47 protein-coding genes (1 of these 47 running past the window's edge) are annotated in these 50903 nt (G+C 41.9%); 32 read left to right on the top strand and 15 right to left on the bottom strand.

Features of this window, described 5'->3' with window-relative positions; all coding sequences use genetic code 11:
• Nucleotides 1-163: 163 nt before the first annotated feature.
• A complete protein-coding gene (gene hslU, locus C0V77_RS17920) occupies nucleotides 164-1558 on the bottom strand; it encodes an ATP-dependent protease ATPase subunit HslU (protein ID WP_101727726.1) in 1395 nt (464 codons plus the stop codon).
• Between the two features lie 465 nt (nucleotides 1559-2023).
• Here hslU and C0V77_RS17915 point away from each other — a divergent pair, with 465 nt between their 5' ends.
• Nucleotides 2024-3487: a Gfo/Idh/MocA family protein gene (locus C0V77_RS17915; RefSeq protein ID WP_101727725.1), complete on the top strand. Its 1464-nt coding sequence runs from the start codon at nucleotides 2024-2026 to the stop codon at nucleotides 3485-3487.
• A 62-nt stretch (nucleotides 3488-3549) separates the two neighbouring features.
• Here the strand turns inward: C0V77_RS17915 and C0V77_RS17910 are convergent, their stop codons facing one another.
• Complete coding sequence (locus C0V77_RS17910) at nucleotides 3550-4227, bottom strand: NUDIX hydrolase (protein WP_101727724.1); 678 nt, start codon at nucleotides 4225-4227, stop codon at nucleotides 3550-3552.
• A gap of 166 nt (nucleotides 4228-4393) precedes the next feature.
• Between C0V77_RS17910 and C0V77_RS17905 the strand changes: the two genes are divergently transcribed.
• The 6 genes from C0V77_RS17905 to C0V77_RS17880 all read left to right on the top strand — a co-directional run bounded on the left by C0V77_RS17905 (nucleotide 4394) and on the right by C0V77_RS17880 (nucleotide 9247).
• Complete coding sequence (locus C0V77_RS17905) at nucleotides 4394-4849, top strand: hypothetical protein (RefSeq protein ID WP_101727723.1); 456 nt, start codon at nucleotides 4394-4396, stop codon at nucleotides 4847-4849.
• 10 nt (nucleotides 4850-4859) lie between these two features.
• On the top strand, nucleotides 4860-5084 hold the full coding sequence (locus tag C0V77_RS17900) for a DUF2905 domain-containing protein (RefSeq protein WP_101727722.1): 225 nt from the start codon (nucleotides 4860-4862) through the stop codon (nucleotides 5082-5084).
• A 79-nt stretch (nucleotides 5085-5163) separates the two neighbouring features.
• On the top strand, nucleotides 5164-6594 hold the full coding sequence (locus C0V77_RS17895) for a PepSY-like domain-containing protein (protein WP_101727721.1): 1431 nt from the start codon (nucleotides 5164-5166) through the stop codon (nucleotides 6592-6594).
• Nucleotides 6595-6677: 83 nt separating this feature from the next.
• On the top strand, nucleotides 6678-7217 hold the full coding sequence (locus C0V77_RS17890) for an RNA polymerase sigma factor (RefSeq protein WP_101727720.1): 540 nt from the start codon (nucleotides 6678-6680) through the stop codon (nucleotides 7215-7217).
• Between the two features lie 35 nt (nucleotides 7218-7252).
• Nucleotides 7253-8731 carry a hypothetical protein gene (locus tag C0V77_RS17885; protein WP_101727719.1) on the top strand — a complete coding sequence of 493 codons (1479 nt, stop codon included), beginning with the start codon at nucleotides 7253-7255 and terminating at the stop codon, nucleotides 8729-8731.
• Nucleotides 8732-8797: 66 nt separating this feature from the next.
• Nucleotides 8798-9247: a hypothetical protein gene (locus tag C0V77_RS17880; RefSeq protein WP_101727718.1), complete on the top strand. Its 450-nt coding sequence runs from the start codon at nucleotides 8798-8800 to the stop codon at nucleotides 9245-9247.
• 67 nt (nucleotides 9248-9314) lie between these two features.
• On the opposite strand, the gene C0V77_RS17875 is transcribed toward C0V77_RS17880, so the two are convergent.
• The gene (locus tag C0V77_RS17875; RefSeq protein ID WP_229236310.1) at nucleotides 9315-11381 is read right to left on the bottom strand and encodes a carboxy terminal-processing peptidase; all 2067 of its coding nucleotides are present in this window, start codon (nucleotides 11379-11381) and stop codon (nucleotides 9315-9317) included.
• A 170-nt stretch (nucleotides 11382-11551) separates the two neighbouring features.
• Complete coding sequence (locus C0V77_RS17870; RefSeq protein ID WP_101727746.1) at nucleotides 11552-12301, bottom strand: FKBP-type peptidyl-prolyl cis-trans isomerase; 750 nt, start codon at nucleotides 12299-12301, stop codon at nucleotides 11552-11554.
• Nucleotides 12302-12431: 130 nt separating this feature from the next.
• On the opposite strand from C0V77_RS17870, the gene moeB reads away from it, so the two are divergent.
• Complete coding sequence (gene moeB / locus C0V77_RS17865; RefSeq protein WP_101727716.1) at nucleotides 12432-13538, top strand: molybdopterin-synthase adenylyltransferase MoeB; 1107 nt, start codon at nucleotides 12432-12434, stop codon at nucleotides 13536-13538.
• Between the two features lie 3 nt (nucleotides 13539-13541).
• On the top strand, nucleotides 13542-13985 hold the full coding sequence (locus tag C0V77_RS17860; RefSeq protein ID WP_101727715.1) for a GreA/GreB family elongation factor: 444 nt from the start codon (nucleotides 13542-13544) through the stop codon (nucleotides 13983-13985).
• A 124-nt stretch (nucleotides 13986-14109) separates the two neighbouring features.
• On the opposite strand, the gene C0V77_RS17855 is transcribed toward C0V77_RS17860, so the two are convergent.
• The 5 genes from C0V77_RS17855 to C0V77_RS17835 all read right to left on the bottom strand — a co-directional run bounded on the left by C0V77_RS17855 (nucleotide 14110) and on the right by C0V77_RS17835 (nucleotide 20256).
• Nucleotides 14110-14856, bottom strand: a complete 747-nt coding sequence (locus tag C0V77_RS17855) for a glycosyltransferase family 2 protein (protein ID WP_101727714.1) — start codon at nucleotides 14854-14856, stop codon at nucleotides 14110-14112.
• A gap of 95 nt (nucleotides 14857-14951) precedes the next feature.
• Nucleotides 14952-15779 (bottom strand): amidohydrolase, encoded by an 828-nt coding sequence (locus tag C0V77_RS17850; RefSeq protein WP_101727713.1) that lies wholly within the window; start codon nucleotides 15777-15779, stop codon nucleotides 14952-14954.
• An 11-nt stretch (nucleotides 15780-15790) separates the two neighbouring features.
• Nucleotides 15791-16417 carry a carotenoid biosynthesis protein gene (locus C0V77_RS17845; protein ID WP_101727712.1) on the bottom strand — a complete coding sequence of 209 codons (627 nt, stop codon included), beginning with the start codon at nucleotides 16415-16417 and terminating at the stop codon, nucleotides 15791-15793.
• Complete coding sequence (locus C0V77_RS17840; RefSeq protein ID WP_101727711.1) at nucleotides 16417-17271, bottom strand: N-acetylglucosamine kinase; 855 nt, start codon at nucleotides 17269-17271, stop codon at nucleotides 16417-16419. The genes C0V77_RS17845 and C0V77_RS17840 overlap by 1 nt, the downstream gene beginning before the upstream one ends.
• Nucleotides 17272-17289: 18 nt before the next feature.
• A complete protein-coding gene (locus C0V77_RS17835) occupies nucleotides 17290-20256 on the bottom strand; it encodes a putative LPS assembly protein LptD (protein ID WP_143706126.1) in 2967 nt (988 codons plus the stop codon).
• A gap of 189 nt (nucleotides 20257-20445) precedes the next feature.
• On the opposite strand from C0V77_RS17835, the gene C0V77_RS17830 reads away from it, so the two are divergent.
• The 3 genes from C0V77_RS17830 (at nucleotide 20446) to C0V77_RS17820 (ending at nucleotide 22906) form a co-directional block, all read left to right on the top strand.
• Nucleotides 20446-21204, top strand: coding sequence for an N-acetylmuramoyl-L-alanine amidase (locus C0V77_RS17830; protein WP_101727709.1), 759 nt, complete (start codon nucleotides 20446-20448; stop codon nucleotides 21202-21204).
• A gap of 101 nt (nucleotides 21205-21305) precedes the next feature.
• Nucleotides 21306-22244: an MlaD family protein gene (locus tag C0V77_RS17825; RefSeq protein WP_101727708.1), complete on the top strand. Its 939-nt coding sequence runs from the start codon at nucleotides 21306-21308 to the stop codon at nucleotides 22242-22244.
• A gap of 62 nt (nucleotides 22245-22306) precedes the next feature.
• Nucleotides 22307-22906 (top strand): DUF4230 domain-containing protein, encoded by a 600-nt coding sequence (locus C0V77_RS17820; protein WP_101727707.1) that lies wholly within the window; start codon nucleotides 22307-22309, stop codon nucleotides 22904-22906.
• A gap of 3 nt (nucleotides 22907-22909) precedes the next feature.
• On the opposite strand, the gene upp is transcribed toward C0V77_RS17820, so the two are convergent.
• Together upp and pfkA are read right to left on the bottom strand one after the other, a co-directional pair.
• The gene (upp, locus tag C0V77_RS17815) at nucleotides 22910-23554 is read right to left on the bottom strand and encodes a uracil phosphoribosyltransferase (RefSeq protein ID WP_101727706.1); all 645 of its coding nucleotides are present in this window, start codon (nucleotides 23552-23554) and stop codon (nucleotides 22910-22912) included.
• A 19-nt stretch (nucleotides 23555-23573) separates the two neighbouring features.
• Nucleotides 23574-24548, bottom strand: coding sequence for a 6-phosphofructokinase (gene pfkA / locus C0V77_RS17810; protein ID WP_101727705.1), 975 nt, complete (start codon nucleotides 24546-24548; stop codon nucleotides 23574-23576).
• A 342-nt stretch (nucleotides 24549-24890) separates the two neighbouring features.
• Between pfkA and C0V77_RS17805 the strand changes: the two genes are divergently transcribed.
• Together C0V77_RS17805 and C0V77_RS17800 are read left to right on the top strand one after the other, a co-directional pair.
• Nucleotides 24891-25448 (top strand): acyl-CoA thioesterase, encoded by a 558-nt coding sequence (locus C0V77_RS17805; RefSeq protein WP_101727704.1) that lies wholly within the window; start codon nucleotides 24891-24893, stop codon nucleotides 25446-25448.
• Nucleotides 25449-25459: 11 nt separating this feature from the next.
• The gene (locus C0V77_RS17800; protein ID WP_101727703.1) at nucleotides 25460-26047 is read left to right on the top strand and encodes a phosphatase PAP2 family protein; all 588 of its coding nucleotides are present in this window, start codon (nucleotides 25460-25462) and stop codon (nucleotides 26045-26047) included.
• A 7-nt stretch (nucleotides 26048-26054) separates the two neighbouring features.
• On the opposite strand, the gene C0V77_RS17795 is transcribed toward C0V77_RS17800, so the two are convergent.
• On the bottom strand, nucleotides 26055-26897 hold the full coding sequence (locus C0V77_RS17795; protein ID WP_101727702.1) for an AraC family transcriptional regulator: 843 nt from the start codon (nucleotides 26895-26897) through the stop codon (nucleotides 26055-26057).
• A 90-nt stretch (nucleotides 26898-26987) separates the two neighbouring features.
• On the opposite strand from C0V77_RS17795, the gene C0V77_RS17790 reads away from it, so the two are divergent.
• The 11 genes from C0V77_RS17790 (at nucleotide 26988) to C0V77_RS17740 (ending at nucleotide 37097) form a co-directional block, all read left to right on the top strand.
• On the top strand, nucleotides 26988-27929 hold the full coding sequence (locus C0V77_RS17790) for an NADP-dependent oxidoreductase (protein WP_101727701.1): 942 nt from the start codon (nucleotides 26988-26990) through the stop codon (nucleotides 27927-27929).
• A gap of 45 nt (nucleotides 27930-27974) precedes the next feature.
• Nucleotides 27975-28376, top strand: coding sequence for a DoxX family protein (locus C0V77_RS17785; RefSeq protein ID WP_101727700.1), 402 nt, complete (start codon nucleotides 27975-27977; stop codon nucleotides 28374-28376).
• Nucleotides 28377-28475: 99 nt separating this feature from the next.
• Nucleotides 28476-28934, top strand: a complete 459-nt coding sequence (locus C0V77_RS17780; RefSeq protein WP_101727699.1) for a hypothetical protein — start codon at nucleotides 28476-28478, stop codon at nucleotides 28932-28934.
• A 131-nt stretch (nucleotides 28935-29065) separates the two neighbouring features.
• A complete protein-coding gene (locus C0V77_RS17775) occupies nucleotides 29066-29290 on the top strand; it encodes a DUF4287 domain-containing protein (protein ID WP_101727698.1) in 225 nt (74 codons plus the stop codon).
• Nucleotides 29291-29330: 40 nt separating this feature from the next.
• The gene (locus tag C0V77_RS17770; RefSeq protein WP_101727697.1) at nucleotides 29331-30185 is read left to right on the top strand and encodes a ThuA domain-containing protein; all 855 of its coding nucleotides are present in this window, start codon (nucleotides 29331-29333) and stop codon (nucleotides 30183-30185) included.
• A 25-nt stretch (nucleotides 30186-30210) separates the two neighbouring features.
• On the top strand, nucleotides 30211-30618 hold the full coding sequence (locus C0V77_RS17765) for a VOC family protein (RefSeq protein WP_101727696.1): 408 nt from the start codon (nucleotides 30211-30213) through the stop codon (nucleotides 30616-30618).
• A 193-nt stretch (nucleotides 30619-30811) separates the two neighbouring features.
• A complete protein-coding gene (locus C0V77_RS17760) occupies nucleotides 30812-32071 on the top strand; it encodes an asparagine synthetase B (protein WP_101727695.1) in 1260 nt (419 codons plus the stop codon).
• A gap of 219 nt (nucleotides 32072-32290) precedes the next feature.
• Nucleotides 32291-32854: an NfeD family protein gene (locus tag C0V77_RS17755; RefSeq protein ID WP_101727694.1), complete on the top strand. Its 564-nt coding sequence runs from the start codon at nucleotides 32291-32293 to the stop codon at nucleotides 32852-32854.
• Between the two features lie 23 nt (nucleotides 32855-32877).
• The gene (locus C0V77_RS17750; protein ID WP_101727693.1) at nucleotides 32878-34392 is read left to right on the top strand and encodes a flotillin family protein; all 1515 of its coding nucleotides are present in this window, start codon (nucleotides 32878-32880) and stop codon (nucleotides 34390-34392) included.
• A gap of 164 nt (nucleotides 34393-34556) precedes the next feature.
• Complete coding sequence (locus tag C0V77_RS17745; RefSeq protein ID WP_101727692.1) at nucleotides 34557-35750, top strand: M20 family metallopeptidase; 1194 nt, start codon at nucleotides 34557-34559, stop codon at nucleotides 35748-35750.
• A gap of 276 nt (nucleotides 35751-36026) precedes the next feature.
• The gene (locus C0V77_RS17740; RefSeq protein WP_101727691.1) at nucleotides 36027-37097 is read left to right on the top strand and encodes a Gfo/Idh/MocA family protein; all 1071 of its coding nucleotides are present in this window, start codon (nucleotides 36027-36029) and stop codon (nucleotides 37095-37097) included.
• Between the two features lie 62 nt (nucleotides 37098-37159).
• Here C0V77_RS17740 and C0V77_RS17735 read toward each other — a convergent pair whose 3' ends face one another.
• Nucleotides 37160-39487 carry a PQQ-dependent sugar dehydrogenase gene (locus tag C0V77_RS17735; protein WP_101727690.1) on the bottom strand — a complete coding sequence of 776 codons (2328 nt, stop codon included), beginning with the start codon at nucleotides 39485-39487 and terminating at the stop codon, nucleotides 37160-37162.
• Between the two features lie 310 nt (nucleotides 39488-39797).
• On the opposite strand from C0V77_RS17735, the gene C0V77_RS17730 reads away from it, so the two are divergent.
• The 7 genes from C0V77_RS17730 to glmM all read left to right on the top strand — a co-directional run bounded on the left by C0V77_RS17730 (nucleotide 39798) and on the right by glmM (nucleotide 49380).
• A complete protein-coding gene (locus C0V77_RS17730; protein WP_101727745.1) occupies nucleotides 39798-40790 on the top strand; it encodes a glycoside hydrolase family 43 protein in 993 nt (330 codons plus the stop codon).
• Nucleotides 40791-40910: 120 nt separating this feature from the next.
• Nucleotides 40911-41294: a hypothetical protein gene (locus C0V77_RS17725; protein WP_101727689.1), complete on the top strand. Its 384-nt coding sequence runs from the start codon at nucleotides 40911-40913 to the stop codon at nucleotides 41292-41294.
• Nucleotides 41295-41404: 110 nt separating this feature from the next.
• Complete coding sequence (locus C0V77_RS17720; RefSeq protein WP_101727688.1) at nucleotides 41405-44527, top strand: efflux RND transporter permease subunit; 3123 nt, start codon at nucleotides 41405-41407, stop codon at nucleotides 44525-44527.
• On the top strand, nucleotides 44524-45735 hold the full coding sequence (locus tag C0V77_RS23315) for a TolC family protein (protein WP_101727687.1): 1212 nt from the start codon (nucleotides 44524-44526) through the stop codon (nucleotides 45733-45735). The genes C0V77_RS17720 and C0V77_RS23315 overlap by 4 nt, the downstream gene beginning before the upstream one ends.
• A 12-nt stretch (nucleotides 45736-45747) precedes the next feature.
• Nucleotides 45748-46932 carry an efflux RND transporter periplasmic adaptor subunit gene (locus C0V77_RS17710; protein WP_101727686.1) on the top strand — a complete coding sequence of 395 codons (1185 nt, stop codon included), beginning with the start codon at nucleotides 45748-45750 and terminating at the stop codon, nucleotides 46930-46932.
• 44 nt (nucleotides 46933-46976) lie between these two features.
• A complete protein-coding gene (locus tag C0V77_RS17705; protein ID WP_101727685.1) occupies nucleotides 46977-47816 on the top strand; it encodes a transglutaminase family protein in 840 nt (279 codons plus the stop codon).
• Between the two features lie 157 nt (nucleotides 47817-47973).
• Complete coding sequence (gene glmM / locus C0V77_RS17700; protein ID WP_101727684.1) at nucleotides 47974-49380, top strand: phosphoglucosamine mutase; 1407 nt, start codon at nucleotides 47974-47976, stop codon at nucleotides 49378-49380.
• A 73-nt stretch (nucleotides 49381-49453) separates the two neighbouring features.
• Here the strand turns inward: glmM and C0V77_RS17695 are convergent, their stop codons facing one another.
• Nucleotides 49454-50188: a peptidase gene (locus C0V77_RS17695; RefSeq protein WP_101727683.1), complete on the bottom strand. Its 735-nt coding sequence runs from the start codon at nucleotides 50186-50188 to the stop codon at nucleotides 49454-49456.
• Between the two features lie 124 nt (nucleotides 50189-50312).
• On the bottom strand, nucleotides 50313-50903 hold the 3' portion of the coding sequence (locus C0V77_RS17690) for an alpha-E domain-containing protein (RefSeq protein ID WP_101727744.1). Its footprint extends 372 nt past the window's final position; only the last 591 of its 963 coding nucleotides appear in the window; the start codon falls outside the window, past its right edge — the gene reads right to left on this strand; it ends in the stop codon at nucleotides 50313-50315.

The raw sequence follows: 50903 nt of genomic DNA, 5'->3' as shown, positions 1-50903 counted from the left end.
ACAAAAACCCCGAAATTCCAAGAAATTGGCAGTTTTCGGGGTTGTTTTTTTATGTAATACGCTGATATTTAATTACTTATCTCTCATAAGGTTTCCCCATTTATAAATCAAAAAGCCACTGTCTTTCTTCAGACAGTGGCTTTTTGATTTATATTCCAAGGTTTTACAAAATAAACTGGTTTAAATCTTTATTTTTAACCAGACCTGCCAGCCTGTCGTTCACCATATCTTTAGTGATAACAATCCGGGCATTAGCGCCAATTTTATCGGGTACATCAAACATAATCTCATTCAGCAAATGGCTCATTACAGTTTGTAGCCTTCTGGCGCCAATGTTTTCAACCTCACTATTAGCATAAAAGGCAATTCGGGCAATTTCTCGCAGTGCCTCAGTATCAAAACTCAGGCTAACATCCTCGGCTTCCAGCATGGCTTCATACTGGCGCGTCAAAGCATTTTTAGGTGTTTGCAAAATCTGAAAGAAGTTTTCTTCTGTCAGGCTTTCCAACTCAACTCTGATCGGGAAACGCCCCTGTAATTCCGGAATCAAATCTGAAGGCTTTGCCACATGAAAAGCCCCCGCAGCTATAAATAATATATGATCTGTTTTAACAGAGCCATGTTTGGTGTTCACGGTGCTTCCTTCCACTATCGGCAGCAGGTCTCGCTGTACACCTTCACGGCTTACATCCGGCCCGCCCGACTTACCGCTCGATGAAGCAATTTTATCAATTTCATCTATAAAAATAATTCCCAGGTTCTCGGCTTTCCAGATGGCTTCGTCTTTTACTTCATCCATATCTATAAGTTTGGCAGCCTCTTCGTCCAGTAATATTTTTCTGGCTTCTGCAATGGTTACTTTGCGTTTTTTACCTTTTTTGGGCATCATACCGCCTATCATATCCTGCAGATTCATCATCGACACATCATCGATAGGCCCACCCATTACGCCAATATTGGGCATTCCGTTGGTTTGCACATCAATTTCTATTTTGCGGTGGTCCAGGTCTCCGTTTCTTAATTTTTCTCTGAACGCCTCACGTGTTTTCTCATTCAGCAGATTTTCTGAGTTATCATCAATCTCCTGTTTTTTTGTTTCCATCGAAAACCCAACGTCTTTTTTATCCTTTACAGGCGGTATCAGAATATCCAGCAGGGTGTCTTCAACAGTATCCATTGCCTTCGTTTTTACTTCTTCTTTTTTTGCAGCCCGTACCATATTTACCGATTGCTCTACCAGGTCTCTTACCATGCTTTCGCAGTCACGCCCGACATACCCCACCTCTGTAAATTTTGACGCCTCCACTTTAGTAAACGGAGCCTCGGCAATTTTAGCTAATCGACGCGCTATTTCAGTTTTACCTACTCCGGTACTACCTATCATCAGAATATTGTTCGGTATTATCTCGGCCTGCATTTCCGTGCTGGCGTTCATCCTGCGCCAGCGGTTTCTTAAAGCAATGGCCACATTACGCTTTGCGTTTTTCTGGCCAATAATGTATTTATCCAGCTCCTCTACTATTTGTTGTGGTGTCAGGTTACCTATTACTTTCGCCATTTATTAAAAAGCTTTTTATTTAATATGCTTGCTGTTATACTTAACGGCATCGCTGCAAATTTAGTTTTCATTCAGACTAAAACAAACCACGTTATAAATTTTATGACCAGCGGTCGGTGTGTATTACCAACCTTATCGGCGTTTTTTTAAATGCCATATCTGTTTATTTAATGCACTGGGGTACACAGGTAATTAAAGATTAAATTTCTTACGTTCCGCAATAGTATTTTCAAGACGATGTAAAGTAATATATTAGGAATAAAGCGTTTCTTAAAACCTGAAAGGGTTCAAAAAGAAATTAATCAATATTTTTTATGTAAATCTTACAAAATTTGCCAGGAAAAAAGATTTTTTTGTAAGTTTGAAGTACCAATCAAGCGTATTATACAAAATTTGTGGGCTACAGAATTTAAGTATGATTTTGTGCCGGTTTAAATCTAATTTTCACTATTCAACTCTTCAATAATGCAAAACAAAAAGACAACGAACAGAAGGGATTTTATTAAAAGCGGTGCTATTGCCGCCAGTGGATTCTTTATTGTGCCACGTCATGTATTAGGTAAAGGTTTTATTGCACCCAGCGATAAGCTAAATATTGCTGCCATTGGTGCAGGCGGAAAAGGTAGCTCAGACATTGCCAATGCGTACAACAACGGTGTGAACAATGTAGTGGCTATTTGTGATGTAGACATGGCTCGTTGTAAAGGCAGCCTTGATAAGTTTCCGAATGCTAAACGCTACAAGGATTTCAGAGTAATGCTGGAACAAATGAAAGGAGACATTGATGCAGTTACTATCTCTACTCCAGACCACCAGCATGCCGTAGCAGCTATGGCTGCCATGTCTATGGGCAAGCACGTATATGTGCAAAAGCCTTTGACACACGATATTTATGAAGCCCGTAAGTTGACCGAGGCCGCAAGAAAATACAAAGTGGTTACGCAAATGGGTAACCAGGGTGCCTCTAACCCTACTCAAAAAGCCATGATGCAATGGCTTGATAAAGGCACAATTGGAGTGGTGAAAGATGTACACATCTGGACAAACCGCCCCGTGTGGCCACAAGGTAACCCCGTGCCAACAGATAAACCGGCTCTGATTGATTCTATGACTCCTCAGGATTGGGATTTGTGGGTTGGTACTGCTTCATGGGTTGACTATCACCCGCTTTATCACCCATTCAAATGGCGTGGATGGTGGAATTTTGGAACCGGTGCATTGGGCGATATGGGATGCCACCTGATTGACCCTGCGTTCAGGGTCTTAGGATTGGGCTACCCAACTGAGGTAGAATGTAGCGTAGGACAGGTGTTTCTGAAAGACTGGAGCCCTGAATATAACCCTGAAGGCTGCCCTCCGTCATCAAGTGTTCAGATTAAATTCCCTGCTACCAAGCGTAATAACTCACCTGTTACTATGTATTGGACAGACGGCGGTATCCGTCCGTTCCACCCAGAGTGGATTCCGGCCAACGAACCATTGGCAGAAGCCGACAGCAGCAACGGTGTATTAATGATTGGTACCAAAGGTGTAATGACCTGCGGAACTTACGGTAACACACCGAAGATTTATCTGAAAACCGGTGAGAAAATAGATATTACTCCTAAAGAAGACCCTAACGTTAAACCGCTTCCTGAACATGGCCACCAGGCATCATGGGCTGAGGCTTGCAAAGCCGGCTTTAACAGTAAAGAGCACAAAGGTCTTTCTTCGTCGTTCGATTACTCAGGTCCATTAACTGAAACAGTATTGATGGGTAACCTGGCTATCCGCAGCTATAACCTGCGTAAATCTAACGGCAAAAATGGTTTCAACTACGACGGCCGTAAGAAACTATTGTGGGATGGTACTAACATGAAGATTACCAACTTCGATGAGGCCAACCAGTTTGTTCAACGCCAATACCGCGAAGGCTGGAAATTAGTATAAAACTTCCGCTTCCTTTGTATAGAAGAAAAACCTGCCTTTGGGGCAGGTTTTTCTGTTTATTATTATAGCTGAGCCATTAACTCAAAATCTTTCACTTTTGAAAGATACAGATAATTGAGCAGCAAGCCATTGCTATTGTTTATCAGCCTATGCCCCTCTATAAACGGTAAAATGTGGGTGGTAATACGCTCAAACTCATAATCAGTACCCATTTCTTTTTCGTTCAGGTCAGCTATTTCATCAGCAGACATTTCCAGCTCGCAATAATACAGGTACATGGCTTCATCGCTGGTACCCGTGCTCGGGAAAACCCGCTTTTGAGGTGTTACGTTAATCAACTGGTCTGCCGTTACATCCAGTCCTGTTTCTTCTTTTACCTCCTGCACTGAAATTTCCAGAGGGGTTTTGCTGCCATCAACCATACCAGCAGGATGTTCATAAGTGAAGCCTCCCTCGGCAATGCGACGTTGCTTTACCAGCAGCAGGTATTTTTCTTTGGTGTCTTTATCTATCAGACAAACCAGAATGCAAACTACTTCCCCTTTCAGAAAGCAGATGGGTGGTATTTTATCACCCTCGGGGGTCTCGGCGTCAAGCATCAGCAGAGAAAAAAGAATTTCGCCGTTGTAACGGTATCTTGTATAGTGTTGGTCTATACCATTGATTTTCAGTCCGTTTTCTATCAGATTATTCTTCCAAATCTTAAATTTGTGTGCATCTTCGAGTTTTTCGTTTGTCATTTTTGGGTAATTTTATTTTTTGCAAAAATAGGGAGGATAAGCGGTAAAACACAGGAAAGTTTGGTAACTTAATAACACTCTAATTGTAAAAATAAATTTGCCTAAATTTCCGGTATCGTATTGGAATAATTATAAATCAATATTATTATAAACTATCTTAAAGATAATGATAAAATACATAACACTTCTTCTTGTATCATTTGCAATTACCCCTCCATTGCATGCTAACATTGACTACAAAACAGAGCTATACACTTTGCTTGAAAAATTCAATAATCAGAAGAAATTAACAGATGAAGAATTAGTCAGATTGATTCCTAAAACCGAAAATGAGTTTAGCGTATACTATTCATTGACTTCCCCCAATAAGGAAAAAAAATGGAACGTAATTTTCAGCAATATTCAGATATATATAGGAAAAAGAGCAAGTATTAGCCAGAAAGTTTTCAGGTCTTATGTTGGACTAGCTACCCTTGTTGATGGAGAATATGCAGAAGGTTATTTTGATAGGCTAGATTTTCTTATTGGGAAACATACAAAGTATTTTTGCAAAATATACAGTAGTTTATCTGCCAAAGAAAAATATAGGCTGGGCGATTTATATTCTCAATATTGTAATTAAATTCCCTTCTATGAACCAAACCACAGGCAAATACATAATCATCATCAGTGCTATCCTTTTTCTCATTGGCATTATTGTTTATTTCTTTGCCGATAAGCTGCATTGGTTGGGACGGCTGCCGGGCGACATCAGGTATGAGAATGGCAATACCCGGGTGTATTTCCCCGTTGTAACTATGATTCTGCTCAGTCTGCTGGTGAATTTCATCATCTACCTCATAAAGAAGTTCTTCTGACATTATTCATGCAACCGAAATCAGCCCGTTTGCGTCTTTAAAGGTAGTAGGCCAAAGTAATACGTTATCAACGCATCTAATGAAAAGACTTTACATATACCTGTTTCTAACCAGCTGGGTTTTCTCAGCTTGCGACAGCGTGAAGGACCTTCAACCGGCGTTGAATGCAAATGAGGCCGTGCCGCAGGTAGCGGTCAATGCCATTAAGCAGGAGTTTCCGGAAGCAACACAGATAAAATTCTCCACACTTGAAAAAGGCAAGCTGTGGGAGTCCAGCTTTCAATTCAAAGTAGACCGCATGTCGGCCGTTGTCAACAATTCAGGCAAAATCTCTGAAGCCTACAAAATCACCAATTCAGTACAATTACCTGAAAACGCCAGAACCTACATAAATAACAACTATCCGGGTGCCGAAATCAAGTACATTTGCCAGCAAATGGCGCCGGCTAATGGTTCAGTAATTGGTTATAAAGTAATTGTAAAACTTACGGACGGTAAAGAAATTGCAATCGTTTTTGACAGTACCGGCACTTTGGTTTTGGTGGCTGCTAACGACAGGCCAGGCCCACCTCAGCAAGGAAATGGCCAGGGTGGCCCTAAAATATATTTTATTGAGGAAACCGACCTGCCAACTATTATCAGAACCTATCTGGGCAGTAAACATGAAGGCTATACGTTTGTAAAAGCAGCGGTTTCGCTCATGCCCAATGGCAAATTGTATTCGGTGGTGGTTTCTAAAGACATGACCAGCTTTGAATATCTGTTTGACGAAAAAGGCAATGTTTTAAGGGCGGGCAACCTGGGCATTGGCGTACCTTTTAACAAGCTGGAGTATAAACTGATTGCCCTCACTGATTTGCCTCAGACAATTAAAGATGGCCTCAACAAAAACTTTACAAGTTGGACCTACGAAAACGGAATAAAGTTCTCGCAAAGCGGGCAATTGCAGGGTTATTTTATTCTGGTTACGGCCGACAAAAAACAATTTTCGTTGCAGTTTAATGATAAAGGTGATTTCATGCGAGGTGGGCAGGTATGCGGGCCGTTGGGGGCATCGAGCGGTAAATATGAAATCAAAACCATTCAGGCTAAAGACCTGCCAGAGGCCATTAGTAGTTTTCTGATTAGCCGGCATCAGGATTTCAGTTATATCCAGACCTCGCTCATTACCGATAAAGATAAAAAAATATACTGGGTGGCCATTATCAGAGATGACCAGGTACTGAATTATGCATTTGACGATAAAGGTAAAATTATAAGCATTGTTGAAACCATCCTGAAAGTGAACATCGGCAAAGGTATTGCCCGCGTGATGCAGGAAGACAACATTACCGAAAAAATAAAAACCTATGTTAATTCTTATTATCCCGGCTGGAGTTTCCAGACAGGCATGATAAATTTTGTAGACAATCAATTGTTTTCATATATAGTGGTTATTAAAACCGGGAACGACATTTACATTCTGAGTTTTGATGCCAACAGCAATTTTGTAGCTGCCAGAAAAGGCTGACCCCCTTTCGCAGTTATTATTGGGGCAAATATCACTAGCCTATTTAAAACGTAATTACTAAGAACACTGCAATCCCTTTCAGAATGCCCGGTGAAATTGATTTAGTACTTGGATGCCAACGGAACGATCCCAGAGCACAAGCCGCCTTTTATAATCTATATAAAGGTCGGTTGCTGGGTATTTGTCGTCGTTATGCACGCACAGTTATGGAAGCTGAAGATATATTTCAGGAAGCCTTTATTAAAGTTTTCAATAAAATTCATGACTTGCAAAAACCTGAATCGGTTGAATATTGGGTAAAGTCGCTGGTCATCAGAACAGCCATTGACCATTACAGGCAAAATAGCAATGAAAGGCAGTTTGTAGATTATCATGTGCTTGAAGATACCGGAAATGCAGATATAAGTGCGATATCGCAATTGAGCCACGAAGAGATAGTTTCAATAATAAATGAGCTATCGGATGGCTACAGAATGGTTGTGAACCTTTACCTGATAGATGGATATGAACATAACGAAATTGCCAAAATATTAGGTATTTCAGAAGGCACATCAAAGTCGCAGTTATCAAGGGCTAAAGTGCATTTAAGGAAGAAGCTCATTGAGTTGGGTGTTACTATTTAAGAAATTTTTCAATACATCCCTAAAGGGGATAAAATATGCTCTCAGAAGACGAAATAAGAAGAAAGCTGACAGAGAAATTCGGCAGTTTTGAATCAGAACCCCAGGAAGAATCATGGGAGAAGATTCGTGCGCGTATTAATCTGAACCGCATGTTTCAGGATTACGAAGCTGAACCTCAGGACGAATCGTGGGAGAAAATACGAGCAGGTATTGACCTGCAACGGAGAATGAATGAATTTGAAGCTGAGCCACAAGAGGAATCATGGGAGAAAATCCGTGCAGGTGTAGAGCTGGCTGAAAAGTTCAAAAACTATGAACCTGAACCCCAGGCCATCAGCTGGTTAAAAATTCAGGAGGCCATTCAACCACAAAAACGCCGCAGAGGCATTATTCCGCTTTTCTTCAGGATAGGGATGGCAGCAGGAGTTGTACTCATGCTGGGTAGTTTATGGTGGTTGCTTAACCGTAATGACACCCCTGCTGCTGTTGCAAACAATTCTTCGGTTAAGAAGTCTGTTTCTGATGCAGCTTCCGTTTCTGCAAGACCTGAAAATAACGCAGAAAAACACCCTGGCAAATATCTAGCGGGCAATGCTTCAAAAATGCCTTTAGCCATTAGCAAAGAGCCTGCCCCGGGTGTTCGTACTGGTAAGAACAAGACAACGCTTCATAATGAAGCAATGATTGCCGGAAACAAAACCAACACCGGCAGAACCTTACCTGCCCCGGCATTAATTGATACAAAGGAACCACAGGCAACTCTGGCCAATACGCAAATATCAGCACAGGCGGAGTTTAAAGCAGAACCTTTGCAGGCAAAAGGTTATCGACAGAAGTCAGTTCGTAAGCCGTTTAATGCCATTGCTTACAACATAGAAAAACCATACCAGGAAAAAGCACAGAGAGTGCACCGCGACATTGTCTTTAATGCGAGCCTGATGCCGCTTCAAACCTATCAGGCATTTACTGTGCTGCCCCAAACCAATACTTACATCCAGCAGGTTGGGCGTTTGGATGCCATAGATAACCAAAGGCTCGGAATACAATTGCGGGCAGGAGCTATGAAACCGTTGTCAAACAGATATGCTGTCGGGCTTTCTGCCACTTACACAGGTTTGCAGCAATGGGCAAACTATGAATTGAACAACGGCGAATATGAAGTACAAACCAGTAATAACGGTACGTACACACTTGTAGGTATTGGTGAACAGGTATCTCAAAAGCAATTTATGCAAACAGTAGGCTTAAAGGTTGACAACGCGTATCTGGTAAGCCGTAAGAAAAACGCCGTTTACGCCATTGCAGGTGCAGAAGCGGTACATGTACTAACCAATAAAGATTTTGGATATTACATCAATGCTTCGGTGGGTGTTTCATATCCTATTAAAGGCGGCAAATCCTTATGGATAGAACCCACATTTCGTTACAGTCTCTCACAATCGGCAGACGCCAACAATTATCTGAAGATACGCCCTTACAATATCGGGCTTAATCTGCGTGTTAATTTCATTTAATAAAGGATTTTTTGCAATTCTGTCAAAATTCATTTCATTTGCAAACATAATCCAAACGATATCACAATGAAACTCAGAATTTCCCTTATTATACTTGCGCTATTGGTTATTGGCATTGCCTATTACCTCACTGTGGGGCATTATTCAAAAGGCGATAGAGCCGGAACCATCTCAAAAATCAGTGAAAGAGGCTATATTTTTAAAACGTTTGAGGGGGTATTGAATGAAGGAGGATATTCTGGCGAAACTGGCACCCTTACCCCTCGCTACTGGGACTTCTCCTGTAAGCTGGATTCAGTAACAACCAAATTGGAAAAGGCCTTAAAAACCGGAGAACGTGTTACTTTAAAGTATCAGGAAAAGTTTTTTCAGTTTCCATGGAATGGAGATACCAAGTACTTTGTTGTTGATGTTGAATTTCTGAACGACCGGGAAGTACCTACGAAAGAGCCTTTTCCGCATCCGCAGCAGGAAAGCGCACCTGCTGATTCAGCCAAGTCAGATAATCTTTTGTAATAGAAATGGCATACAATCAAAAAGCCGGTAGACAAAATCTTCCGGCTTTTTTGATATTATTCTTGTTTTATTTCAGAGAAATCAAATCACATAATATTCTTTCAGATTCTGTCAATATCAAATCTTTACTATCTTTTTCACCTGCGCTCAGCTTGTTTACTGCGCTTCTGTGTTTTTCGCTTTCATCTCGTTCTGCTTTGCGTTTCGCTTCATTTAAAGACACAACCGTTACATCTTTCGTCTTGCGATACTCAGTAAGGTCTTCAACCAATTGCTTCATGGCTGGGTCAGAGCTTAGCCTTTGTTCGTATTTTTCCTGAATTTTGCCAAGAACCTTATCCGTTATTATGTTGGTTTTTTCATAAGCAGAGGTACTAATCTGGTCAAACGGCAGCGCAGCCGGCTGTGAACTTTCGCCCATTTCGTCAGGGTCAAAAGGCGAAGGCAGATTAATATCAGCCGACACACCCTTTCTTTGGGTGCTGTTACCCGTAATACGATAGAACTTCTCAGTAGTTAACTTCAGCTGCCCATATTTTTCCTTCTGGTCGAAACCAACATTAGAAGAGGCCTTTTTATCATTTGAGGCTGTACGTGGCGACAACAGAAACTGGTCAAGGTCAACCAATTGTTGAACGGTGCCTTTTCCGAAAGATTTTTCGCCTACAACCAGCCCTCTTTTGTAGTCCTGAATAGCTCCTGCAAATATTTCAGAAGCCGACGCACTGAAACGATTCTGCAAAATTACCAATGGGCCGTTGTAAACCAGTTCAGGGTCTGTGTCGCTTTCAACATCAATGGCGCCATTATTGTCGCGCCGTTGTACCACAGGGCCTTTGGTAATAAATAGTCCGGTAAGGTTAATGGCTTCCGTTAGCGCGCCACCTCCGTTGTTCCTTAAATCAATTACTACTCCTTCTACTCCTTTGGCCTTAAATTCATTCAGAAAACGCTTCACGTCTTTGGTTGTACTCTGAAAATCGCCGCCTTTGCGGGCATCCTCAAAGTCGCGGTAAAACATCGGAATCTCAATTACCCCCAGTTTGTAATCCTTGCCGTTTTGTTTGAAAGGCACAACCGTTCCTTTGGCTACGGCTTCTTCCAGTTTTACCTTTGCACGTACCAGTCTAAGCTCTTTTGTGGCAGACCCGGCAGGGGCATCGCCCGGTAGCAACCGAATGCGCACTACAGTACCTTTTGTACCTCTTATCAGTTTTACGGCATCATCAGTCAGCCAGCCCACAATATCCTGCCAAGGGCCATTTTCTCCTTGTGCAACAGCCAGTATCCGGTCGTTTTTCAATGCCCTGCCATCTTTAAAAAGTGGCCCGCCCGGTATTACCTCTGCAATGGTTACGTAGTCGCCTTCATTTTTCAGAGAAGCACCTATGCCTTCTACCGACTGGCTCATTTCAATATTAAACTGAGCCGCCGTGCTGGGTATCATATAATTGGTGTGCGGGTCTATGGTCTCAGAGAAGGCGTTCATGAAAGTTTGAAACACATCTTCAGACCGCCACTTAGCAATTCTAGACTCCCAGCGATTATAGCGATCTTTCAAGGTAGCCACAATTGCGCTGTCTTTACTGCCACTCAGTTTCAGGTCAAGCACCTGGCTTTTTACAATCTTACGCCATACTTCATCAAGCTCTTCTTCCGATTTCGCCCAGCTTGCTTTCTCTCGGTCGGTATCAAAAGCTTCATCAGTTGTAAAATCAAAAGGTTTGTCAAGCAGGGTTATAATTTTTTCATGGCGTTTTTTGTATTTAGCTCTAAACAGATTAAATACTTCAAAAGCCGGGGTAAGGTCTCCTTCCAGCAAATCTTCATCTACACCATATCTGTATTTTTCAAATGACGCAATATCATTTTGTGTAAAATAGGCATGGCTGCCGTCTACATCTTTCAGAAAATTATCCCAGACTTTAGACGAGAAGTTGTCGTCCAGTTTAAATTTCTGGTAATGATGATAACTAAGAAACTGCGTGGCAAATTGCTCTACCTGCTCTTGCGTGCGGGTTGGCAACAACTCATTGTATCCGTAAGTAGGGGCAGTAGATACTTTGTTCTGAGCCTTGTTCTCGAAGCATCCGAAAAGCCCTGTCAGGGTAAAGAGTACCAGAATTTTTTTCATAATTTCTAACATAACAAAGCAACCCCCAAACGGAGAGTTTAATTAAACAATTTACCAATTAACATCATACCAGGCAAAAAGCCTACCGCTAAAGGCTGGCTTAACTGAAAAACATCTATCTGCCAGATTAGGTTGCAAATTCGTTCTGAATCAGAGCAATTGCTACCACTTTATTTTACAATATCAAGCAGCTCAACCTCAAACACCAAAACCTGATTCGGGCCGATACTCGGAGGGCCCTGCTGACCATAAGCCAGCTCGGCTGGTATAAACAATTTCCATTTAGAACCCACCGACATAAGTTGAATAGCCTCTACCCAGCCCGGAATTACCTGCCCGACACCAAACTCTGCAGGCTGGCCTCTGTCTATAGAGCTATCAAAAGTTGTTCCATCAATCAGCATACCTTTATAGTGTACTTTTACTTTATCGCTGGCTGTTGGTTTGGCGCCTGTTCCTTCCTTCACAATCTGATACTGCAAACCACTAGGTAACTCTACAACACCGGGTCTTGTTTTATTGGCAGCCAGAAATGCCTCTCCTGCTTTCAGATTGGCACTTGCCTCTTTCATTGCCTGATTCTGAAAATAAGACTGAATATAAGCATTGGCATCATTAGGGTTAATGGCCGTAGGTGTGCCGTTGAGCACATCTTCTATGGCTTGCGCAAGCATGGCAGTATTGGCTTTAATACTTTGTTGCTTAAGATTGGCGGCAATGTTCATTCCGATTGCATAGCTAAGCGAATCAATGGTATTGCGCATAACTGTTGCTTCGGCTTGCACAGGTTTTGCCGGAGGTGCCGCGGCGGGTCTGGCTGTAGGCGTTGCCGGTTTTTTAACTGGGGTTTTAGGGGTTTGCGCAAAAGACAATTGTGTGGTAAAAATACTAACTGAGAGAGCAACTATGATTTTCTTCATTTTAAAAACACTGTTTTTGAAATATTTGTTAAGGAACAACAAATAAACGTACTTTTACTTTAAAAATTAGATTTCGAAAAAAAAAACTCTGCAAAATATAAGTTTTCAGTTTTTTTTAAGATTTTTTAACATGTCTCTAACCTCAGAAGAAATAAGGCGATACGACAGGCAGATTATTTTGCCGGAATTAGGCCTGAGTGGCCAGCAAAAACTGAAAGAAGCCCGTGTGCTTGTAGTAGGATGCGGCGGCTTAGGCTGCCCGGTGCTTTTGTATCTGGCAGCAGCCGGTGCAGGTACCATTGGTATAGTTGAAGACGACACCGTAGCACTTAGCAACCTTCAAAGGCAGATTATGTATGCTACAGACAACGTGGGGGAACCCAAACTGCAGGAGGCAACTAAAAGGTTAAAGACGCTTAATCCTCTTGTTAATTTCATCGGCTACCATACGCGCCTTACGGCCGACAATGCGCTTGGAATAATAAGCAATTATGATATTGTGGTAGATGGCACCGATAATTTCCAGACAAGATACCTGGTCAATGATGCCTGTGTAATGCTTAATAAACCTTATGTTTACGGTGCTATCAATCGCTTTGAAGGGCAGGTAGCACTGTTTAATTATAATGGTTCGGCTACTTACAGAGACCTGTTCCCGTCTCCTCCCCCACCCGAACAGGCTCCTAACTGCGCCGAAGCTGGTGTTTTAGGCGTATTACCGGGCATTATTGGGTCTATACAAGCGCTTGAAGCCATAAAGGCTATTACAGGTATCGGCGAGCCACTGGCAGGTAAATTGCTGATAATGAATACCCTGAGCATGCAAAGCAGGATGGTGAGGATTCCGAAAATACCCGGCACACCCACCATAGACAAACTGATAGATTATGAAGCATTTTGTGGTGTAACAGCTGAAACATCAGAACCTTTGGATGAGATAAGTTATGAAGCATATATGCGGTTGGCTGAATCCGATGCTGATGAGGCCCCGTTTCAGTTGATAGATGTACGAGAAAAACATGAGTATGACAGCTTTAATATCAACGGCGAACTAATGCCTTTGTCGGAGTTGGAAAAGCACCTGGGCAAAATAAGACGAGACAAAACGGTGGTTATACACTGCCAGAGTGGTATCAGGAGCAGAAAAGCCATCTGTTTACTAAAAGAAAAATACGGATTTAACAATTTATTAAACCTATCCGGAGGCATCAATGCCATTGTAATGCCCGGCAGCTAACGAATGAAAGAAGCAATTTTAGAAAAGGTAAAAGAACTGGTTGAAAAAAGAATGAATACCTCCTGGGAAGCCATGGAGGCGGCCAAAAATTCAGCAAACGAAGAAAGTAAAAGCTCGGCAGGTGATAAATACGAAACAGCACGAGCCATGGGCCAGCTGGACCGTGAAATGAATGGACGCATGTATGAGCAGGCCCGTCAGGAAAGACAGTTGCTGGATAAAATCAACCCGGGTGTTACACACACTGCTGTTAATTCCGGAGCTCTCACAGAAACCTCAATGGGTACCTTTTATGTGGCTGTCGGCACGGGCGCTATAAATGTAGATGGCAAAAACATAATGGTTATCTCTCCACAATCGCCTATTGGGCAGGCAATTATGAGAAAAAAAACTGGAGAAACGTTTACGTTCAGAGGTAAAACCGAGCAGATTATCAGTATTAATTAAGCCGGCAGCCTAACACTCTAGCGTTGATACCTGATGTTTTGAAAACTGATTCAGCAATGATACTAAGATTCTCAGTCTGAATCAGTTTACAGAACAGGTGTTGGTTCGGCAGAAAACAATATTGTTACTTTACCACCCATTGTAATAGCTTAGATAAAGGCTTGGCATATAGGGTATACCAGCGCGGCTCAAGATCGTTTATGGTCCATGCCAAACGGTCTTCCCGGTTGGCGGCTAGGCGTTTTCTGAAAGATCTGTTGCTGTTGCCACCAATACGCATTTTCATTAAAACCTCTGGAATGTAACAGGCCGATACATTATACTTGTATAACATCCTTAACATCAACTCGTAGTCGGCGGCACTCTGCAAATCCAGATTATACAGGCCATGCGCATCATAAATCTTTTTCTTTAGAAAAAAGGCAGTATGTGGCGGCATCCAGCCGTTGAGAAATCTGTTTTTATTATACTCGCCAGAGACCCAGTTTCTCTCAATTTTCGTTACATCTTTGTTGTTTACATAGTGAAGGTCTCCGTAAACTGCATCTGCCTTCGATTCCTGAAACGCTTTTGCTACCTTTGATATCACGCGGCTGTCAGGATAAAAATCATCAGAACCAACAATTCCAATGGCTTCACCGGTGGCCATCTTTACGCCTTTGTTCATGGCATCATAAATGCCTGTGTCTTTCTCAGAAATCCACCTGATTTTATCTCCATACGACTTTAGAATATCAACAGTACCATCGTTCGATGCCCCATCAACTATCAAATGCTCAATATCAGGGTAATCCTGCGCCAGCACACTTTCTATGGTATCTTTAATGGTTGCAGCAGAGTTAAACGCCGCAGTTACTATTGAAATCTTCATCGAGATATATTCATTTACCTTTAAAAAAGCAATTCTTTCGGTAAAGCCAAAACTACAAAAGTCTTTTGGCAAGCGACCGGTACACCGAGCAATTTTTAATGAATACCATAAAAACGAACTGCGTTTTCACCAAAAATTTTATCCTTTTCTGTCTGGGTCAGTTTTTCAAAATATGACTGCACAATAGAAAGCTGGTCTTCATACGCACCTGCAACCAGACAAACAGGCCAGTCTGACCCATACATGAGGCGATTTGTACCAAAGCACTCGAGTACCGTATCCAGATAAATATAAAAGTCTTCTTTCTTCCAGTTATACCAGTCGGCCTCAGTTACCATACCAGATACTTTACAGTAAACCTGTTCATGGCGGGCTATCTCTTTCATGTAGTTTGACCACCGCGATATTTCCTTGTTCTTAATATCTGGCTTGGCAATGTGGTCAATTACAAATTTATTGTCGGGGCATTCTCTTACAATATGCAACGCATCTTTCAGTTGTTTCGGATAAATGAGGATGTCGTAAGTATAGCCAAAAGAAACTAACTTTTTCAGACCATCAATAAATGATTCCTGTTGCATGAATCCGACGGGTTCTCCCTGCACAATATGCCTGAAACCTTTCAATTTCTGAAACTGACTGAAGAACTTCAGCCGTTCTGGCAGATTATCAGCCCGTATGTCAATCCAACCTACCACACCTTTAATAAAAGAGTATAAATCAGCAAATTTCAAAAAATCAATATTCTCCTGTTCAGACTGATTCACCTGCACCAGCACGCAGCCATCTATTCCATTTTTGTTCAGCAGGGGTTCTAAATCAGCAGGAAGGAAATCACGCTGAATAGCTTTCATAGATTCGTCAATCCAGGCATAGTCTTTTGCATTGTAATGCCAGAAATGTTGATGCGCGTCGATAGTCATAAGTAAGGGAGTTAGTTAATTATATTTTGAATGCCGAAAAAACATATCTGAAAAATGAGCAGCCAGAGTGCTATCGGATTATCTTTTCTGAATTTAAGGCTGAAAAACAAAGCAAATAAAAAAGCAGAAACAATAAACCAGGCTAGGTAATTCTGTAAAGGCGGCTGAAGAGAATCCCACGACCACATATTTAAACGAATTGCTACGGGCTCTATCAGTACATCAAGTAGCGTCATTGACAATGCCCCTAAACTAACCTTTACAATAAAAGGCACAGATAAACGACTAAATGAGCTACCTATACAATAAATTAAAAGCAGCCAGTTGGCGCCTATCAATGGCGGAACATCAATAATCTTGAAGCCGAGTGTGGTTTCATACTGGTAATGACCGAAAATGATGCCGGTATGTACACCTGCTACCTCAATAAAATAGCCGGTAAGAAAAGTAACTACCGCAAAAATATAAAACGGGCGATTGAATTGCTGGTTAAAACCCAGAAGAATAACCAGCGACACCACCAGATTAAATGGGGTAAGTGCCTGAAAAAGCTCTGTTGTCTGTGGCATATTTAACCCAATTAGGCCTGCCAGATACATAGAGGCAAGCAAAAGCAGGTATGGCCTCGGATTCTTCATCAGCTTAAAAGTTTAGTAGTATGAAACGTCACCAATCCGTCTATTGGGGCCATCAGTATTTTACCTATCTGTAATTTCAGTTTCAGGGCTTCTTTACTTAATATTTGCTCATAATAAAAAGCAACCGAGCCTACAAAATTGAGTTCTGCCTCATGGCACATCGGGTATTTTAATATGTACTTTTCAAAAAAAGCATTAAAAGCCCCCCTTACAAGATTATCACAAAACTGATGGCGGATGTTATCATGCAGAAATTTACCAAAAGCCGCAAAATAACGGTTAGGGAAAGGCCGATGATAAGCATTTTCTAACACCTGAAGCCGGTCAGTTACGCCATATTGCGCCTCAAACAATTGTCTGATATCTGCCGGCATTTCTTTGTGCAGATACGCTAGCAACAATAACTTACCCAGGTGGCCTCCGCTGCCTTCATCGCCCAGCCAGAAACCCAGCGGCGGTACCTGAAAATCTATTTTCTCTCCGTCAAAATAGCAGGAATTTGAACCCGTACCCAGAATACAGGCTATACCGGGGCTGTGTCCGCAGGCGGCTCTGGCAGCACCCAGCACATCGCTATTCACTTCAATAAGGCCGGCAGTGGTAAAAACAGCTTGTAATGCCGAACGTACAACGGTGGCTTTTTCGTCGTTAGTTATTCCGGTGCCGTAATAGTATATATCTGTTATATTGCCTGAAACTTGTGGTAATACTCCGCTTTTCAGCTCTGCAGCAATGGTGTCGGTGTCTTGATAATACGGATTAAACCCAACTGTTCGCACCTGCCCTACTACTTGGCCTTTATCTAAGATACGCCAGTCTGTCTTGGTTGAGCCACTGTCTGCAATGAGTATCATTTATTATCTTTTGAAAGGTTAAAATCCTCCTAATCCGTATGTCTGGCGGCGGCGGCTAAGTTTCAATTCCTGCAGCAGTGTGCTTCGCACGCGCAGGTCAAAAGAATAGTTACTTGAACGGATATTATTACCAGCTATGGGTGTCCAGTTAAAACTCATGTCCCAGCAGTGCAGTTCACGATGCAGGCTGATGTTGGTTAATGTAGCGGCTTTGAACTGAAAATCCCATCCGGTATTGAAACCAATTTTCCATTTGGGTGTAAGACTTAAGTCACCCTGCACTGTTACAGCCTGGGTAATTTGCGGATTCGCCAGCCCCTGTTTTATGTAGTTCAGGTTATAACTGATACTGAGGGTCCAGGGTATAGAGAAGTCAACATAAAGTTCAGGATTGGTTGCCACAAATTTCTTCATAGCCTCCATAGCCGGGTCAGTTGACCTCATCTCTTTAGGTTTCTCTTTTGATTTATCAAAAGTTGCCGGCGATAACCTTGTGGCAATGGCCACGTTGGCATTGCGCAAGGTAGCCAGATTGCTCAGACTGAACTTATCAGCCTGCGAAATCTTATAAAACCTTGTAATACGCCCGGCGGGGTTCTGAAGCTGCAAAGCGCTGGTAGCTTCCTGTCTGTAATAATACGGGTCAAGGCTGCCAGATACATTAATGTTTATCAGGTTTTTAAGTAAATTGGTATTGGCTGATATATTAATATTAGATAGATTCATGGAGTCGCCAATAGCCAGGAGGTTGTAACTTCCGCTGATACCGAGGTTATCAAGCAACGAAATTTTTTCGAATGCTTTGGCAGCAGTATCTGACCTGGACCTCACTTTGGCCTCCAACTGGTTAGTAAGAGTAAAACCAATACTACCTGATGCCCCCGCTGACGCCCCTAGTGTAGGGTACCGTGGTAAAAGTTTATTGAGGCGGGTGCGATTTATAACACCATTGACGGTGTCCTGATCGATGCGCACAACCATGTAATCAAACAGATTCTTGGTGAAATCAGGGGCATAATTTACACTGATTGACGGTGCCAGGGTGTGTCTGACAGCCTGCAGGCGCCCTTTACCCCTGAACTGATAAGTACCATAAACACGGGTATTCATGCTACCCGATACAGAGGTCTGATAGGTTGGAAAAAAGCCCTTAATGGTATCTATTTTAACGGCATTCTGACTTTCGATGTACTGATAGCTGAGCGATTGAGTGAAAATATCGCCTCTTAACGATACACTGGGGGTAAAGTTGATGTATCGCGCAATTTTGAAGTTAGGCAATACAATAGGAATAGAATAGGTAGTACGAAACTGCCCGTCTGAAAGGATGTCCTGCAAGGCACTCAGACTGTTTATCTTCCTTACATTATTCAGCCTTTCCTGAATAGCTTTTTGTTTTTCTCTTTCCGCCGGAGTCAGCGTCAGCGGATTGGCATCTCTCAACCGAATTTCTTCGTTCGTAAGGGGCTTCGCTTCAATTGATTCATAAGAACCATCCGGCAACTGACGAACAATTTTGTATTCTGAATAACTGGTAATGCTGTTAACTTTAGTGTTGGTGGCCTGATACCCACCATTGACATTAAACCCTACCCTGAAAGACTCAAACCAGCGGCCAACCATTTTCTTTTCGGGTATGAATGGGTTAAACTGATTTAAACCCAAACTGTAATTCAGGTTGGCATCTACCTGACCTGTTGTAAAGTTCTGGGAAATATTAAGCCCGGTACTGGTTACAAACTTCTGAGCAAAGGTACGGTTATACTGAACCGATGAATTGGAGGTGCTGCTCAGATAATTGCTTACATCGGCTGTATTAACATTGTTTCGGTTAAAACCATTGCTACGAAGGTTTACTGATGACGAGAAACTCCTGTCGGGCCTTTTGTTGGCGGGTGAATGCGACCAGTTAAGACTAAAGTCTTTGGCGCTTGACTGCGTGGTTTTAGGATCTATTACCTCAGCAACGGGTTTGTTGTAATTATACTGAAAACTTAAATTACCAGAGTATTTATAACGTTTGGAGTAGCTAGACTGAACCCCTACCCCAAAGCTGCCTTTGGAGTATATCTGAGCCAGTACTTTAGCGCCAATGTTCTCGCTGATAGCGAAATAATAACCGAAATCGCGGAAATAAAAACCACGGTTACGGGGTTCTTCTCCATAAGACCCCATAATAATGCCGGAAGTACCTATTTCTTTCTTTTTGGGAACAGGAAAAAACCCAAAGGGCAGGCCCAGCGGCAGCGGTACACCACTTAAAACAAAATTAAATGGCCCCGATATTACCTGCTTTTTATTGACAAGCTTGATTTTTCTGGCAGCAATATGAAAATGCGGTTCTTTCAGGTTACAGGTAGTGTACTTGGCATGTACCAGATACAGGTTATCTTCGGGGTCTTTCTTTACACGCTCTCCCTGCACAAAACCCTCTCCCTGCCTGGTAACAATATTCTTGATAATAGCTTTCCTTGACTTAAAATTATACCTGATGGTATCTGTATTATAAGTGTCTCCGGCCTGCGTAAAAACAGGCTTTCCTTTTACTTTCTCTCCTTTTTTGGTCGTATCCGGCGAACCGTGTGCAAAAATCTCGTTCTTTCCCCAGTCAAGCCTGATGTAGTCGGCCTCCAAAGCAATATCGCCATAGGTAACCTTGGCCTGGCCGTAGAGATGCACCGTACGGCCGTCTACCTCCATTACTGTTGAATCCTGGGCAGTATATTTTACGATTGACTGAAGGCTGTTATCTTTACTCTTCAGTGAGTCAGGAATAATTACTTTTACTGTATCCTGCTTTTCGGCAAACAACTTATTACCTGCTGTCCGGGCTTTTCTGGGAGTCTCCGGAAGCGGCTGTCCAAAGCCACTATTTCCTGTACCGGCGCGCCTGAGTGGGTCAATAGTCGGAAACTGGGCAAAGACAGATACACTGAACAAAAAGCAACAGAGTATAAGTGGAAACTTCAAGAGATTATATTTCATTGTAAAATTATACCGAAAATCTGTTAACCGCCGGGCGTTTTTCTTATGTTTTCAGACAAGATTGTATATATTGTCGCCTCAAAAATAGTATTTTTGTAATCAAATTACGTTCTATCACTGGAATAACGGTGTAACGTGGCACAAAATTAGCTTAATAAAACATTAGACAGAACGTTTGCCCGGAAAATCATGTTAAAAATTCTTAAAGCTTTGTTTATTGCCATTGTTGCAACTGTATCGGCAGGTGCGCAAACGGGTAAAATAAGAACTATCGTAATTGATGCAGGTCATGGCGGAAAAGACCCCGGCACAAGCCACGGAAAACTAAGAGAAAAGGATATTGCGCTAAGCATTACGCTTAAAACAGGCCGGCTAATTGAGGAAGAACTGGGTATAAAGGTGGTATATACCCGTAAAAAAGACGTTTTTATTCCGCTACATGAAAGAGGCGCCATTGCCAACCGCAGCAAAGCCGATTTGTTTATCTGCATTCATGTAAATGCCAACCCCTATTCATCTGCTGTTTATGGGTCTGAAACCTATACAATGGGGCTTCATAAAACAGAAGAAAACCTTGAACTGGCCAAACGCGAAAACGGCGTAATATTGTTAGAAGATAATTACGAGAAAAACTACGATTTCAACCCGAATTCACCACTTGCACACATAAAAATGGCAAATTACCAGAATGCCTTTATGAAACAAAGCTTAAATCTGGCGTCGAAGGTTGAAAAACAATTTCAAAAAAACGGGCGTAAAAGCAGAGGGGTAAAGCAGGCGGGTTTTCAGGTGCTATGGGAAACAACCATGCCCGGAATTTATATTGAAACCGGGTATCTGACGAATACAACTGACAGAAAGATTCTGGAAAGTGAGGAAGGACACAACAAAATTGCCAGTGCCATAGTTAAAGCCATAAAAGCATATAAAGAAGAAGTAGAAAAATAAGTTTAAATTACTAACCGATAGAACCACAAGTACGGGCAATCAGGTTTAAAAAAGTTGACAGCGTCTGTGCTTATAATTAAATTCACCATATACGTATTATTATGAAAAAGGAAGTAAAAGTAGGACTGCTGGGTATTGTAACATTTGCTATTTTTTATCTGGGCTTTAATTTCTTGAAAGGCCTGGACGTTTTCAGCACTGAAAACGAGTACTATGCCTATTACTCTAATGTTGAAGGCCTGCAGACCTCAAACCCTGTAATGTATAATGGTGTAACTATAGGGCGGGTAGTAGAAGTAATACCAGAGCAGGACCGCAACAGAGTAAAAGTTTTACTTGCCATTAAGAGAGATATAATGCTTAACGACAACTCGGTGGCCATTCTGGCTGATAACGGTCTGTTGGGGGGTAAAATGATTAAAATGCTGATTCAGGCAGGAAATCCAATCAAAGATGAGGGCGTTCTGAAAAGTGAAATTGAGGGTGGCCTGATGAGTGGCCTGAGCGAAAAAGCCTCCCCCATCTTAAAAAATGCCGATTCGCTGCTTATTTCGCTCACAATGGTTGTTAAACAATTTGACCAGACAGGCGTGGCTCTGAAAGCGCTTATCAGCAATGCCGATGCCACCACTACGGGTGTCAATTCAGTAGTTGCTGCGAACGCCCAGAACCTATCTGCCGTAACGGCCAATGCGGCTTTGCTTACGGCCAATCTGAATACGCTTACGACAAGCCTGGACACCCAGATTAAACCCATTCTGAAAAAGACAAACACATTTGCAGATTCATTAAATGCCATAAGGTTAGGTGAAACACTGGCACAACTTAACCGCTCTGTTACCAGTATGCACCAGATACTGAACGAAATCAACCATGGAAAAGGCACCATAGGCAAACTCGCCACAGACGACTCGCTTTATGTTAATCTTGACCGTACTGCTGCCAACCTGGCTGTTCTCTTAGCAGACCTGAAGGCCAATCCGAAACGTTATGTTCATTTTTCATTGTTTGGCAAAAAAGACAAAGAAGCCAAAAAGTAAGTTACCTTACCTTGTGAGGTTTCCGACTTTTTGTAAGCATTGCCAGATTTAAGCCATAACCTATGCGACGCCCCATTAACCTACTGATTATTCTGATTGTTGCTTTTGTAGCCATTTTTTTATGGGAAAAACTGAAGACCTTTAACCCATTTGGCACAGAGGAGGCAAGCACCACCCACAATATTGTTTTGAAAGAAATGACCACGCTGGGCAAAATAGAACTGGCCAATTTTACTTTTCGTGATGTGGTTGAACAGGAAATAAAACGAAGCTATTTGCCAAACCCGAAGGCAATTCTGATTGTACAGGGCAATGCAGTAGGTTGTATTGATTTAACCAAAGTAAAGGCAGAAGACGTAGCTACAAAAAACGATACGCTAATTGTGCATTTGCCAGACCCCGAGCTGTGCCATTATAGCATAGACCACAAAAATTCGAAGATTTATGATACGCAGTATGCGTTTATGAATGAGCAACAGCTACTAAATGAAGCCTATAAAAGTGCAGAAAGTAAAATTCAGCAATCGGCACTGGAAATGGGTATTCTTGAACAAACCAGAAAAAACGCCGATTTGGTTTTAAGACCAATTCTTGAAAACATATCGGGCAAAAAGGTTGTGCTGCAATTCAGGCTATCAGCAACATTAAGCGCCCCAAAATAAGCATCAGACTTTACCACCATAGGCCAGGTCTCCGGCATCACCCAAGCCCGGAACAATATAAGATTTATTGTTCATTTCCTCATCAATATCACCAATCCATAAACGGCATTGCGGCAGGCGTGCATTAATAAAGCGTACGCCTCTTCTGCTGGCTATGGCAGATACAATATGCGTTTTGGCTGGTATACCGTATCTTAGCATGGCATGGTAGGCCTTCTCGATTGACTTACCGGTTGCCAGCATAGGATCGCTGATAATCAGTATTTTGTCTTGTATATCAGGGCTTGTAATGTAGTCCATCTCTATCTCAAAAGACTCTTTCTCATCGTGCTTGCCACGATATGCGCCTATAAATGCGTTTTCGGCCTTATCGAAGAAATTAAGTAAGCCCTGATGAAGCGGCAAACCTGCTCTGAGAATAGTAACCAGCACGATCTGCTGCGACATCTGCTGAGTAATTTTTGCGCCCAGCGGAGTAATTACATCCTTATTCTGGTAACTCAGTGTCTTAGAGATTTCATAGGCAAAGATTTCACCCAGACGCTCCATATTTTTACGGAACCTTAGGGCATCTTTCTGAATCTGCTGGTCACGGAGTTCTGCCAGGAAATGGTTTGCAACAGAGTAGTTTTCGGTCAGAACAAACATACTGATTGAGTTGAGATGATTAAATACTTAAAATATGAACCATTCTAAGTAAATCATCATGGATAGGCTTTGGTTTTTTGATGGTGTCAATAAACGGTGTATAAACCAGTTCGTTGTTCACTATACCTGCCATCACATTTTTGTTACCTTTAATAAGCCCCTCTACTGCACCCACACCCAGGCGGCTGGCCAGGATACGGTCGTAGGCAGTTGGGGTTCCACCGCGCTGAATATGCCCCAGGGTGGTAACTCTGATGTCTAATTTATCAGCCACCTGCGACTTAATCTTTTCAGCAATTTCCGTGGCGTGCCCTTCTTCATCACCCTCAGCAACTACAACTATTGAAGAAGACTTAGAGCGTGTCCATCCGTCTTTCAAAGTGCTTAGTACTTTTTTAAGCGGTGTGTGAGTTTCTGGCACCATTACAATTTCGGCTCCGCCACCAATACCCGACTGAATGGCAATATAGCCAGAGTCGCGCCCCATAACTTCAATAAAGAACACGCGGTCGTGCGAATCAGCCGTATCACGTATTTTATCTATGGCCTCAAGGGCGGTATTTACGGCGGTATCAAACCCGATTGTGTAGTCGGTGCCATACAGGTCATTATCAATAGTACCCGGGCAACCTACGGTTGGTATTTCGTATTCGTTATAAAAAACTTCAGCTCCTGTAAATGTTCCGTTTCCACCAATCGCTACAAGCCCTTCTATACCGGCATTCATCAGATTCTCGTAAGCTTTTTTTCTGCCTTCGGGTGTCATAAATGCCTTACTGCGTGCAGATTTAAGAATGGTTCCGCCTCTTTGAACAATATTACTTACCGATTGCGAGGTCATCGGAAAAACGTCTCCCGCAATCATTCCGCTATATCCTCTTCTGATACCAAATACCTCCAGTCCATGATAGATTGCTCCACGTACCACCGCTCTAATACAAGCATTCATGCCCGGAGCATCTCCACCAGAAGTAAAAACTGCAATTCGTTTCATCTTAAATAGGTACTTTATTTTAGCTTAGAATTAAAATATTAATAGTTCAATAGGGTTGTATTGTTTCAGCGCAAAAGTAATCAGTTTTATTTATTTCTCCCAAATTTTAATTGTTATTAGTATTTAATGATTATTCTGTTAAAAGCAATTTAATCAAAACATTATTCTAACTTGTAATTATTTTTAGAAATTTTTGAACTATATCAGCTTCAAAAGCACAATATGACTTAAAGTTAAAACATTTTTTAAAATATTAGCAAGGTATTAATCTTTGAATGGTAGCAAAGATTAATACCTTGCTACGTTAATTTCTATATATTTACAACTGCATACCCGATACTTATGAATTTAGAGTTAAAACCAAAACCCGTTTCTTATTCACGCACTACCATTACTGAGCTCATGATTCCGTCTTATGCCAATTTCGGAGGGAAGATTCATGGTGGTATTCTATTGTCGTTAATGGATAAAGTAGCTTATGCCTGTGCCTCTAAGCATGCAGGCGCGTATGTAGTTACGGTGTCTGTTGATGGTGTTACTTTCCTGCAGCCCATAGAGGTTGGCGAACTTCTATCTTTACATGCTTCGGTTAATTATGTAGGTAAAAGCTCATTGCTGATTGGCATAAGGGTAGTTAGTGAAAATGTAAAAACAGGAGAGCAAAAACATACCAATACGTCTTATTTTACAATGGTAGCAAAAGATGATGAAGGGAAACCAACGCTTGTTCCGGAGCTCATAATTGAAACTAAAGAAGACCTGCGCCGATGTCTGGAGGCCATCAAACGCAAACAGCTGAAAGAAAGCTACAAAGATGCGTTTGATAACAGGATATCAGCCTTGCACCTGGATGAGAATATGCATTTATTAGAAAACGAAAGAGCCATTTTAAGCTTATAATTAAACGTTATATGAAGCTACTAATCAGCCTTTTGATGGCCTTATTTTTGCATTTTAATGCTTCGGCGCAGAATTTTGACATCAACGTTCTCAAAAACATTCAATCGAACAGAAATCAAAGGCTTGATGCTGCCTTTGAAAATTTCAGCAAGTCTACCTACCCTGTCAGTGCGGCCGTACCCATTGGTTTGCTAGGTGTAGGGCTAATCGCTAAGGATAAAAACCTGCAAAGACAGGGTATCGCTTCAGGCGCTGCATTGGCTGTATCATTGGGTACCAGCTTTGTTTTAAAGAAAATAATTGACAGACCCAGACCTTCTGAAAAATATGCTTTTATACAACCCTATGTGGTAGAAACTGACCCTTCTTTTCCTTCAGGGCATGCAACAGCGGCATTTTCAGTGGCAACTTCCTTAAGCCTTGCCGTACCAAAGTGGTATGTAATAGTGCCGGCGTATGCATGGGCAGGTACCGTTGCTTATTCGCGCTTGCATCTGGGAGTGCATTACCCAACTGACGTATTAGCCGGGGCAGTAATCGGCGCCGGCTCAGCCTGGGCAACGCACCGCATCAACCGATGGCTGAAAAAGAAAAGATAAGTACACTTTAACCGGCGGTGAGCGCAGTTTTCTGCCTGCGGAATTCTGATGGGCTAAGGCCTTTGTATTTTTTGAACAAGCGGTTCAGATGGCTTTCGTCAGTAAAGCTTAATTCAAAAGCAATTTCATTCATGCGCATATCGCTATACTGCAAACGGGTCTCTACCAGTTTCAACTTATAGTTGATAATGTATTGTTGTAAGCTTTCGCCGGTCAGTTTCTTGAAGTACTCTCCTATATAGTTAGGCGAAATATTAAACTGAGCTGCCATTTCATCGGTTTTCAACAATTCGGGTGTGTAAATGTTTTTATGTATATAGCCCAAAATGCTCTGATCTTTACTCTCGGTATTTTTAGGCAGTTCGGTTGAGGCGAGCGATACATTGCGGGCAACAACGGTAAGCAGGGTGTTTACAATCTGCTGGCAGAGTTCTCTCTGATAAGGCTGCTGATTTACATATTCACGAATCAGTGCTTCAACCAGTGATTTTACCAGAGGTTTATCGGCCTTATTTTTAAGTATGCATCCCGGTAGCCGGTTATGATTCTGGAAAATAAATTCCAGCTTGCGGAGCCATTCTTTACCTTGTTCTTTGAGATACACATCGTTGAAACGGATAAAGAAAAACCGGGTGGCTCTTTCAACCTCAAACGAATGGCAGTCTTGCGGCATTAACAAAAACAGTTTTTCGGGTCCGTAAGTCCATTTATTTTTATTAATGCACTGAACACCCGTGCCGTCAATGATGTAAACCAGCTCAAAAAAATTATGTTTGTGTCCGGTTATCGGGCACTCGCTGGTTTCAACATATTCAATTTCGAAAGGCTCGTATAAATTTCTTATCTGCATGCCTGCAAATATACAAGACAAACCTGAACTTATACAAGCAAATATCTTTTAGCAGGCGCTAATTTTGTGCCATTAAAACATTAAACAACAATGAAAGCAATAGTATTAAAAGAATTTGGTGGTGTTGAAAACTTCTCAATAGAAAATCTGCCCCTTCCGGCCTTAAATGAAAACGAAGTATTGGTAGAAGTAAAAGCCGTTAGTATTAATCCGGTAGATGCAAAGACACGCGCAGGCAAAGCCATGGCCGGCAGGCTAAAAACTGAGAGTCCGGTTATATTGGGTTGGGATATATCTGGTGTGGTAACCCGGACGGGCTCAGAAGTAACAACCTTTAAAGTGGGCGATGAGGTTTTTGGTATGGTCAATTTCCCAGGGCATGGTAAGGCTTATGCCGAGTACGTGGCCGCTCCTGCAGCACATCTGACACTGAAACCAGGCAATATTACCCATGAAGAAGCGGCAGCTGCTACTCTGGCAGCATTGACAGCCTGGCAGGCACTACATACGCACAGTAAAATAAAACCCAATGACAGGGTGCTGATACATGCCGCTGCAGGTGGTGTCGGGCATTTTGCCGTTCAACTGGCAAAGCACTTGGGCGCTTACGTAATAGGCACTGCTTCAGCGATCAATAAAGAATTTGTATTAAGTCTGGGTGCTGATGAATACTTCGATTACAAAGCCCAACCCTTTGAAGAAGTAATAAATAATATTGATATTGTGCTGGATACCGTTGGTGGTAATAACATTGAACGCTCATTTGAAGTAGTAAAAAAAGGCGGAACAGTGATTACATTACCCTCAAACACCTCAGACGGCATAGTTGAGAAAGCGAAAGAGAAAGGCATAAACGGTTTCTTCTTCCTGGTGCAGTCGAACGGAGAAGATATGCAACAAATAGCCTCTCTTCTTGAAAGCGAAACTTTAAAAGCCCATGTGTCGGGTATTTATAACTTTGGCCAAATAGGCAAAGCCCACCAACAGATAGAGACTGGCTCAACCAAGGGAAAAATTGTTATAAAACCCTGACAATTCTGATTGTATCAGCAATAAATCAATAATCTATTAACAACCATGATTAACAATTCTTCAACATTTTTGCTTCTTCGCCTGGCGGTAGGCATGAGCATGTTTGGCCACGGTTTTGTGCGGGTTTTTAAACTGGCCAAATTCAGCGAATGGATGCTTGGGAAATATGAAAACTCCTTGCTGCCAGCCGCACTGGTTAAGCCGTTCAGCTATGCGCTGCCAATAATTGAACTCGTTATAGGCGTATTAATTATTATTGGTCTGTTTACCAGACAGGCATTACTGGTTGGGGGTATCACGATGGTAATACTTATTTTTGGTTCCTGCATGATAGAAGATTGGGGCGGTATCCCGTCTCAAATGATACATACTTTCTTTTTTGCCCTATTGCTTTCTAATCTCAACCATAACAGTTATGCAGTAGACAGCGCCTCAAAAAAGCAATAAGTATTTAGGCCTTAAGTAAAAGTTTAAAAAATCTTCAGCTGCACTGACATACGGTTGTCAGTACAGCTGATTTGTTTTGAAGCATAAACCAATTGATTTATGCCTCCAACAACCAACACCAACATTCGTACTAATAAGTATCAGTATCTGCAAGAAAGCGTGCATTACCATGTTCAATGCAGCAGAAAGATAATCCAAAACCTAAAAACTGAGTCCATCGACCCTGTATTGAAGGATAAACTCTGTCAGATATGGCAGATAGAATCTGCCTGGTTTGCCTGTATCCGGTGCGTACCTGACCTTCACCGGCATGATGGTCAGTTTTTATCTGAAGAAATATTAAACAACTGGACACAATTATCTAATCAATTTTCGGCATACGTTTGGTCGCTTAATGAAACCCGGATGAATGAAGTGGTTCATGTTTACATACCGGGTATTTTAGATTTTTACATGCCCAGATTCAATCTTATACAAATTTGTATTGACCACAGTAAAATCCATCATGAACAGCTCAGCAAATTGCTGGTAAATCCTGAATCAGACTTCAAATTTTAGTTTGTTTGACGCTTGCTGAAATATCTTGCATTATTTATTCAGAAGCATTACCAGAACGCACCTCTTGCATTTTAACTCAATAAATTATAGTATTGAAAAAAAACTCTTTTCAGAATTAAATCTGTACTGTTATGTCATTTCAGGCTTATATTGATAACATACAAAAGAAAACAGGAAAAACCCCTGAAGATTTTAAGCAACTGGCCGAAGCCAAAGGCCTATTAAGGCCTGATGTTAAAGCCGGTGAAATTGTGACATGGCTGAAAGCGGATTTTGACCTGGGGCATGGGCACGCCATGGCTATTTATGCCACGCTGAACCCAAAGCATGCCGATAAACTAAAAGAGAAGAAATAGAGCCCATAAACCAGATTTTACAATTCAACCATAAAATAGAATGATTTCTACTGCGCGTGTCTGCTTAGTTACACTACTTGTGTTGTTGGTCTGCTTAGTTGGCCATGCGCAAAAACGTAAACCCCAATTTAAAGTAATTGCTTTTTACACGGCCAAAAACGATAAAGCCCACATCAGCTTTGTTGGCGAAGCCAACAGATGGTTTCCGAAAATGGCAGAAGAAAATAACTTTGTTTATGATTCAACCGATGACTGGAACAATCTGAATACCGGATTCTTAAAAAAGTATCAGGTTGTTATATTTCTGGATACACGCCCGGAAGACCCCGCACAAAGAGAGGCGTTCAGACAATATATGGAAAACGGTGGTGCATGGATGGGTTTTCACTTTTCAGCATTTGCGCTCAATAATTCGGCTTTTAATCAGAACTGGGATTGGTACCATAACCAGTTTCTGGGTTCTGGTGAGTACAAGAGTAATACATGGCGACCTACCCCGGCAGTTTTAAGAATTGAAACAAAAGACCATCCTGCTACAAAAAACCTTCCTGAAACTTTTAAATCATCGCCCAATGAATGGTATCGCTGGAGCAATGATTTAACGACCAATCCGGATATTGAAATTCTTTTATCCATTGACCCCGGCAGTTTCCCGCTAGGCACAGGCCCCAAACAGCATGAGATTTGGCATAGTGGCTATTATCCGGTGGTCTGGAGCAACAAAAATTATAAAATGATTTATGCCAACATGGGGCATAACGACATTGACTACGAAGGCAAAACCAATAAAGAATTATCTTTTACCTTCAATAACGCTACTCAAAACCAGCTTCTGCTGAACGCCCTGCTTTGGCTGGGTGATGGCAAAAAATTAAAACGGGCTAAAAAACAATAAAGAATTGACATTAATCACCAAAGCCATGAAACAGCAAATTGCCCGTATATCCTTAATTGTAAAGGATTATGATGAAGCAATAGAATTTTATACCCAAAAATTAAATTTCAAGCTACTTCGGGACACACCCTTAAACGACAACAAACGCTGGGTAATCGTTAGCCCTCCCGGAAACACTTCGGGTTGCAGTTTATTGCTGGCTAAGGCATCATCAGAAGAGCAGGAAACAAGAATCGGCAATCAGACAGGCGGGCGTGTTTTTTTATTTCTTTTTACAGATAACTTCTGGCGGGATTACGAAAATATGACAGCCCAACAAATCAGTTTTATAAGAGAACCGTCAGTAGAAGTGTACGGAACAGTAGCTGTATTTGAGGATTTATACGGTAATTTATGGGACCTCATAGAACCCAATCAAAACTTTACTTCTTAGTGCCATTTTGTTGTTAATTTTATTGCCCGCATAAACAATCGCTACAAACTATTGGGTAATATTCTTTTTCTCTGGTAAAATCCACCAACCATTAACACTTGCACTAAAGTATTGGTTATCAGCAAATAAAAAGACAAAAAATACTGAATCTTTAAAATTGCTTAGTATATTTGATTAAAAACTTACCTGGGCAATGGCAAAGAAATTACTGGTTCTATGCTTATTATTGAACGCCTGGCAATCTTTTGCCAACTCAATACTGATACCGATGGACGACAATCAATCTAACCATCTGAAAGCCTATGGTATTGCCTACCAGCATTTACAAGCCAACATTGAACTGGACTGGCTCATAAATTACAGAGGTGGTAGCTTTTTGTTCGATTACACGCCCACGCTGCAGAAAGAATGCCTGATTAGAGGGGTAGCTTTTGAGGTGCTGTCGTCTGCCAATGTACAAGCCATCAAAAGAGAAATTTCAGACCCCGACGTAAACATGGAAATGGTGCGGCTATTTAAAGCTGCCAAAATTGCTGTTTACTCGCCCGTTAAAATAAGCCTTTCAAATTTTGAAGATACCGACGCCGTTTTACTGGCATTAAAATATGCCGAGATTCCGTTTGAGGTTATTTATGATGAAGAGATTATCAGAGGAGATTTAGCCAAGTATGACTGGCTGCATTTGCATCATGAAGATTTTACAGGCCAGTTCGGCAAAAACATGCGGCGGATGTCGCCTGCCGACATGAAAGCACAGGAAGACATTGCCCGTAGGCTTAATTACAGAAAGATTTCGAGCCTGAAACTGGATGTCGCCAAAATGATAAAGATGTTTTGTATGGGCGGAGGATACCTGTTTGCTATGTGTTCGGGGGCTGAAACGCTTGACATTGCGCTGTCTGCCGAAAATACCGATATCGTAAGTAGCCGGTTTGATGGTGACGACATAGACGCCCAAGCCCAGTCTAAACTGGATTTCGACAAAACACTGGCCTTTCATAACTTCAACCTGTCGCTTAACGATAACGAGGGCTATTATGGTTCTATGTCTTTTTCAGACATCAACGTATGGTCTGGCCGCTTTGACGACGAAATAACTTCTTATTTCAATTTGTTCGAATTCTCAGCCAAGTGGGATGTCATCCCGGCCATGCTTTGCCAGAACCATGAGCATCTGATCAGGGAGTTTATGGGACAAACTTCTTCGTTTAATAAAAAGACTGTTAAACCCAATGTACTGGTGATGGGCGAAGGAAGGGAGTCTGACCGCTATATTTATGGTGAACTAGGCCTTGGCCAATGGGTTTTCTACGGTGGCCATGACCCTGAGGGTCGGCGGGGTTTTCACCGCATTCCTACCGACCTGAATCTTTTTCCACATTCACCCGGCTACAGGCTTATTCTCAACAACGTATTGTTTCCTTCGGCCAAAAAGAAGAAACGAAAAACCTGATTGCGCATTTTTAATAAAAAATTAAACATCATAAAAACCATCACATTTGCCTGCTTTTACTCCACAATGCTGCTGGTAAAACAGCAAAACATACCGTTTTCAAACCGGTTTCTAATTCATTTCGCCCTCTTGTCAAAATCACCTGGCACGTTTACCCGATAATTTCATTATTTTGGGGTATTAAACTTTTGGCTTTTGACATAAACTTCATTAAACCCTATGGATTTTTTAAACAACTTAGAGCCTCTACTCCGTTCCTTCTGGTATGTGGCTGTGCCGACTAGTGTTATCTTTCTGATTCAGACCATCCTGACGTTTGCAGGAGTTGATGCGGCCGACGGCCTTGATGCTGATTTTGATGGAGACATGAGTGGTACCGATAAACCCTTCCAGCTTTTTTCGTTCCGGAACCTTATCAATTTTCTTTTAGGATTCAGTTGGACAGGCATTTCATTTTACCAACTGATAGCCAACCCTCTTTTGCTAATTGCCCTTGCCATTTTAGTTGGGGCCGGTTTTGTTGCCCTTTTTTTCTTTATCATTTTGCAGATAAGAAAACTATCTCAAAACAATACCTTCCGTATTGCAAGCACTATCAATCAGGTCGGCTCGGTTTATTTGAGCATCCCTGGTCAAAAGAATGGTAAAGGCAAAGTACAGATAAGCGTAAAAGGCGCTTTTTTTGAACTGGACGCCATAACTGCTCAAGAAAGAATCAAAACCGGCGAGTCTGTCAGAATCATCGGCGTTGAAAACAACACCTTAATTGTAGAAAAAATTTAATCATTTAAACACTCCTTTTAAAAATGACTTCTCCACTTTTAATTATTGTTGTGGCGGTGTTTGTGCTATTTGTAACAATCACGGCTCTTATTTCAAGATACAAGAGATGCCCCTCTGATAAAATCCTGGTGATTTATGGTAGAACAGGCGGCAGCTCGGCTAAATGTATTCACGGAGGGGGCGAATTTATCTGGCCGGTGTTTCAGGACTTTGCTTTTCTTGATTTGAAACCCATTTCAATTGAGGCCAACCTGACCAATGCGCTGAGCCGCCAGAATATCAGGGTAGATGTACCCTGCCGCTTTACCATTGCCATTTCAACCGAGGCCGATAGTATGAATAACGCCGCTGAAAGACTATTAGGCCTGAGCGCCGACCAGATTCAGGAGCTGTCTAAAGACATCCTGTTTGGTCAGTTGCGCCTGGTAATTGCCACAATGACCATTGAGGAAATCAATTCAGACCGTGACAAGTTTCTGGATAACATATCGAAAAACGTTGATACAGAACTGAAAAAAATCGGGTTGAAACTAATAAACGTTAACGTAACAGACATTAAAGATGAGTCTGGCTATATTGAAGCATTGGGTAAAGAGGCAGCTGCAAAGGCCATTAATGAAGCAAAGATTAGTGTGGCCGAACAAGAGAAAATCGGGGAAACAGGTAAAGCCATGGCCGACCGCGAAAGAGATACACAAATTGCCGAAACCCACCGCGACAGAGACGTCAAAATTGCGATAACCCAGAAAGACAGAGAAATCAGTATCGCATCGGCAGGTAAAGATGAAGCCATTGGTAAGGCAGAAGCCAACCGCGACACCCGTGTAAAAACGGCAGAAGCCAATGCCGTTGCCGTGCAGGGCGAAAACGAAGCACGCATTTCAATTGCCAATTCTGAGGCACAAAGAAGAGAAAAAGAAGCAGAAGCGCTTCGCCTGGCCATTTCGGCCGAAAAAGTGCAACAGGCCAAAGCATTGGAGGAAGCCTATGTAGCCGAGCAAAAAGCAGAGTTGGCACGCTCGGAAAGAGAACGCTCTACCCAAATTGCCAATATTGTGGTGCCTGCTGAAATTGCCAAGCAGAGAGCCATTATAGAAGCCCAGGCCGAAGCAGAACGTATAAGAGAAAATGCCAAAGGTGAGGCTGATGCCATTTATGCCAAAATGGAAGCTGAAGCAAAAGGTTTATATGAAATACTAACCAAGCAGGCTGAAGGTTATAAAGAGGTAGTAGCTGCTGCCGGCGGCGACCCAACCAAGGCGTTCCAGCTATTGCTGATTGAAAAACTACCTGAATTAGTTAAAACACAGGTAGAGGCTGTAAAAAACATTAAAATTGATAAAATTACAGTGTGGGACTCTGGCAATGGTACCTCTGAAAACGGCAACTCATCTACTGCTAATTTTGTATCCGGCATGATGAAAACCGTACCCCCGCTAAACGACCTTTTCAATATGGCCGGGCTGAATCTGCCCAATTATCTCAAAGGGGAAGGTTTGCCCGCAGAAAAAACGGAAGAACCTAAAACCGAAAAATAAAAAAAAGCTACCCGGTTTAATGTATAGTGCCAGCAGCCGGGTAGCACTATTTTTTGTTTAATTACTCAATAAAGCCACGATACATGCGTATCTTAGCGGCCTGAATATAAGTTTGAATTACAGGCAGATAAATACTGCTTTGTTTGTTAACTACTGTTACGCCTATGTCTCTCGACTCAAAAATAAAACAGCTGGCCAAAGAATATGCCGCTGAAACTATTGCCAATCGCCGTTATCTGCATACTAATCCCGAGCTTTCGTTTCAGGAATACAATACAGCCAGATTTGTTGCACAAAAGCTGAGAGACCTTGGCCTGTCTCCACAGGAAGGCATTGCTGATACAGGTGTAGTAGCGCTAATTGAAGGGCGGAATCCTGAAAGTAAAGTGGTGGGTCTGAGAGCCGATATGGATGCTTTACCCATTTTTGAGAAAAACGATGTACCCTATAAATCGGTTAATGAGGGCGTTATGCACGCTTGCGGGCATGATGTACATACGTCTTCTTTGTTAGGAACAGCACGTATTCTGAGCCAGCTGAAAGATGAATTTGAAGGAACCATCAAGCTGGTTTTTCAGCCGGCAGAAGAAAAAGCCCCCGGTGGTGCATCCATTATGATAAAAGAAGGCGTACTTGAAAATCCGGCTCCTGTCAGTATGCTGGGGCAACACGTAGCGCCTAATGTGCCTGTTGGTAAAATCGGATTCCGGGAAGGGATGTACATGGCCAGTACCGATGAACTCTACCTGACCATTAAAGGCAAAGGCGGACACGGCGCCATGCCCGACCAATTGATTGACCCCGTACTGATTGCCTCGCATGTAATTGTTTCACTTCAACAGATAATTTCCCGCAATAAAAAACCGGCCAATCCTTCGGTACTTTCTTTTGGGAGATTCATTGCTGATGGCGTTACTAATGTGATTCCTAATGAGGTTACCATTCAGGGGACTTTCAGATGTATGGATGAGGAATGGAGAGAAGACGGGCTGCGACGCATGAAAAAAATGGCAGAGGGCATTACGGAAGCCATGGGCGGTGTCTGCGATTTTGAAATTGTTAGAGGTTACCCTTTTTTAAAAAATCATCCAGAATTGACCCGCCGTATGAAGACAGCTGCCACTGCTTACATGGGCAAAGAAAACGTAATTGACCTTGATTTATGGATGGCGGGCGAAGACTTTGCGTTTTACTCTCAGGTGGTTGACTCATGCTTTTACCGACTGGGAACCAGAAATGAGGCCAAAGGCATTATTTCTGGTGTGCACACCCCTACTTTTGATATTGACGAAACAGCCCTTGAGATTGGCCCGGGTTTAATGGCATGGCTGGCTCTTGATGAATTAGGTACTCATTAGTCAGTATCTATATATTTAGTAAATTTCACAACTTCAAGAAAATACAAATACTTCAATAAATAGAATTTATTTTAAATATATCATCTATATTGAAAACGTAATATATTTTGTACTTTCAATATATATTGAAATTTCAATAACATTCTCTTTACTGAAGTAAGGAGCTCCACAGCCGGGTTGGGAACGTTTAAGGTTATAAATTTGTAATTTATCAAGGTAAAAAATATAGTTTTTCCGTTGTTAATTGAGCAACCCTAATTTAGTAAAACAAAACTTATGAGCCAGATCAGAGTATTAGTAGTTGGCTGTGGTAATATGGGGGCATCGCATGCTATTGCCTACAAAACCATTGGCGGATTTGAAATTTGCGGTATTGTTTCAACCGGTAAAAGTAAAGAAGTATTAAATGAGCGCCTGGGAGGTGGTTATCCTTTATTCTCAGATTACGACGAAGCATTGGCCAAAACCAAGCCTGATGCCGTTTGTATTTCTACTTACCCCGACACCCACGAGGCGTTCGCCATTAAAGCCTTTGAAAATGGTGCCCATGTATTTATAGAAAAGCCGGTGGCCGACACCGTAGAAGGTGCAGAAAGAGTGGCTGCCGCAGCTATTAAGTATGGCAAAAAATTGGTTGTAGGTTATATTTTGCGCCATCACCCGTCATGGGAAAAATTCGTTGAGTTGTCGCATCAGCTTGGTAAGCCTTTGGTAATGCGTATGAACCTTAACCAGCAGAGTCACGGCAATATGTGGGATGTGCACCGCAACCTGATGAAAAGCCTTAGCCCTATTGTAGATTGCGGCGTGCATTATATAGACGTAATGTGCCAGATGACCCGCTCTAAACCCTTACAGGTAACAGCAATTGGCGCCAGATTGACAGATGATATTCCGGAGGATAATTATAACTATGGCCAGTTGCAAATCAGATTTGAAGATGGCTCAGTAGGCTGGTATGAAGCAGGCTGGGGACCCATGATGAGCGAAACCGCATTTTTTGTTAAAGACGTTATAGGTCCTAAAGGCTGTGTTTCAATTGTAGCTAAAGAAGCAGGTGGCACCGGTAAGTCAGATAATGTCGATTCTCACACCAAAACGGAGTCGTTACGTTTTCATCATGCCGACATTGACGTAAAAAATCAGTTTTTAAAAGATGATGAATGGATAAACCTGACTGACGAGCCTGACCATCAGGAACTTTGCAACAGAGAACAAAGATATTTTCTGAAAGCAATACAGGATGATGTAGACCTGACAGACCACATTCAGGATGCCGTAAATAGCTTGAAAATTGCTTTTGCCTGCGATGAATCTGTAAAAACCGGGCAGGTAGTTTATCTTTAAAATTGGCTTTCTTTTTATATCCAAAAGCCGGATGAATCTGAAAACATCCGGCTTTTTTGTAGCTATTCCTTATAAATTCTAAAAACCCTGGTTTTGTCGCCATAATTTATGGTAAGAAAATAGATACCTATACTCTGGCTCGACAAAGCCTTATTCATGTCTTCTTTCAGGTTTACCCAATACCCCTCTTTTTTGCTTATTGACTGGCCTCTGCTATCAACCAGGTTTATTTTTACAAATTGATTTTCAAAATCTTTATTGGCCAGCAAAGAAATAGTGTTTGGAGTAGGATTTGGATAAACCCCCAGGATAATTTCTTCCGGGTCAGGGTCAGGATCTGGGTCGGGATCCGGATCAGGGTCGGGGTCGGGGTCAGGATCCGGGTCAGGGTCTTTTGGACAAATCGGAATTACGCCTTTGTTGAAAGTACCACTTAAACCTGTTGGGTCAGTTACCACAAGACTTATTCTGTAGTAATACTCCTGGTTATCGCAAGGCACCCGACCCAGAACAACCTCTCCCTCCGGTTTTTTAAAACTGGTTACAAAATGGGTGTGCTGGTCATGGTGCAACACAACTATCCATTGATACGATAAATCAGTATGTTCATAATCAACAACAGATGCCGAAAGTTTTACTTTGTAGTCTGCTACATTTGAAAAACTATCGAGCGAATCAATGCTTGTTTTTAATATTTTCGGTGGGGTATTATTCAGATAGACCACAAACGTTTTGGTGTCTGACTTACCCACGTTATCTGTAACAGTAAGTGTTACGGTTGCTTCTTTAATTTGGTCGTCCGTATGAATATACACATTGTATGGGTCAGGCTCATCAGAGGTAATCCCGTCTCCAAAATCCCAATGAAATTTTAAGGGTCCACCCTCAGGGTCTTTTGAATCACTAGCTTTAAACTTAACAAATAGGGGTGTTTTACCGTAATTGGTCGACATCTCAGCAACAACAATTGGTCTCAGGTTTGCCTGAGGGTCAAAGTAAATTCTTCTAACCTCATTTTTATCCGGATAATCATAGCTGACATAATAAATACTGCCATCAAGTGGGTTCTGGGCAAAGCAAGTCGGAAAAACACCGTCTGTGAAATCAATTACCTCAACTGCATTGTTGTTACCGTTAAGCCTGAATGCTTTTACCCAGCCTTGGTAGTCGCCCTGAAAATACAGATTCCTGTAATTTTCCGGAAAAGCATCTGATGTATCAAAAATACCACCTATTGAAGCAATCCCCGTAAAAGGATTCCCTTTAAACTGCAGAGACCCAACGCCATAAGTTTCGCCATTAACTGTACTTTGCGCCAAAGGCCCTCGCCACTCAACAATAGGCATTACCGGATTCACAGGCCTGTAAGCCGAGTCTGAATATGACTGATTTATATAGCTAATACCTTCATACATGGGCCAGCCAAAATTCTGCCCACCTTTAGTTACTATATTAATTTCTTCCCGGTGGTCCCAACCTACATCGCCTACAAACAAAGTACCCGGATTACCATCTGCCGGATTCGTGCTACCAGTATTTGGTTGCACCACAAACCGGAACGGATTACGCAAACCATAAGCCCAGACTCTAGATTTTGCCGCTCTGGGGTTTGCTGCCTCATAGAAAGGGTTAGAGGCCAGTCCATCGCCGGTTACTGGGTTAATTCTAAGCAATTTGCCGTTAAAGCTGTTAATAATCTGGCTTTTAAATGCATTTACGTTTAGCTCAGGAGTAATAATGCCTACTTCAATAGCTTCAAGAAACCATGGACTTTTACTGTCATCAGATGGTGGCTCGCTGGTAATAGATGCATCGCCCACCGACACAAGCAAGGTACCATCTTTCCCGAAAACCAAAGAACCAACACCATGATTATCTGTTAGAATAGGAATACCTGTTGATATACTCTCACCAATCAGAACTTTCCGGCTATTGTAATCAGTACTTTTAAAGTCATCATCTTTTTTGAGCGTATATCTGGTAACCCTGCCGATAGATGTTTTAAAATTCTCTTCAATGCCCGGATTATACTGTGGCGTGCCATAGTATAAAACGTGATGCCTCCTGGCAGTGTAAAGCAAATAAATATGGCCGTTATTAAGAAAGTCAGGGTCGAGAACAACACCATTAAGCCCATGATCATTGAAATTAAGTACTTCTTCACTGATATCTAAAACAGGGACCGGATTCTTTACTCCCTTTTCAACCATATATATTTTCCCTGCTTTTTCCCAAACGTACATTCTACCCAATTTATCGAAAGTCAAGCCAACGGGTATTGTCCAGTTATCAGAGATTTTTTCATCGATAAATCCGGGAGGCTGAGCAAAACATAGAGAGCTGATGCAAAAGAAGAAAGCAAAAAACAGATATTGAGTTTTTCTTGTCATGATACTGATTTAAATAGACAGAATGCTTCTGGATTTTAGTAACAACGGGGTAATTAAAGATAAATTTACACAAATATATCAACTTTTATTGAAGGGCATTGCCTTTAGCGAATGCATTTGTTCAAAATAGAGCTTCAATTAAAACCTAGTTCTGCTGCCATGTTTAACTTCATTACCTTAAATTCTGATGTTACATCTTTTAAAAGCCATGACGGCTACCTTGGTTAATTGGTTGTTCTTTCAGAAAATAAACATTTGTGGCTTATATTTACAACTCAAAAACTTTCAACCTTATTTTCTATCAAAACCTATGTTAAAGCTAAAAAGCCCGGTTCGTTTCCTGATAACCACACTGCTAATAGCCTTGGCTGTTCGTTGTACCTTTGGTCAAAATAAAAAAACAGCCGGAAACCCCGTTTTTCAAGGATGGTACGCCGACCCCGAAGGTGCCATTTTCGACAAAAAGTATTGGATATACCCCACCTACTCGGCTCCTTATGGCAGGCAGGTATTTTTTGATGCTTTTTCTTCTCCGGACCTCGTATCCTGGATCAAACATGAACGCATATTAGACACCGCATCTATAAAATGGGCAAAACGTGCCATGTGGGCGCCATCTATTATTGAAAAAGATAAAAAGTATTATCTTTTCTTTGGTGCCAATGATATTCAGAGCGACAAAGAACCGGGTGGCATAGGCATAGCTGTTGCCAATAAACCCGAAGGGCCATTCAGAGATTACCTGGGTAAACCATTGATAGACAAATTTCATAATGGAGCCCAACCTATCGACCAGTTTGTATTTAAAGACAATGACGAATACTACCTTATTTATGGCGGCTGGAGACACTGCAACATTGCTCATCTGAAAAAAGATTTTACAGGTTTTATACCTTATGAAGACGGAAGTATATTTAAAGAGATTACCCCGGAAAACTATGTTGAAGGACCATTTATGTTTAAAAAAGATGGCAAGTATTACTTTATGTGGTCGGAAGGCGGCTGGACTGGCCCCAACTACAGTGTTGCCTATGCCATTGCCGATACCCCCTTCGGGCCATTTAAGCGTATAGGTAAAATACTACAACAAAACCCAGCCATAGCCACAGGCGCGGGTCATCATTCGGTCATCCATGCAGAAGGCAGCAAAGACTGGTACATAGTTTACCACCGCAGGCCATTAACTGAAACCGATGGTAATTCAAGGGTAACCTGCATTGACCAAATGTTTTTTGATGAAAAAGGCCTTATAAAACCGATTGTAATAACCAACGAAGGCGTAGAAAAACATACCTTGAAATAAACAGTTATTTATAATGATTATGAATTACTGAAAAAATCTGCCAAAACGCCGCATTTGTCTATTTTAATGAACCATTTGTGTAGATATACTATTATATTTGTGCAAAACATCTATAAATAATTGCGGCGTTTCATTGCTGTCATACTGTTTATTACCATCTCATTAGGTAGCCTTGTTCCGAAAGTAAACTGGAGCCAGTCAATTAAGCTTTCAGAACTTGTAACACACTACTACCAGCATAAAAGAGATGCACCCAAAGACTTTAATCTCTGGGTTTTTCTTGTTATGCATTACTCTGCCAACTCAGAACACGCCAAAACAAAACATCCGAGCTTACCCTCTTTTGACATTAACGGTGTAAGCTATATGTATCTTTTACCGTCGCTATTATCCTTTAGCGGTACGGCAGTACTCTCATTTATGAGTAAAGAAGACCATTTCAACTGGCTTAATCATTACTTCTTTTCTGTCGAGTTGAACTTACTCAACCCTCCCAGGGCCTAATCCTCTCTCTCATTTAAACGGCTATCCGGGTCAGTGATGCACTGATTCCGCTATGCTTATTCTGTTATATCAATATTTTATATACTACCTCACTTTTTCTCATTAACATCATGTTTGATGCCATCATAAAATTCAGTATCAAAAATAAAATTATCATCGGTATGATGGTATTGGGTCTGATTGGCTGGGGCGGATACTCCCTCACCCAATTGCCCATAGATGCCATACCTGATGTAACCAATAATCAGGTGGTAATTTTATCTCAAACACCTACCCTGGCAGCACAGGAAGTGGAGCAATACATTACTTCACCAATTGAGCAACAAATGGCCAACCTTCAGGGAGTAGAAGAAATTCGGTCTACCTCGCGCCTTGGGCTTTCGGTTATTACCATTGTGTTCGACGAATCAATACATATGCTGCAAGCCAGGCAACTGGTGGCAGAGCAGTTAAAAGCCACTGAAGACAAAATACCAACACAATTTGGCAAGCCCGAGCTTGCTCCGATAACCACAGGCCTTGGCGAAATTTACCAGTACACCATTGTACCCCGAAAAGGATACGAAGAGCGCTATTCGCTTACAGATTTACGGACCATCCAGGACTGGATAGTAAAACGGCAGCTAGCAGGTGTAAAAGGAGTTATAGAAATCAGCAGTTTTGGCGGCTACGTTAAACAATATGAAATAAGCGCAAACCCAGAGCGCCTCCGTGCCAACAATACCAGTCTTTCTGAATTGTTTGACGCCCTGAGCAGGAACAATGCCAACACTGGCGGCAGCTATATAGAAAAAAACAACCAGGCGTATTTTATCAGAGGTGAAGGAACCACCAAAACCCTGAGCGATATAGAAAACATTGTAATAAAAACAGCTGGCAATGTGCCATTGCTGGTAAAGGAGGTAGCCACCGTGCAATTTGGCCATGCCAACCGCTTTGGTGCCATGACCCAGAACGGAAAAGGTGAAACTGTTGGTGCAGTAGTGCTGATGCTGAAAGGTGCCGACTCTGAAAAAACCATTAAGGGTGTAAAAGAGCGGATAGCCCGTATTCAGAAAACTTTGCCGGAAGGCCTGGTGATTAATGCATTTATAGACCGTACCAAACTAATTGACAAGGCCATACATACAGTAGAAACCAATCTTATTGAAGGGGGGCTTATTGTGGTATTTGTGCTGGTGCTACTTATGGGTAGTATCAGAGCAGGCTTGCTGGTGGCCTCTGTTATACCGCTATCAATGCTTGTAACGCTTAGCCTCATGAACACCTTCGGCATTTCTGCCAATCTGATGAGCCTGGGCGCTATAGACTTCGGGCTGATAATTGACGGGTCAATAATTGTGGTGGAAGGAATATTGCATTACCTGCAAGACCGGAGTATGGTACCTCAGAAAACAAAACTGAATCAGCCGGAAATGGACAATCTGGTATTTAAGGCAACTTCAAAAATCCTTAATTCGGCCATCTTCGGAGTTATAATCATCCTCACTGTGTACCTGCCACTGCTTACCTTGTCTGGTGTTGAAGGCAAAATGTTTAAACCAATGGCTATTACAGTAAGCCTCGCCATTGTGTCGGCACTGGTGCTTTCACTTACCTACGTACCGGCAGTTTCGGCATTGCTGCTTAAAAATGAAGGCAACAAACACTTCAAAATTTCAGACACCATCGTTAATTCAGTTTTCAATGCTTACCAGCCCTTGTTCAAATGGGCTTTACAGAGAAAAAAACTGGTAATAGGCATTGCATTCGGGCTATTTGGCTTTAGTATCTGGATTTTCTCAACACTCGGGGGAGAATTTATACCCACACTTGAGGAAGGAGATATAGCTATTGATTTTCAGACTCCGCCCGGCACATCACTTTCTGCAACTGTAGATGCCACCACCCGGGCTCAAAAAGCATTGAAGAAGCATTTCCCGGAAATACAGCAAATTGTTGGCCGTATAGGTGCATCAGAAGTACCAACAGACCCAATGCCAGTTGAGATGTCAGACCTGATGATATCAATGAAAGACAAATCAGAATGGGTATCGGCCAAAACCAAAGAAGAAATATTTGAAAAAATGGCCGATGTAATTACCCGCGAGGTACCGGGCATGAGCCTGGAGTTCACCCAGCCTATTCAGATGCGCTTTAACGAAATGATTGCCGGCTCACGTTCTGAAATAGTGGTGAAGATATTCGGAAACGACCTTGAAAAACTGGCTGAGCGTGCTAGTGCCTGTGCCGCAGTAATTGGAAAAATTGACGGCGTGGCAAGCATAAAAATTGAACGTCTGGTGGGTTTACCACAGATTTCTGTAGTATATAAAAGAGAAAAACTGGCTCAATACGGATTGAATATTGAAGACCTGAATCTGGTTCTTAAAACTGCTTTTGCCGGAGAAAAAACCGGAACGGTGTTTGAAGACGAAAAAAGGTTTGATATGGTTCTGAGGCTTGACTCTACCTACAGAAATGATATTGACGGCGTAAAAGCATTGTATGTAAAACTGCCCAATGGCTCTTACGTTAACTTTGAAGAGGTGGCCGACATCTCGTATATCACGGCTCCGGCGCAAATATCACATGAAAACACCAGACGCCGCATTACCATTGGTATAAGCCCGCAAAATAGGGATGTAGAAAGCCTGGTTAACGAAATCCGCCAGAAACTTGATGCCCAGGTGAAGCTACCCGCTGGTTATTACTACGTTTATGGTGGTGCTTTTGAAAACCTCCAAAAAGCAAAAGACCGCCTGAGTATAGCAGTACCTGTAGCCTTGTTGCTGATATTCATGCTGCTATATTTTACTTTCAGATCTTTCAGAGAAGCCTCTGTGATTTTCACGGCTATTCCGCTTTCTGCCATTGGAGGCATAGTAGCATTATGGGTGCGCGATATGCCCTTCAGTATATCAGCAGGCGTTGGTTTTATTGCACTGTTTGGGGTAGCCGTTCTTAACGGCATTGTATTGCTGAGCCACCTGAATCATCTGGAAAGTGAAGGAATAGATGACATCTATCAGAGAACTTTTCAGGGTGTCAGAGACAGGTTCCGTCCGGTAATCATGACAGCCTCTGTTGCATCGCTGGGCTTTTTACCAATGGCCATTTCGCATTCGGCCGGAGCAGAGGTTCAAAAACCCCTGGCTACAGTGGTTATAGGTGGCCTTATTTCGGCTACCCTTCTTACACTTGTGGTACTACCCGTTATTTACACCTTATTTTCAAAAAAGAAAGTTCAATGAAAACGCAGACACTGAAACATTCAGGCCTAATACTTTGTGGGGTGCTGGCTTTTTTACAAGCCGCCAGAGGGCAAACGCTATCATTGCAACAAAGTATTGATATAGCCGCCAAAAACAATTACCTGCTTAAAATAAGCAGTCTTGAAACCGAAGGCCAACAATTGCTGGTTAAAACAGCCAGAGAACTACCTAAAACCAATGTAGATGTGCAGCTGGGTAGAACACAAACACCTTATACCAACGACTACACCTTGGGCCTGGTGCAACAATTTGCACATCCGAAATTGTATCAGGCACAGGCAGATTTGCAGCAAAGCCATGTAGTGGCCAGCCAGAAAAACCAGATTCTGCGCAAATCTGAAATTGTGGGTTCTCTGAAACAGCTATACTATCAGTTGTATTTTTATCAGCAATTAAGACAGGCACTTACCCAGCAGGATAGCGTCTACCGCAGCGCCATGCAAATGGCCCAGGCACGCTATAAAGCCGGCGAAAGCAATGCCCTTGAAAAAATAAGCGCAGAAGTAAGGCTACAAGACATCAATAACCGGCTAAGGATACTAGACAAAGACGAATCGGCTGCTTATCAGGCTTTTAAAATAGTATTGAACAGCAAGGATGATTTTTCGCTTGATTTTTCTTTGCCTCTGAAGAGAGACACCACCGTAATCAGCCTGTCTTTCAACCAATTGAGTAACCCTCTATTGGCAGTTGTGGAACAACAAACCGAGGTAAGCAAAATGCAGACTAACCTTGAAAAACAGCGATTAAAACCTGACTTTCGTTTGGGAATCATCAATCAGAGTATTGAGCATCAGCTAAACCAGATGGTGGTTTCCGGTGGTATCGGCATACCGATTTTCACTAAAGCGCAGAAAGCAAGAATAGAAGTGGCACAGGTGAACGAAAAAATAGCGGAATCGCATCTGCGGCAGGCCGAAAACCAGATAACAGGCCAGCTTCATGTTTTAAGGCTCAATTATGAGAAACACCGCAGTTCGCTTGCCTATTATGAAAAATACGCTTTACCACAGGCCAACGTGCTCATGAAAAATGCCATGAGAAGCTATCAGAGCGGAGAAATTGATTATGTTGAGCTGGTGCAAAACAATCAGCAGGCATGGCAAATTAAAGACGACTACCTTCTAACAGTTTTAAATTTTAATTACACTATCATTCAGATAGAAACACTACTGGGAATAGACTAAACAGCACATACAATGAAAACATATTTTTTTCTGTCTCTGATAGGCCTTGCATGTCTGCAGGCCTGCACAAAGAACACTGATGCAAATAAAAAGGCAAATACTTCTTCTGCCGATTCGGCACAAACCATTACCCCCACCGGGCTTATAAGGGTATCGCCTGAACAATTCAAAAACCTGCATCTGGGCATGGGAAATTTTAACGAGATGCCCCTGAATGAAGAAATAAAAGCCAATGGGGTAGCCGATGTGCCACCAGAAAACATGGCCTCTATCAGCCTGCCCATTAATGGATTTGTAAAAAATATCTCTTCTAATAATGCGCTGCCAGGCAGATTTGTTACCAAAGGTACTGTACTGGCTACAATTGAATCTATTGAGTTCATTCAGATGCAGCAGGATTACTTTCAGGCAGCAGCTCATACCGGTTTTCTTGAAAAAGAACTGGAGCGCCAGCAAAGCCTGAATGCTGAAGACATTGGTGTAAAAAAGAAATTGCAGCAGGCTGAGTCAGACTTTAAAGGTAACCAGGCACTTGTGAAATCGCTTGAGGCCAAGCTTCGGGTATTAGGCACTAATATTGCTGCACTAAAAAAAGGCGATATATCTGCAACATTAAATGTTATTGCCCCTATAAGCGGATACATTAAAGCCACAAATATCAATACTGGCAAATCTGTAGCCCCGAATGATGTATTATTTGAGATTATCAGCAAAGAACATTTGCACGTTGAGCTGAAAATTCTTGAAAAAGATGCCTTTAAGATACAGAAAGGGCAAAAAGTATTGATTGATGACACGCGACTGGGTGATAAAGTTGAAGGAACCGTTTTTTTGGTAGGCCAGACCTTTGAAACAGACACAAAAGCAATAAATGTGCATGTACACCTAACCAATGAACAGCAGGAGCAAAGGCTTATACCGGGCATGTTTATTAACGCCAGGGTATTAACCGGCACCAGAAATGCCAGAACATTACCCGAAAGTGCCGTGTTAAGAGAGCCCGATGGTAATTTTATTCTGATTCTTGAAAAACAAAACGACAAAGAGGCAGTTTTCAGAAAAATACCTGTTAAATTAGGCGGTTTACAAGAAGGCAACATAGAAATTTTGCCGGTTGGAAACCTTGATTTCTCTCAGCAGGTTGTAATCAGCAACGGACATTTTTTATCAGGAATGAGCGGAACTGATGAAGAATAAATAATTGTTCAGACCAATAGGTACATGTACTTAACAAACAATTTATGATTTTAAGCGTTGAACATACCTTACATTATAAATATTCGCAACCTGTTTTTCTGACGCCCCATTATATTTATTTGTCGCCAAAGACGTCTCCTCATCAGGAGGTAAGCAGTTTTGAACTTATAATTAATCCAGTAGCAAATATCTTATATAAGAATATTGATGTGGAGGGCAATGCGCAATACATTGCCTACATCAATTCTTCTTGTGAAGAACTCACCTTTAAGGCATCATTTGAAATTGAATCGGCGCCAACTAACCCTTTTCATTTTCTTTATTTTCCTTTCAGTGCAGAAAAACTCCCCTTTCATTATCCCGAAAAAGAAGCATCTCTGTTATACCCTTACCTGAACATGAGTGGCGTTACAACGCTTATACATCAGTTTTCGAGGCAAATTGCAGCAGAAGCCAACTGGAAAACCACTGACTTTCTGACGAGAATTTCAAAGTACATAAAAACCAGCTTTGTATACGAGAAACGCATTCAAGGACCGGCAAACCCTGCCGAAAAAACCCTGCTTAACCGAAAAGGCACCTGCCGTGACTACGCCGTACTGATGATAGCCTGCTGCAAATCTTTAGGTATAGCTGCCCGCTTTGCCAGTGGATATTGTTATGGCAGCCAACTACAGCAACATGAACTGCATGCGTGGGTAGAGGTGTATCTTCCGGGTGCAGGCTGGAGAGGTTTTGACCCCACCGAAGGAAAAATAATAGACGACCATTACATTACACTGGCCTCATCTGCCCAGCCTGAACTCATAAATCCAATTACCGGCGGTTTCAGAGGAAACGCCAAATCACACCTGGATGCAAACGTAAATATCAGGCGTCTTTAAAGCCCCCGATTGATTATTTTATCTCTTGCAAGCGAAACCAGATACAAAAGCATTAGTTTTTTTATATCTTTGCCGATATTAAGACAACTATGGATTGTTTTTTGTTTTATCTTTTGTGTTTATACCTAATTAAGAAAAATCCCAAATCTCAATTAAAGTGACGCTCATTAAATCTATTTCCGGCATCCGTGGAACTATCGGCGGTAAAAGTGGTGATGCCTTAACCCCCCTTGACATTGTAAAGTTTGCTGCCGCATACGGTACCTGGCTTAAAAAGAAGAATCCGGGTGCTGAACCTAAAGTTGTTTTAGGCCGCGACGCCCGACTGTCAGGTAAAATGGTTTCAGATCTGGTCAGCTCAACATTGGTTGGCATGGGTTTTCATGTGGTTGATTTGGGCCTTTCAACTACACCTACTGTTGAAATTGCGGTTCCTATTGAGCAGGCGCTGGGAGGTATTATACTTACCGCCAGCCATAACCCGATTCAGTGGAATGCCCTTAAACTACTCAATGAAAAAGGAGAATTTATTTCGGCCGGCGACGGCGCCGAACTGCTTGCCATTGTAGATGCTGAGGATTTTGATTTTGCAGATGTAAAACACCTGGGTAAAATAACCTTTGATGATTCTTACGTAAAAAAGCATATTGAGTTGATTCTTGCCTTGCCTCTGGTTGACAAAGAAGCCATAGCAAAGGCCGATTTCAGTATCACTGTAGATGCGGTTAACTCAACCGGGGGTACCGTTGTACCCCAACTGCTTGAAGCGCTGGGTGTAACAAAAATAAAGTTAATCAATTGTGAGCCAACGGGTTTGTTTGCACACAACCCTGAGCCTCTACCTGAAAACCTGAGAGAAATCTCTGCTGAAACCAGAAAAGGCAACTATGATTTAGGCATTGTTGTAGACCCCGATGTTGACCGCCTGGCCTTTATTTGTGAAGATGGCGAGCCCTTTGGCGAAGAATACACACTGGTGGCAGTAGCAGACTACGTTCTGGCTGCCAACAAAGCCAGTAATAGCTTAAACACTGTTTCAAACCTGTCGTCTTCACTTGCATTAAAAGATGTAACCCTTAAAGCAGGTGGCGCTTATGCCTCTGCCGCAGTGGGAGAAGTAAACGTGGTTGCCAAAATGAAAGAAACCGGCGCAATAATAGGTGGCGAAGGCAACGGTGGCATTATTTTCCCTGAGTTACACTATGGCAGAGACGCCCTGGTAGGTATCGCTTTATTTTTAAGCCATCTGGCCAAATTTGGTAAGCCCATCGGATTTTTAAGAAAAACCTACTCTAATTACCATATAGCCAAAAAGAAAGTTGAACTTACCCAGGACATAAATGTGGACGAAGTGCTAGAAAACATCAAATCCCGTTATGAAAAATATCCTATTAATACCGAAGACGGCGTAAAAATAAACTTCGAAAAAGAATGGGTACACCTGCGTAAATCAAATACTGAACCCATTATCCGCATTTATGCTGAGTCTGAATTTGAAACTACAGCTTCGAATCTGGCAGATAAGATTATCAGAGATATAAAAGAACTTATTGCAGAAAAATAAAGCAGCCATAAAAACAAAAAGCGATTAAAGTGGAAACCTTAATCGCTTTTTGTTTTTATGGCTTTGGCAAATATTAAATTTCTTCCAACGACTTGCTAAAGATAGGTTCCATCCAATCGGTTGAGAGTTTCTGAACCGAGGCATTCAGAAGGGCATTCCACTGATACGATATCTGCTCCAGGTCTTGTTTCTCGTATCTTTGCTCTACTATATTAAAGCTGTTTTTTTCGCATAGGATTACATCAATCGGAAAATCCACATCATTCGCGCTAACCCGTGTGGAGTCAAAAGCAAGAAACCCCAACTTTAAAACTTCTTGCAATGAGGTGGTATATTTCAGGTTGCGGTACAGAATCGGCTTGCCATAATTAGACTGCCCGATTATAATAAATGGAGAACCCTCGGTTACCTCAACCCAGTTGCCTTCAGGGTAAAGCATGTATAACTTATGTTCATCATCATTTTCAAGCTGCCCGCCAATCAGAGCTGACAGATTAAATGCAAGACCCGCCTCTTTTAATGAAGATTTATCTTCGCTGGCTACCCTTTTTACCTGTTCTCCGAAAGCATTAACAGCCTTATACATTTTATCGAACCGGTGGTCTTGCTGCTCAAGCACTTCTTTAAAATAAGTAATGGCCTTGTCTCGCACCGAACGCAATCCGGCAGTCATAATAAACATAGAATGGTTTTTAGACTGATGTATAAACACTTTTTTATTAGTTGACACCTCGCTACCTGATGTGATGCGCGTATCAGCTATTGCAACAAGCCCCTTGGCCACTTTTACTCCCAGACAAAAAGTCATATCGATACATTAGGCGGGTCGCCGCCACGGTTAAAACAATGAAAGCAGCATTCAAAACTTACTAATAAACAACTGCAAATGTAAAAAATGCTGCCATACCAATGGCTATCTTACTTAATTAATTTTACTGTTCAACTGGTTTTAAACCAAAATAAGTGTCAAAAATAGCCTGAGCCACATTATTGTTTCTGATTTGAAACTCGTCTAAATAAGGGTGTAAGGCCTTGTTAAAAATATCTTCTACCTCTGTAAACTCAATTTCGTGGCGTAGCTTGCTTAATTGTTTTTCTGCCGGGTTAGAGTACCCTTCAGTTATTTTATGCCCAGAAATTTCATATAAAGACAATTCTGCCTGCCTGATACAATAGAACATTGACCGGGGGAAATTTTTATCGAGAATCAGAAACCCGACAATATGAGACGGATTAATGACGCGGTGTTCCTGCCGGTACATATTAAATGCCCCAACAGATTTCAGCACGGATGTCCATATAAGCAATTCCTGTGGTGAACCGAAGGCCTCATCATCCGGTAGTAAAGTAAAGTACCTCACATCCAGAAACCTTGAGGTTTTATCGGCACGTTCAAGAAAACGCCCCATGCGGCCAAAATGATAAGCTTCATTTCTAGTAACGGTTGAGTCTACAATACCCCAGAAAAGCTGGCAGCCATCTTTTATTTCAGTAAAAAACTGTTGAAGTTGTTCAACATCCCA

The sequence above is a fragment of the Emticicia sp. TH156 genome (genome assembly GCF_002855535.1).
In the GTDB taxonomy this organism is placed as follows: domain Bacteria; phylum Bacteroidota; class Bacteroidia; order Cytophagales; family Spirosomataceae; genus Emticicia; species Emticicia fluvialis.
Note: the sequence above shows the minus strand (reverse complement) of the source record. Positions and strands in the feature narration are given on the sequence as shown.

Bases quoted from the DNA above. Each gene is read 5' to 3' on its own strand.
- C0V77_RS17745 (WP_101727692.1), top strand. From the start codon at position 34,557: ATGTCTCTCGACTCAAAAATAAAACAGCTGGCCAAAGAATATGCCGCT.
- C0V77_RS17785 (WP_101727700.1), top strand. From the start codon at position 27,975: ATGATTAACAATTCTTCAACATTTTTGCTTCTTCGCCTGGCGGTAGGC.
- C0V77_RS17830 (WP_101727709.1), top strand. From the start codon at position 20,446: ATGTTAAAAATTCTTAAAGCTTTGTTTATTGCCATTGTTGCAACTGTA.
- C0V77_RS17835 (WP_143706126.1), bottom strand. From the start codon at position 20,256: ATGAAATATAATCTCTTGAAGTTTCCACTTATACTCTGTTGCTTTTTG.
- C0V77_RS17895 (WP_101727721.1), top strand. From the start codon at position 5,164: ATGAAAAGACTTTACATATACCTGTTTCTAACCAGCTGGGTTTTCTCA.
- C0V77_RS17735 (WP_101727690.1), bottom strand. From the start codon at position 39,487: ATGACAAGAAAAACTCAATATCTGTTTTTTGCTTTCTTCTTTTGCATC.
- C0V77_RS17885 (WP_101727719.1), top strand. From the start codon at position 7,253: ATGCTCTCAGAAGACGAAATAAGAAGAAAGCTGACAGAGAAATTCGGC.
- C0V77_RS17795 (WP_101727702.1), bottom strand. From the start codon at position 26,897: ATGCAGATAAGAAATTTATACGAGCCTTTCGAAATTGAATATGTTGAA.
- C0V77_RS17720 (WP_101727688.1), top strand. From the start codon at position 41,405: ATGTTTGATGCCATCATAAAATTCAGTATCAAAAATAAAATTATCATC.
- C0V77_RS17770 (WP_101727697.1), top strand. From the start codon at position 29,331: ATGATTTCTACTGCGCGTGTCTGCTTAGTTACACTACTTGTGTTGTTG.
- C0V77_RS17710 (WP_101727686.1), top strand. From the start codon at position 45,748: ATGAAAACATATTTTTTTCTGTCTCTGATAGGCCTTGCATGTCTGCAG.
- C0V77_RS17840 (WP_101727711.1), bottom strand. From the start codon at position 17,271: ATGATACTCATTGCAGACAGTGGCTCAACCAAGACAGACTGGCGTATC.
- C0V77_RS17890 (WP_101727720.1), top strand. From the start codon at position 6,678: ATGCCCGGTGAAATTGATTTAGTACTTGGATGCCAACGGAACGATCCC.
- C0V77_RS17845 (WP_101727712.1), bottom strand. From the start codon at position 16,417: ATGAAGAATCCGAGGCCATACCTGCTTTTGCTTGCCTCTATGTATCTG.
- C0V77_RS17880 (WP_101727718.1), top strand. From the start codon at position 8,798: ATGAAACTCAGAATTTCCCTTATTATACTTGCGCTATTGGTTATTGGC.
- C0V77_RS17825 (WP_101727708.1), top strand. From the start codon at position 21,306: ATGAAAAAGGAAGTAAAAGTAGGACTGCTGGGTATTGTAACATTTGCT.
- C0V77_RS17860 (WP_101727715.1), top strand. From the start codon at position 13,542: ATGAAAGAAGCAATTTTAGAAAAGGTAAAAGAACTGGTTGAAAAAAGA.
- C0V77_RS17750 (WP_101727693.1), top strand. From the start codon at position 32,878: ATGACTTCTCCACTTTTAATTATTGTTGTGGCGGTGTTTGTGCTATTT.
- C0V77_RS17695 (WP_101727683.1), bottom strand. From the start codon at position 50,188: ATGACTTTTTGTCTGGGAGTAAAAGTGGCCAAGGGGCTTGTTGCAATA.
- pfkA (WP_101727705.1), bottom strand. From the start codon at position 24,548: ATGAAACGAATTGCAGTTTTTACTTCTGGTGGAGATGCTCCGGGCATG.
- C0V77_RS17855 (WP_101727714.1), bottom strand. From the start codon at position 14,856: ATGAAGATTTCAATAGTAACTGCGGCGTTTAACTCTGCTGCAACCATT.
- C0V77_RS17870 (WP_101727746.1), bottom strand. From the start codon at position 12,301: ATGAAGAAAATCATAGTTGCTCTCTCAGTTAGTATTTTTACCACACAA.
- moeB (WP_101727716.1), top strand. From the start codon at position 12,432: ATGTCTCTAACCTCAGAAGAAATAAGGCGATACGACAGGCAGATTATT.
- C0V77_RS17780 (WP_101727699.1), top strand. From the start codon at position 28,476: ATGCCTCCAACAACCAACACCAACATTCGTACTAATAAGTATCAGTAT.
- C0V77_RS17850 (WP_101727713.1), bottom strand. From the start codon at position 15,779: ATGACTATCGACGCGCATCAACATTTCTGGCATTACAATGCAAAAGAC.
- C0V77_RS17775 (WP_101727698.1), top strand. From the start codon at position 29,066: ATGTCATTTCAGGCTTATATTGATAACATACAAAAGAAAACAGGAAAA.
- C0V77_RS17800 (WP_101727703.1), top strand. From the start codon at position 25,460: ATGAAGCTACTAATCAGCCTTTTGATGGCCTTATTTTTGCATTTTAAT.
- C0V77_RS17765 (WP_101727696.1), top strand. From the start codon at position 30,211: ATGAAACAGCAAATTGCCCGTATATCCTTAATTGTAAAGGATTATGAT.
- C0V77_RS17905 (WP_101727723.1), top strand. From the start codon at position 4,394: ATGATAAAATACATAACACTTCTTCTTGTATCATTTGCAATTACCCCT.
- C0V77_RS17730 (WP_101727745.1), top strand. From the start codon at position 39,798: ATGTTAAAGCTAAAAAGCCCGGTTCGTTTCCTGATAACCACACTGCTA.
- C0V77_RS17755 (WP_101727694.1), top strand. From the start codon at position 32,291: ATGGATTTTTTAAACAACTTAGAGCCTCTACTCCGTTCCTTCTGGTAT.
- C0V77_RS17740 (WP_101727691.1), top strand. From the start codon at position 36,027: ATGAGCCAGATCAGAGTATTAGTAGTTGGCTGTGGTAATATGGGGGCA.
- C0V77_RS23315 (WP_101727687.1), top strand. From the start codon at position 44,524: ATGAAAACGCAGACACTGAAACATTCAGGCCTAATACTTTGTGGGGTG.
- C0V77_RS17915 (WP_101727725.1), top strand. From the start codon at position 2,024: ATGCAAAACAAAAAGACAACGAACAGAAGGGATTTTATTAAAAGCGGT.
- upp (WP_101727706.1), bottom strand. From the start codon at position 23,554: ATGTTTGTTCTGACCGAAAACTACTCTGTTGCAAACCATTTCCTGGCA.
- C0V77_RS17900 (WP_101727722.1), top strand. From the start codon at position 4,860: ATGAACCAAACCACAGGCAAATACATAATCATCATCAGTGCTATCCTT.
- C0V77_RS17790 (WP_101727701.1), top strand. From the start codon at position 26,988: ATGAAAGCAATAGTATTAAAAGAATTTGGTGGTGTTGAAAACTTCTCA.
- C0V77_RS17820 (WP_101727707.1), top strand. From the start codon at position 22,307: ATGCGACGCCCCATTAACCTACTGATTATTCTGATTGTTGCTTTTGTA.
- C0V77_RS17910 (WP_101727724.1), bottom strand. From the start codon at position 4,227: ATGACAAACGAAAAACTCGAAGATGCACACAAATTTAAGATTTGGAAG.
- C0V77_RS17760 (WP_101727695.1), top strand. From the start codon at position 30,812: ATGGCAAAGAAATTACTGGTTCTATGCTTATTATTGAACGCCTGGCAA.
- C0V77_RS17875 (WP_229236310.1), bottom strand. From the start codon at position 11,381: ATGAAAAAAATTCTGGTACTCTTTACCCTGACAGGGCTTTTCGGATGC.
- C0V77_RS17705 (WP_101727685.1), top strand. From the start codon at position 46,977: ATGATTTTAAGCGTTGAACATACCTTACATTATAAATATTCGCAACCT.
- hslU (WP_101727726.1), bottom strand. From the start codon at position 1,558: ATGGCGAAAGTAATAGGTAACCTGACACCACAACAAATAGTAGAGGAG.
- C0V77_RS17805 (WP_101727704.1), top strand. From the start codon at position 24,891: ATGAATTTAGAGTTAAAACCAAAACCCGTTTCTTATTCACGCACTACC.